At 63.6% G+C, this 55878-nt stretch carries 54 protein-coding genes and 1 tRNA gene (1 of these 55 only partly in view); 28 read left to right on the forward strand and 27 right to left on the reverse strand.

The annotated features are described in order from the left end of the window. The 4 genes from tnpB (CI41S_RS44890) to tnpC (CI41S_RS00240) all read left to right on the forward strand — a co-directional run. Nucleotides 1-151 (forward strand): IS66 family insertion sequence element accessory protein TnpB (tnpB, locus tag CI41S_RS44890; RefSeq protein WP_139856910.1); only part of this gene is annotated, 151 nt, incomplete at its 5' end. 45 nt (nt 152-196) lie between these two features. After that, complete coding sequence (gene tnpC / locus CI41S_RS00230) at nt 197-1846, forward strand: IS66 family transposase (RefSeq protein ID WP_139856913.1); 1650 nt, start codon at nt 197-199, stop codon at nt 1844-1846. 2 nt (nt 1847-1848) lie between these two features. Further along, complete coding sequence (locus CI41S_RS00235) at nt 1849-2091, forward strand: hypothetical protein (protein WP_139856915.1); 243 nt, start codon at nt 1849-1851, stop codon at nt 2089-2091. A gap of 53 nt (nt 2092-2144) precedes the next feature. After that, nucleotides 2145-3679, forward strand: a protein-coding gene (gene tnpC / locus CI41S_RS00240) for an IS66 family transposase (RefSeq protein WP_244626363.1) whose coding sequence is annotated in 2 segments (ribosomal slippage) — nt 2145-3090 and nt 3090-3679 — 1536 coding nt in all. Because the reading frame shifts where the segments join, the coding sequence is not laid out codon by codon here. A gap of 172 nt (nt 3680-3851) precedes the next feature. On the opposite strand, the gene tnpC (CI41S_RS00245) is transcribed toward tnpC (CI41S_RS00240), so the two are convergent. The 5 genes from tnpC (CI41S_RS00245) to CI41S_RS00265 all read right to left on the reverse strand — a co-directional run bounded on the left by tnpC (CI41S_RS00245) (nt 3852) and on the right by CI41S_RS00265 (nt 9565). After that, on the reverse strand, nt 3852-5441 hold the full coding sequence (tnpC, locus tag CI41S_RS00245) for an IS66 family transposase (protein WP_139856917.1): 1590 nt from the start codon (nt 5439-5441) through the stop codon (nt 3852-3854). 69 nt (nt 5442-5510) lie between these two features. Next, entirely contained in the window at nt 5511-5864 is a 354-nt protein-coding gene (gene tnpB / locus CI41S_RS00250) for an IS66 family insertion sequence element accessory protein TnpB (RefSeq protein ID WP_139856919.1), read from the reverse strand. Next, entirely contained in the window at nt 5861-6283 is a 423-nt protein-coding gene (gene tnpA / locus CI41S_RS00255; RefSeq protein ID WP_139856922.1) for an IS66-like element accessory protein TnpA, read from the reverse strand. The genes tnpB (CI41S_RS00250) and tnpA overlap by 4 nt, the downstream gene beginning before the upstream one ends. Nucleotides 6284-6846: 563 nt before the next feature. After that, a complete protein-coding gene (locus tag CI41S_RS00260; RefSeq protein ID WP_139486164.1) occupies nt 6847-7035 on the reverse strand; it encodes a hypothetical protein in 189 nt (62 codons plus the stop codon). A 67-nt stretch (nt 7036-7102) separates the two neighbouring features. Beyond that, on the reverse strand, nt 7103-9565 hold the full coding sequence (locus CI41S_RS00265; RefSeq protein WP_139856924.1) for a metallophosphoesterase family protein: 2463 nt from the start codon (nt 9563-9565) through the stop codon (nt 7103-7105). Nucleotides 9566-10558: 993 nt separating this feature from the next. On the opposite strand from CI41S_RS00265, the gene CI41S_RS00270 reads away from it, so the two are divergent. Beyond that, on the forward strand, nt 10559-10879 hold the full coding sequence (locus CI41S_RS00270) for a hypothetical protein (RefSeq protein WP_139481089.1): 321 nt from the start codon (nt 10559-10561) through the stop codon (nt 10877-10879). A gap of 101 nt (nt 10880-10980) precedes the next feature. Here CI41S_RS00270 and CI41S_RS00275 read toward each other — a convergent pair whose 3' ends face one another. The 3 genes from CI41S_RS00275 to CI41S_RS45240 all read right to left on the reverse strand — a co-directional run bounded on the left by CI41S_RS00275 (nt 10981) and on the right by CI41S_RS45240 (nt 13486). Beyond that, complete coding sequence (locus tag CI41S_RS00275; RefSeq protein ID WP_139856926.1) at nt 10981-11211, reverse strand: hypothetical protein; 231 nt, start codon at nt 11209-11211, stop codon at nt 10981-10983. An 18-nt stretch (nt 11212-11229) separates the two neighbouring features. After that, nucleotides 11230-12060 carry a hypothetical protein gene (locus CI41S_RS00280; protein WP_139856928.1) on the reverse strand — a complete coding sequence of 277 codons (831 nt, stop codon included), beginning with the start codon at nt 12058-12060 and terminating at the stop codon, nt 11230-11232. 1276 nt (nt 12061-13336) lie between these two features. Next, nucleotides 13337-13486, reverse strand: coding sequence for a helix-turn-helix domain-containing protein (locus CI41S_RS45240; RefSeq protein WP_430642048.1), 150 nt, complete (start codon nt 13484-13486; stop codon nt 13337-13339). 93 nt (nt 13487-13579) lie between these two features. Between CI41S_RS45240 and CI41S_RS00290 the strand changes: the two genes are divergently transcribed. After that, nucleotides 13580-13993 (forward strand): hypothetical protein, encoded by a 414-nt coding sequence (locus CI41S_RS00290; protein ID WP_139481091.1) that lies wholly within the window; start codon nt 13580-13582, stop codon nt 13991-13993. 134 nt (nt 13994-14127) lie between these two features. After that, nucleotides 14128-14891, forward strand: a protein-coding gene (locus CI41S_RS00295; RefSeq protein WP_139856931.1) for an IS5 family transposase whose coding sequence is annotated in 2 segments (ribosomal slippage) — nt 14128-14463 and nt 14466-14891 — 762 coding nt in all. Because the reading frame shifts where the segments join, the coding sequence is not laid out codon by codon here. Nucleotides 14892-15006: 115 nt separating this feature from the next. On the opposite strand, the gene CI41S_RS00305 is transcribed toward CI41S_RS00295, so the two are convergent. Then, nucleotides 15007-15942: a hypothetical protein gene (locus CI41S_RS00305; protein ID WP_139479617.1), complete on the reverse strand. Its 936-nt coding sequence runs from the start codon at nt 15940-15942 to the stop codon at nt 15007-15009. 580 nt (nt 15943-16522) lie between these two features. Here CI41S_RS00305 and dnaK point away from each other — a divergent pair. The 8 genes from dnaK to CI41S_RS00345 all read left to right on the forward strand — a co-directional run bounded on the left by dnaK (nt 16523) and on the right by CI41S_RS00345 (nt 23808). Next, nucleotides 16523-18424, forward strand: coding sequence for a molecular chaperone DnaK (dnaK, locus tag CI41S_RS00310; protein WP_139856933.1), 1902 nt, complete (start codon nt 16523-16525; stop codon nt 18422-18424). A gap of 150 nt (nt 18425-18574) precedes the next feature. Then, on the forward strand, nt 18575-19705 hold the full coding sequence (gene dnaJ / locus CI41S_RS00315; RefSeq protein ID WP_139479619.1) for a molecular chaperone DnaJ: 1131 nt from the start codon (nt 18575-18577) through the stop codon (nt 19703-19705). Nucleotides 19706-19800: 95 nt separating this feature from the next. Next, nucleotides 19801-20403, forward strand: a complete 603-nt coding sequence (locus CI41S_RS00320) for a class I SAM-dependent methyltransferase (RefSeq protein ID WP_139856934.1) — start codon at nt 19801-19803, stop codon at nt 20401-20403. A gap of 50 nt (nt 20404-20453) precedes the next feature. Then, nucleotides 20454-21032 (forward strand): NADPH-dependent FMN reductase, encoded by a 579-nt coding sequence (locus CI41S_RS00325; RefSeq protein ID WP_139856935.1) that lies wholly within the window; start codon nt 20454-20456, stop codon nt 21030-21032. 6 nt (nt 21033-21038) lie between these two features. Then, nucleotides 21039-21749 carry an orotidine-5'-phosphate decarboxylase gene (gene pyrF / locus CI41S_RS00330; protein ID WP_139856936.1) on the forward strand — a complete coding sequence of 237 codons (711 nt, stop codon included), beginning with the start codon at nt 21039-21041 and terminating at the stop codon, nt 21747-21749. Nucleotides 21750-21885: 136 nt separating this feature from the next. Then, on the forward strand, nt 21886-22182 hold the full coding sequence (locus CI41S_RS00335) for a DUF1330 domain-containing protein (RefSeq protein ID WP_139856937.1): 297 nt from the start codon (nt 21886-21888) through the stop codon (nt 22180-22182). A gap of 82 nt (nt 22183-22264) precedes the next feature. Next, entirely contained in the window at nt 22265-23077 is an 813-nt protein-coding gene (gene dapB / locus CI41S_RS00340; RefSeq protein WP_139856938.1) for a 4-hydroxy-tetrahydrodipicolinate reductase, read from the forward strand. A gap of 107 nt (nt 23078-23184) precedes the next feature. Then, nucleotides 23185-23808 carry a 2,3-bisphosphoglycerate-dependent phosphoglycerate mutase gene (locus tag CI41S_RS00345; protein ID WP_139479625.1) on the forward strand — a complete coding sequence of 208 codons (624 nt, stop codon included), beginning with the start codon at nt 23185-23187 and terminating at the stop codon, nt 23806-23808. 340 nt (nt 23809-24148) lie between these two features. Here the strand turns inward: CI41S_RS00345 and CI41S_RS00350 are convergent, their stop codons facing one another. Both CI41S_RS00350 and CI41S_RS00355 read right to left on the reverse strand, forming a co-directional pair. Then, nucleotides 24149-25045 (reverse strand): methylated-DNA--[protein]-cysteine S-methyltransferase, encoded by an 897-nt coding sequence (locus CI41S_RS00350; RefSeq protein ID WP_139479652.1) that lies wholly within the window; start codon nt 25043-25045, stop codon nt 24149-24151. Between the two features lie 57 nt (nt 25046-25102). Beyond that, nucleotides 25103-25642: a DUF2244 domain-containing protein gene (locus CI41S_RS00355; protein ID WP_139856939.1), complete on the reverse strand. Its 540-nt coding sequence runs from the start codon at nt 25640-25642 to the stop codon at nt 25103-25105. 22 nt (nt 25643-25664) lie between these two features. On the opposite strand from CI41S_RS00355, the gene nth reads away from it, so the two are divergent. The 3 genes from nth (at nt 25665) to CI41S_RS00370 (ending at nt 29265) form a co-directional block, all read left to right on the forward strand. Then, entirely contained in the window at nt 25665-26438 is a 774-nt protein-coding gene (gene nth, locus CI41S_RS00360; protein WP_172627866.1) for an endonuclease III, read from the forward strand. 63 nt (nt 26439-26501) lie between these two features. Beyond that, the gene (locus tag CI41S_RS00365) at nt 26502-27650 is read left to right on the forward strand and encodes an HlyD family secretion protein (protein WP_244626364.1); all 1149 of its coding nucleotides are present in this window, start codon (nt 26502-26504) and stop codon (nt 27648-27650) included. Next, nucleotides 27637-29265 (forward strand): MFS transporter, encoded by a 1629-nt coding sequence (locus tag CI41S_RS00370; protein ID WP_139856941.1) that lies wholly within the window; start codon nt 27637-27639, stop codon nt 29263-29265. Before CI41S_RS00365 ends, CI41S_RS00370 begins: the two co-directional genes overlap by 14 nt. A gap of 9 nt (nt 29266-29274) precedes the next feature. Here CI41S_RS00370 and CI41S_RS00375 read toward each other — a convergent pair whose 3' ends face one another. The 3 genes from CI41S_RS00375 to CI41S_RS00385 form a co-directional block, all read right to left on the reverse strand. Then, complete coding sequence (locus tag CI41S_RS00375; protein WP_139856942.1) at nt 29275-30027, reverse strand: sulfate transporter family protein; 753 nt, start codon at nt 30025-30027, stop codon at nt 29275-29277. 160 nt (nt 30028-30187) lie between these two features. Further along, a complete protein-coding gene (locus CI41S_RS00380; protein WP_139856943.1) occupies nt 30188-31603 on the reverse strand; it encodes an MFS transporter in 1416 nt (471 codons plus the stop codon). A gap of 146 nt (nt 31604-31749) precedes the next feature. Next, a complete protein-coding gene (locus CI41S_RS00385) occupies nt 31750-32676 on the reverse strand; it encodes a LysR family transcriptional regulator (RefSeq protein WP_139856944.1) in 927 nt (308 codons plus the stop codon). A 120-nt stretch (nt 32677-32796) separates the two neighbouring features. On the opposite strand from CI41S_RS00385, the gene CI41S_RS00390 reads away from it, so the two are divergent. Both CI41S_RS00390 and CI41S_RS00395 read left to right on the forward strand, forming a co-directional pair. Further along, nucleotides 32797-33966, forward strand: a complete 1170-nt coding sequence (locus CI41S_RS00390) for a CaiB/BaiF CoA transferase family protein (protein ID WP_139856945.1) — start codon at nt 32797-32799, stop codon at nt 33964-33966. A gap of 7 nt (nt 33967-33973) precedes the next feature. Then, nucleotides 33974-34921, forward strand: a complete 948-nt coding sequence (locus tag CI41S_RS00395) for a hydroxymethylglutaryl-CoA lyase (protein WP_139856946.1) — start codon at nt 33974-33976, stop codon at nt 34919-34921. 110 nt (nt 34922-35031) lie between these two features. On the opposite strand, the gene CI41S_RS00400 is transcribed toward CI41S_RS00395, so the two are convergent. Then, a complete protein-coding gene (locus CI41S_RS00400; RefSeq protein WP_244626365.1) occupies nt 35032-35916 on the reverse strand; it encodes a YiiX/YebB-like N1pC/P60 family cysteine hydrolase in 885 nt (294 codons plus the stop codon). Nucleotides 35917-36115: 199 nt separating this feature from the next. On the opposite strand from CI41S_RS00400, the gene CI41S_RS00405 reads away from it, so the two are divergent. Then, nucleotides 36116-37525 (forward strand): flavin monoamine oxidase family protein, encoded by a 1410-nt coding sequence (locus CI41S_RS00405; protein WP_139856948.1) that lies wholly within the window; start codon nt 36116-36118, stop codon nt 37523-37525. 213 nt (nt 37526-37738) lie between these two features. Here the strand turns inward: CI41S_RS00405 and CI41S_RS00410 are convergent, their stop codons facing one another. The 4 genes from CI41S_RS00410 to pheS all read right to left on the reverse strand — a co-directional run bounded on the left by CI41S_RS00410 (nt 37739) and on the right by pheS (nt 43337). Continuing rightward, the gene (locus tag CI41S_RS00410) at nt 37739-38683 is read right to left on the reverse strand and encodes an MBL fold metallo-hydrolase (RefSeq protein ID WP_139856949.1); all 945 of its coding nucleotides are present in this window, start codon (nt 38681-38683) and stop codon (nt 37739-37741) included. Nucleotides 38684-38721: 38 nt separating this feature from the next. Continuing rightward, nucleotides 38722-39498 carry a sulfite exporter TauE/SafE family protein gene (locus CI41S_RS00415; protein ID WP_139856950.1) on the reverse strand — a complete coding sequence of 259 codons (777 nt, stop codon included), beginning with the start codon at nt 39496-39498 and terminating at the stop codon, nt 38722-38724. Nucleotides 39499-39748: 250 nt separating this feature from the next. After that, entirely contained in the window at nt 39749-42157 is a 2409-nt protein-coding gene (gene pheT, locus CI41S_RS00420) for a phenylalanine--tRNA ligase subunit beta (protein WP_139856951.1), read from the reverse strand. Nucleotides 42158-42254: 97 nt separating this feature from the next. Next, a complete protein-coding gene (gene pheS, locus CI41S_RS00425; RefSeq protein ID WP_139856952.1) occupies nt 42255-43337 on the reverse strand; it encodes a phenylalanine--tRNA ligase subunit alpha in 1083 nt (360 codons plus the stop codon). Between the two features lie 205 nt (nt 43338-43542). Between pheS and CI41S_RS00430 the strand changes: the two genes are divergently transcribed. After that, a complete protein-coding gene (locus CI41S_RS00430) occupies nt 43543-43953 on the forward strand; it encodes a hypothetical protein (protein ID WP_139856953.1) in 411 nt (136 codons plus the stop codon). A 14-nt stretch (nt 43954-43967) separates the two neighbouring features. On the opposite strand, the gene rplT is transcribed toward CI41S_RS00430, so the two are convergent. From rplT to infC, 3 genes are all read right to left on the reverse strand, one after another. Continuing rightward, the gene (rplT, locus tag CI41S_RS00435) at nt 43968-44327 is read right to left on the reverse strand and encodes a 50S ribosomal protein L20 (RefSeq protein WP_139856954.1); all 360 of its coding nucleotides are present in this window, start codon (nt 44325-44327) and stop codon (nt 43968-43970) included. A 75-nt stretch (nt 44328-44402) separates the two neighbouring features. Beyond that, the gene (rpmI, locus tag CI41S_RS00440; protein ID WP_008539890.1) at nt 44403-44603 is read right to left on the reverse strand and encodes a 50S ribosomal protein L35; all 201 of its coding nucleotides are present in this window, start codon (nt 44601-44603) and stop codon (nt 44403-44405) included. Nucleotides 44604-44982: 379 nt separating this feature from the next. Next, the gene (gene infC / locus CI41S_RS00445; protein WP_139479437.1) at nt 44983-45522 is read right to left on the reverse strand and encodes a translation initiation factor IF-3; all 540 of its coding nucleotides are present in this window, start codon (nt 45520-45522) and stop codon (nt 44983-44985) included. A gap of 230 nt (nt 45523-45752) precedes the next feature. On the opposite strand from infC, the gene CI41S_RS00450 reads away from it, so the two are divergent. Further along, nucleotides 45753-46565, forward strand: a complete 813-nt coding sequence (locus CI41S_RS00450) for an alpha/beta hydrolase (protein WP_139856955.1) — start codon at nt 45753-45755, stop codon at nt 46563-46565. Between the two features lie 126 nt (nt 46566-46691). Beyond that, nucleotides 46692-47159 (forward strand): nuclear transport factor 2 family protein, encoded by a 468-nt coding sequence (locus CI41S_RS00455; RefSeq protein ID WP_139856956.1) that lies wholly within the window; start codon nt 46692-46694, stop codon nt 47157-47159. Nucleotides 47160-47263: 104 nt separating this feature from the next. Here CI41S_RS00455 and CI41S_RS00460 read toward each other — a convergent pair whose 3' ends face one another. From CI41S_RS00460 to CI41S_RS00470, 3 genes are read right to left on the reverse strand one after another with little or no spacing between them, the layout of a single operon-like run. Beyond that, a complete protein-coding gene (locus CI41S_RS00460; RefSeq protein WP_139856957.1) occupies nt 47264-48061 on the reverse strand; it encodes an acyl-CoA thioesterase domain-containing protein in 798 nt (265 codons plus the stop codon). A 34-nt stretch (nt 48062-48095) separates the two neighbouring features. Further along, nucleotides 48096-49283, reverse strand: coding sequence for a tRNA epoxyqueuosine(34) reductase QueG (gene queG / locus CI41S_RS00465; RefSeq protein WP_139856958.1), 1188 nt, complete (start codon nt 49281-49283; stop codon nt 48096-48098). Further along, a complete protein-coding gene (locus CI41S_RS00470; RefSeq protein WP_139856959.1) occupies nt 49232-49924 on the reverse strand; it encodes a glutathione S-transferase family protein in 693 nt (230 codons plus the stop codon). The genes queG and CI41S_RS00470 overlap by 52 nt, the downstream gene beginning before the upstream one ends. A gap of 287 nt (nt 49925-50211) precedes the next feature. Here CI41S_RS00470 and CI41S_RS00475 point away from each other — a divergent pair, with 287 nt between their 5' ends. Next, nucleotides 50212-51018 (forward strand): undecaprenyl-diphosphate phosphatase, encoded by an 807-nt coding sequence (locus CI41S_RS00475; RefSeq protein ID WP_139856960.1) that lies wholly within the window; start codon nt 50212-50214, stop codon nt 51016-51018. Nucleotides 51019-51268: 250 nt separating this feature from the next. Here the strand turns inward: CI41S_RS00475 and CI41S_RS00480 are convergent, their stop codons facing one another. Continuing rightward, nucleotides 51269-52237 carry a complex I NDUFA9 subunit family protein gene (locus CI41S_RS00480; protein WP_139856961.1) on the reverse strand — a complete coding sequence of 323 codons (969 nt, stop codon included), beginning with the start codon at nt 52235-52237 and terminating at the stop codon, nt 51269-51271. Between the two features lie 145 nt (nt 52238-52382). Here CI41S_RS00480 and CI41S_RS00485 point away from each other — a divergent pair. Both CI41S_RS00485 and CI41S_RS00490 read left to right on the forward strand, forming a co-directional pair. Then, a tRNA-Leu gene (locus tag CI41S_RS00485) sits at nt 52383-52469 on the forward strand. A 301-nt stretch (nt 52470-52770) separates the two neighbouring features. Next, on the forward strand, nt 52771-54171 hold the full coding sequence (locus CI41S_RS00490) for an FAD-dependent oxidoreductase (RefSeq protein ID WP_172627861.1): 1401 nt from the start codon (nt 52771-52773) through the stop codon (nt 54169-54171). A gap of 34 nt (nt 54172-54205) precedes the next feature. On the opposite strand, the gene CI41S_RS00495 is transcribed toward CI41S_RS00490, so the two are convergent. Beyond that, a complete protein-coding gene (locus CI41S_RS00495; protein WP_139856963.1) occupies nt 54206-55471 on the reverse strand; it encodes an MFS transporter in 1266 nt (421 codons plus the stop codon). A gap of 286 nt (nt 55472-55757) precedes the next feature. Between CI41S_RS00495 and CI41S_RS00500 the strand changes: the two genes are divergently transcribed. Continuing rightward, nucleotides 55758-55878, forward strand: partial view of a ribonuclease D gene (locus CI41S_RS00500; protein ID WP_139856964.1) — the 5' portion only. 494 nt of this gene lie beyond the right edge of the window; only the first 121 of its 615 coding nucleotides appear in the window; the start codon lies at nt 55758-55760; its stop codon lies beyond the right edge, outside the window.

Below are 55878 nucleotides of genomic sequence, written 5' to 3' on the forward strand. Positions count from 1 at the left end.
GTTTACGAAGAAACTCGAGAGAGGTCGTTTTGTCTGGCCGTCGCTGGCCGATGGCGTGGTGCCGATATCGCAGGCGCAGATGAGCTATCTGTTATCCGGCATCGACTGGCGCAATCCGCAGGAGTCCTGGCGTCCCACGAGCGTGGGTTGAGACTTTGTCATTTGAGTTTGGCAGCGAATGTGATTCCATCTGGCTATGGACTCCAGCGCCGACCTGCCGCCCGATCTTGCCGCTGCGCATGCAATGATCCTGGCCGAGCGCGCGGCCAGGCTCGCGGCGGAAACGAGGCTTGCTGAAGCGGCCAACGCCCAGGCGAGGCAATCGAGCGCCGAAGCGCTGATTGCCCATCTTAAGCTCGAGATCGAGAAGCTACGACGGACTATATATGGCACGCGCTCAGAGCGGTCGGCGCGGCTGCTCGACCAGCTGGAACTTGAGCTTGAAGAGCTCGAGGCGGGCGCTACTGAAGATGAACTGGCTGCCGAGAAGGCGGCCGGGAAGACGCAGACGGTGCGTTCGTTTGAGCGCAAGCGGCCTCTGCGCCAGCCCTTTCCCGATGACATCGAGCGAGAACGCGTGGTCCTGCCGGCCCCGACGCAATGTCCCTGCTGCGGATCGGCCCGGCTGTCGAAGCTCGGCGAAAGCGTGACCTCGACGCTGGAAGAGATCCCACGCCGGTTCAAGGTGATCGACACGGTGCGGGAGAAGTTTAGTTGCCGGGACTGCGAAGCGATCACGCAGCCGCCAGCGCCGTTCCATGCCACGCCGCGGGGCTATATCGGACCCCAGCTTCTGGCGACGATCCTGTTTGACAAATTTGGCCAGCATCAGCCGTTAAACAGACAGGTCCAGCGCTTCAAATGCGAGGGGATCGACCTATCGGTCTCGACGCTGGCGGACCAGGTGGGCGCCGGAGCCTTCGCGGTCAGGCCGATCTTTGAACTAATCGAAGCCTATGTGCTCTCCGCCAATAGGCTTCATGGCGACGACACCAAGATCCCGATCCTGGCGAAAGGGAAGACGGACACCGGCCGGATTTGGACCTATGTTCGCGACGATCGGCCATTCGGCGGGCGAGATCCACCGGCGGCGCTGTTCTACGCCTCACGTGATCGGCGCGGCGAGCATCCCGCGCGGCATCTTCAGAACTTCGCTGGGATACTGCAGGCCGATGCCTATAGCGGGTTTAACGCTCTCTTCGATCCCGGACGCAAGGCGTTGCCGGCCACGGCCGCCTTCTGCTGGGCACACGGCCGCAGAGCATTCTTCGAACTGGCCGATATCGCCCAGAACGCGCGCCGCGGACGGTCGGCGACGGCGATCTCGCCCGTTGCGCTGGAAGCGGTTCGTCGGATTGACCAGCTGTTCGAGATCGAGCGCGACATCTATGGGCTGAGCGCCGAGGAGCGGCTGCAGATCCGCCGGGAAAGAAGCGCGCCACTGCTGACCGACCTTGAGGCTTGGCTCCGGGCGGAATCTGCCCGGCTGTCGCGTTCGTCCAACGTGATCAAGCCGATCAACTATCTGCTCAACCGTTGGGAGGGCTTTGCCCGCCTTGTCCACGACGGAAGGATCTGCATGACGAACAATGCAGCAGAGCGGGCGTTGCGCGGCTTTGCCCTGGGAAGAAAGGCATGGTTGTTCGCCGGTTCTGATCGCGGCGCGGAGCGAGCTGCCGTGATGGCCACGCTTATCATGACGGCGCGTCTCAACGACATCGACCCGAAAGCCTGGCTTGCCGACGTCTTCGCGCGCATCGCCGATATGCCGCAGAACCGCCTGCACGAGTTGTTGCCCTGGAACTGGACGCCTCCTGCGCTGACACCCTCCACTCAGGCCGCGTAGCCATGCACGTCAACAAGGTTTATGCCGTCTTCACCATCAGTCGCGTCGCCAAGGACCTTGGAGAAGACGAGGACTGGCTCTCGGACGTGGCCAACGGAATGGACACAGAGGATGGCGTCATCTGGGTTTACGGCATAGGTGACGACCAGGTCATGGCGTTCACCGACTTCGGCATCGAGAACCTGACCGAGCTCATCAGGATGCACAGGGAAGACCCGGAACTCCTCAACCGCTTGAACCGGTGAGCCCCTGTTCGCGGCCTAGCTCGGATGGATACGACCTTGCCGCTGCGCACGCAATGATCCTTGCGCAGCGCGAACAACTGGCGCTGGCGAAGAGCGAAGTGACCGTCGGTCGACTGGAAATCGAGCGGCTGAAGCTGATGCTGGCCAAGGCACGGCGTGAACAGTTCGGGCAATCCTCCGAACGCGGCAAGCTGCTGGTCGAACAGCTCGAGCTTGCCATCGAGGATCTCGAAGAGACGCAGGCCGAACAGGAAACCAAGGCCGAACTCGCCGCGCCAGGGGCCGCCAAGGAGAAGCGCGCGCAAAATCCACGGCCGCCGCGACGTCCGTTGCCGGACAATCTGCCGGTCGAGCGCGTCGTCGAACCCGCGCCTTGCGCATGTGGTAAGTGCGGCAGCGAGCGGCTGCATAAGCTCGGCGAGGTGGTCTCGAAGACCCTGGAATGCGAGCCGCGGCGCTGGAAGATTATCGAGCATGTCCGCGAAAAGTTCTCCTGCCGAGATTGCGAGGCGATCACAGAGGCGCCGGCACCCTCCCATCCGATCCCGCGAGGCTTTGCCGGGCCGAACCTGCTGGCGATGGTGCTGGTCAACAAGTTCCTGCTGCATCAGCCGTTGAACCGGCAGAGCAAGACCTATGCCCGCGAGGGGATCGAGATCGACGTCTCGACCTTGGCGGATCGGATTGGCGCCTGCGTGGTAGCACTCGCTCCCATTATTGAGGCCATCCGGATCCACGTCATGAGCGCGGAACGCATCCACGCCGACGATACGACGGTGCCGGTGCTGGCCAAGCTTAAGACGGTTACCGGCCGGATCTGGACTTATGTTCGCGATGACCGGCCGTTTGGCGGCACGGATCCGCCGGCGGCCCTGTTCTACTACTCACGCAACCGGGCTGGAGAACATCCGCAAAGCCATCTTGCCGGCTATGTGGGCCTCATGCAGGCCGATGCCTTCGATGGATATAACCAGCTCTACAAGGCCCAAAGGAAGCCGGTCCGATCCTGGAAGCGGCGTGTTGGAGCCACGGCCGCAGAAAGTTCTTCGACCTGGCGAAGTCTGGAGAGGCGCCGATTGCCAGCGAGGCCGTGCGACGCATCGATACCTTGTTCGAGATCGAGCGCACCATCAACGGCAAAACGCCGGAACAGCGGCTTGCGACACGTCGTGATCAGTCGAGGCCGATCGTCGCCGATCCCGAAATCTGGATGCGCCAGCAGCGAACCTTGCTCTCATCAGGCAACGATACTGCGAAGGCGATCAACTACCTGCTCAACCGCTGGGCGGCGTTCACCCGCTTCCTGGACGATGGCCGCATCTGCCTCTCTAACAACGCTGCCGAACGAGCGCTACGCGGTGTGGCTGTCGGAAGACGAAATTGGACCTTCGCCGGTTCAGATGCTGGTGGCAATCGTGCCGCCGCTGTCTATACCCTGATCGAAACCTGCAAGATGAACGACGTTGATCCGCAAGCCTGGCTCGCTGACGTGCTGGCCAGGCTTCCTGATCACCCCGTCAACAAAGTCGCCGACCTGCTCCCGTGGAATTGGAAGGCGACCCAACAGTCCAAAGCGGCTGCTGCCTGAACGCCGCGGCAGACCGGCGCGACTGCCCGGGGTGCTGGCCGGATGCGTACATCGGAGTTGCGGCGGCCGCCGCTACATCGGTCTGGCTTGCGACGGCGGCCAGATTAGCGTCCGACGACCACTCAACATACCGGACGACCGCAAAGACAAGCGTAAGCGCTCAGCCGGGGCCCTATTGAGGCTGACTTGACGGCTTGCGGAAGCGCCACGGCATGAGGTCGCCGATTCTGCTATGGGGATGGCCGTCGATGATCGCCTCGAGTGTTTCGGCGACGTAGGCAACCGGGTTGACGTCGTTGAGCTTGCAGGTGGCGACGATCGACGCGAGTAAGGCCCAGTTTTCTGCCCCGATTTCATGACCGGCGAAGAGAGCGTTTTTCCTGGTCAAGCAGACTGGCCGGATGGCGTTCTCGACCGGGTTGGTGTCGAGCTCGAGACGCCCGTCTTCGAGGAAGCGGGTCAGCCCCTGCCAATGATTGAGCGCATAGCGGATGTCCTCGGCGAGCGTCGAACCGCTGGAGATCATCGACAGCTGTTTCTCGAACCACGACCTTAGCGCGGCTACCATGGGCAGCGAGTGCGTCTTGCGCGCGGCCAACCGCATGTCCGGCGATGAGCCGCGCACCATGGCTTCGATGGCGTAAAGCTGTGCGATGTGCCGAACGGCGGCCTCGGCGATCGGCGACTTGCTGTTGCGCAGCAATTTGACGAAGCGCCGGCGCAAATGGCTCCAGCAATGCACGAGCGTCCATGGCCCTTGTGGTCGAGCAACTTCGGTCAGCCGGTCATACCCGTCATAGGCGTCGCATTGCAGGTAGCGTCCGCCAAAACCATCGAGGAACTGCTCAGCGAAGGCGCCGCTGCGACCGGGGGCATATCGGAACAGCACGACCGGCGGACTTGGACCGCTGTGGCCGCGGTCGTCTGAGGCGATCGCCCAGAAGTAGCCTTTCTTCGTTTGGCCGCGCCCCGGATCGAGTACCGGCGCCTTGGTTTCATCCATGAACAGCCGATCCGCCATGGCCAGGTGGTGGCGCATGTGGTCCGCGATGGGCTGAAGATGGAAGCAGGCGCGGCCAGACCAGTTGCCCAGTGTCGCCCGATCAAGCCGGGTCCCCTGGCGCGCATAGATCTCGGCCTGACGGTAAAATGGCGTATGGTCGCCAAACTTGGAGACGATCACGTGCGCGATGGCCGCTTCGGTCGGCAGCCCGCCGGGCACGACGTGCTCCGGTGCGTGCGCCTGCACGACGGGACCCGAGCAGCGGCGACAGATGTATTTCGGGCGGCGTGTGACCAGCACACGCCATTGCGCTGGGATCACGTCGAGGCGCTGGCTGACGTCCTCGCCGATCTTCGTCATGGCGCCGCAACCGCACGGGCAGAGCGTGCTCGCAGGCTCGATAATCCGTTCCACCCGCGGCAAATGGGCAGGCAAGCAGCCGCGATTGCGATGAGAACCATGATCTGGCGCGTTCCGTGATCGACCCTGGATCACCGCCTCGGCTCTCTCCTGCGCGGCATCCAGGATGCCTTGCGCGATCTCCACGTCTTCGAGCGGTAAATGATACTGATCTGGTCGCAGCTTCTCGGATTTCGCGCCGAACCTGTCGCGTCGCAATTCGCCGAGAATGATCTCCAGCCGGCGCCGGGCTTCTTCCGACGCCGCCAGTGCCCCCTGATGCTCGCTCAAGGCCGCCTGCGTCTGCGCCAAAAGCGCCTTAAGGCGTTCGTTTTCGTCGCGCAGCGCCGCGATGCTCATGCGCTATTTCGAGCACATCGCCGCCGCTCGTGCCACGTTCAAAATAGCTGCCGAGTCATTCTGCCGCAGTTATCCCGCCGCTTGCGGGCGCCGTGCTTCCTCCGGGCGGACCAATCTCCAATCCAGCCCCTCGAACAAGGCCGCGAACATCGCCGGCGACATCCGCATCACGCCGTTCGCGATCGTTGGCCAAACAAACTTGCAACCTTCGAGGCGCTTGTGCACCAACACCAGGCCCGTTCGATCCCAGACCAAAATCTTGATCCGATCCGCTCGTTTCGAGCGGAACACGAAGGCTGCTCCGCTGAACGGGTCGAGATGAAGCATCTCCTGCACCTTCGCCGCAAGCCCGTCGTGGCCACAGCGGAAGTCGATCGGCCGCGTGGCCACGTAAATCTTCAGATCAGCACCGGCCGCGATCATCGTGACGCTCGCACCGCACGGATCACCCGGGATAGCTGCTCGGCATCAATGGCCGTATCCGTCCGCAGCACGACATCACCGATCGCAATCTCAGGCTTGATCGCCGGAGCCTGATGCTCCTCCAACCCACCTTCCACGACCAGCGGCGCGAATGTCGGCGGGGATGCCTCGCACGGCGGCAACATACCTCGTTGTCGAAGCCGCCGTCGCCAATCGTAGACCTGCCAGCGCGTCGCTCCGTGCTTGCGCGCCACCTCGGATACCTGGGCGCCGGGTAACAGACTCTCGGCGGCGATCCGAGCTCTCTCAGCTTCCGACCGCACACGACGTCCTGACGGCCCTTCAAGGATCTCCAGCCGGCTCACCGACCCCGCCGATGAGCCGCCCAAATGGACGTCCTTTTTGCTGTCCAATCCCATCCCAAACCTCCGTACAAGCCGGAGGCTTCTTCGCATAGCTACCCAGATCCCGAAGCAAGGGTTCCGGCTAAGCGCTTACGGTGAGGCCGGTCGCGTACTGCTTTTTCCTGGGTATTTTGAAGCCGAGATCGCTCCGCCCCAACTCTCGGCAGGCCTCTAGCGGGCACATAGGGGCTGCAGGCCTCGCTGCGGTTTGTGGCAGATTACGGCCAGACGTTCACGCTCGCCGACCGTTCTGGCACCCCGAAAGGTCAACTGAGGGTGCAATTCAGCTATTTGTCAGACTCGCATTTGAGCGACGAGTTGCGAGCAGAGGCCGATACGCTGGGCAATTGGCCGAAAAGCGTGGCGTAGCTAGAGAGAGAGTTGCCGCCGCGACGCAACCCAACATTGTTTCCTTTCCAAATGATGAAGTTTTGACGCTTTCGGGTGTGACATCGCCGCCGCGGAGCCGGTGGCCAACTACCAAGCTAAGGCCCCTCGCTCCGCGCGAGCCCTCAGCTGAAAACGACAGCGACGTGGTCTTCGGCTCACCATTCAGACGCTGCGGTAAAAGCCCCAGACTATTTTCCCTGGGAAGAATCGCTTTTATTGACCGCGCTGGTCTGCTCGACGTAACCGCGAAAGATGTCGATCGCCTCACTGCTAACGTTGCTACGCTCAAGCTGAGCGCGGGTTAAGGTTTGAACCGCATCTGCCGGACTCGTTGGCTCGATTGCAAACCCGCCATGGCCGAGATCAACCACCTTCATAGGCAAGAGCCTCCTCTCAGAACGGAATCGAACATAGGACCGGGACGGAGCAACGGCAACCTGCAACTCACGGTAAATCAGGCTGCCCTAGCGCGGTTATCATTTTATGAACATGTGATTGGGCCAATCCCCGCAAAATCTTGAGCTTTTCTTCATCCTGCGGCGTCAAGCTCCGGTTGAGCAACGTCGAAATTTTGGATGCAGGGGACGACGAGCCGAATGAGATGACCCCGATAGCTCCCGAAGGCGATGGCTGGCGGTCGTCTTGCACTCCATGATGGTAAATTGGTACCGCCAAAATGGTGCGGAGCTCGACCGGCAAGGTCGGATCGGGTATGGGCTTAATGAAGATTGCCTCGTTGTCCTGTTCGGCCCAAGGCACGATGCTTCGGCGTTGAAATGCCGCGCCTGCTATCCCGTCGCCCAGGGGCACTTGAAATTTTCGCCAATCGTCATGGAGTGGATGGGAGCTGCGCCGGGCCACCGGCCGCAGTACGACTAAACGCGAGTCGTAGACGAACAATTCGACCGTTCTATATTCCCCGGTTCCAAGCCAGCCGAGCCGCTTCTCAAACTCGTCGGCCAGCAAACCAAATACGCGCTGGGCCTCATTGTCTGCGTCGGTCGCAACTTCTCGGTCTACCATATTTAGGAGAAGCTCCCGCCACTGCAAAGTCTCGCCGGGGATCGGCTGGTCAGGGGGAAGACCCGGCGTCTGCCAGCGTAACCGGTATCGGTAGCCCACAACGGGCCGGTGAATGACGAGGTGCCACATTTTGTCAGCGGGATCATAGTAAGGCGAGCGCCCCTCGCCGTCCTCCATTTCGGTATCGATGTCGAAAACTGGGTTGTCGGGAAGTTCGGCATCACCCCATTCGTTAATCTTGAAATTTGGGAAGCCGCTCAGGCGATCGCAGCGCAAATAGGGCCGCACTTCCGAGAGGCTGGCTGGCAAGCTAAGTTTAAAGTGCAACTCGTTGACAGGATGACTGACGAAACATCCAACACCTTCCTGGTCCCAATCTCCGCGCCGCTGCACACCTCCCCGTTCCTCGGCACGGGCTCGCTCGTCGGCTTCCCAGCTGGTCATGACGATGGAGTTCGAACTTGTATGGCTGACCGTATAGTTTGCCCCTCGGTCACTCTCCAGCTTTGCCGGGAGAATCACCATCCGTCGGCGGCCCGAACCGCCGGGCTCCACCGGATCTATTGAATAGCCTGCGGCGCGCGAAGCTGCGTCCAGTTGCAGACCACGCGCCAGCTGCCCAAAAGCAGGTATGCGGATGGAATGGGGACGTTTCCGGTACTCACCATTTTGACGGAGCGCTCGTAGTCCGACCGTGTGGTGATGGAGGGTGAAATCGCCAAGCTCGCTAATCTCAAAATGATAGATCCGTTCATGGCAATAGATCGGATATCGCTGGCAGGCTCGCATGAATGCACGCCGCTTAGTGCTGTCGAGACCCTCAGTATATGCCTTTACAGCCTCTCCCTTGCGTCCACCCCGGTTGGGCGCGCTGCCGGCCCCATAGTACAAGGCCTCAACGACGATCCGGCCGTTATCCTGGATCGTAATAAGGTTGAAGCTATTTCCGGTCGGGTTGTTCGGCGTCAGCAGCGCAGCGCTACCCGCGGCTGCAATCGCGATTGGATAACCTTCTGGCGAGTCGGGCAAGAGGTCGATCCGGGCGAACTGCGCACGGTGTTTGTGGCCGTGCAGGACGAGATCGAATTGATGCTTGGCAAGCAGGCCGAGAACGTCACCCGCATTGTGCAACACCATAAACGGCTCAGCACCGATGATACCTCCTGCCGTGTATGCGATCGGCAGGACGTGGTGATGGATGACTGCAATACGGGCGAAATGTGCGAGGCTGTCCGCTTCGAGCCTCGCGTTAAGCGACGTCAACTCGGCATCAAGAGCAACCAAGTGATCCCGGCTGACGGACCCTGTCGCGATCCGAATTGGCTGATCGGCGGCATTCGAATCGATCAGAGCCAAGAGCACGCCGGCTTTGTTCGGCTCGCGCAGCATCGAGGCGTAAGCTCCGTCCGGAGCTGGAGGCGGTGCTAGTGGCGACGGATTAGCATGAGGGCCAAGTCCGAGGAGGACCGAGATCCGATCCTTGATGACTTGCCACCGTCCGCCCTGGCGTGTGAATCCGACGTTCTGGGCAGCAGTCCCGGCGGCGGCCTGGCCTCCCCCAATGGCACCTACAGGTAATTCAACCCCGCCGAACGTCTCATAGTACCAGCCCGACCGGGTCCCCTCCAAGTCTACCCCAGAAAAGAAAACGTCGTGATTACCGGGAACGACATAGAGCTCCGCCTTCGCCCGAGCTGCGAGGTCCTCAAGCTCTTTCTTCGCTGCTAACAGGTGATCCCTTCTCGGATCGTCGACCAAATCGCCAGACACGATGATGAGGTCGGGGTCAAACGATTCGACTGCCTTCTCCACCGCTCGCCACGTCGCCAAATCGAACGCTCCGCCGTAGTGAAGGTCGGACAGATGGGCAATTCGCGTTGGCATGGTGAGCCTTATAGGGCTAGGTTTTGAAAAAAGGTTGCCGGCAAGAACCTATTCGAAATCAGAAATTGATCGTTGATAGTCGCTCTCCGCGAAACATCTTACGCGCGGCGCTACCACAACCTCAAGCCGTATTTTGATCGGACACTAAGCTCACAAGGTTCGCGGGCCACAAGGCCGGCCCAGAGCAAAGCCACCGGGATTGCAAACGAAAGGCGACGATCACCAGCGCTGCGCCGAGTGTTCGACTGCTCCGAATTTCGGGAGGCTGGACGGACACCGTGACTTTGAGATTGTCGACGCTTCCGTATGGCACTACCATACTCTTCGCGCGCGAGAAGCATTTCATCCCCCCTCCAGGCTCTTCCAAACACGAACCGACATGGAGGGACGCTTGGCCGCCCTAGCAGGTTGTGATGGAAATACAGCATACTCAATCGAGCGGGGGCTCTGGATATGCGTCGAGGTGGGATTGCGTGCGTGCTGCTGCTTCCAACCGTGGGAGCGCGAGTGGGGGCTGACGCTGCCGGTCTGTGCCATGGGAACAGGTGCGAAATGGCCTCCGGTGGCGGCTTCTTCGTTCCCGCTGGCTGGCGCAACCCGAAAAGATTCGGCAGCTTTAGCGAGAATAATCCGCTCGCTGATTCGGCGCACGTCGCGGGTTCACATTCTCACATTAGTTTGACAAGTTTTTCCACCTAAGGCGCGCGCCTCCTGGATCACGTCATTATCGAGTAAAAGGCTGCCCTCGTGGGCTGGCATGAACTTGGTCGGGGCGTCTCGGAAGCGGACACTCTCGCGCTCTGAGCTACGTCAGCGACGGGTCAAAAGTTGACGCTGTCCGACCTAGAGACGGCGGTCTCCAGTCGCTCGATACGCAGACATATCGCTTAGCGTCTCCAGTCCCTTTGTCGCGATCGCGCTCAGGCGCACCAGCGGGATGCGCCTCGCGCCTTATGGCAGCAAAGAACCACCCAAGCTGGATGCTCGCCCAGTGTGAAGCCCATTGTGACGGCTTATCGCTGGCCTCGTCGCATCACGAACCTGGCAAGCACGGCGACCACGACGACGACTGTGGCGAATGTCCGTGCCGTCGTCTACGGGATTTGGAAAAGCCTGACCGCGATTGCAGCCGCGACGATGATGGTGAAGATCCCGACTTCTCCCAGCGATTGGGTACGAACAAACATTTGGGATGACGCAGGCCGCGCAGAGGATATGACAAAGCGGCTGTTCAACGTGGAGTCGGCACCGCGTGAACTAAATGTGGTCGACTGCCTGTCACAGAAGCTGACGTGGGGCACAAAAGTGCGATAAGCGCTAAGTCGCGTTCTTGGCGGGCCCGATGCAATAGGGCCGCCGTCATTATGGCGCGCTTCGCGGATGCAAGCGACCGCAGCGCCCGTACGCTGGCAGATCTAGCCGTCGTCCCAGCTTCCACCCTTGGGGACGATTTTCCATACGTCCTTTCCGTCTATCACTCGGCGGAGTATGTCGTGAACGCCATCGCTAGCCGGGAATCTGTCTTCCCCGGTCTTGGCCGCCTTCTTGAAAGACACTGGAGTAATTTCGGCATCCGGCGCCTCATTGCTTGCAGGAACTACTACTGCCTTCTTGGCTTTCTTCGCTTTTTTTGCTTTTTTTGCCATTGGCGTTGCCCTCCTTTACTAGCGTCCGGCAGACGGCCTGATGCTGTTTGCAACTGATAGTCCAATGTCCCCTGACGCCTGCGCGTTCGACGCCTGTCCAGTGAGGCCAGTTGTGTTGCCCGGCCCCATTGTAATTTGCAGGTCGTGCGTCCGATCCCTCAATGCAGATGCAAGCGTAGTGCCGGCGGGGTTCACTGATACCCGAGTAAATGTCCACGCTGGCGTTACGTTTCCAGAATTGGCAATCTCGAAGCTAACTTCGTAATAGAGCACGTTCGTGGCGAGAGCACCGCCCGGATTTGTTGGCAGTTGAATTTCATGCGTGCCGACAGGTAGCATCACATTGAAAAGGTAGTCGCGAAATTTTAGGTTTTTCTGAATTAGCGGTGACGACACAGGCCCTGGCGGTTGAATACCTGTCTCACATCGATAGTGCTTGAGATCCTTGATAAGATAATAGAAGTAAATTTTGTCGGTCCTTATCGCGTCAGCGCTAGCCGACAGTCCGCCACTCAGGGAAAACAAAGCCGTAGCCGGCGATGGAGGAGACCAGACCACCGCCGGACCCAACGAACCCTTTTCTTCTGTCTTCAAAGATAAAGTTAGTTGCATCCCCCATGTTTCAAGGGCGTTAGTCATTGGACGCATCGACGGGTAATGTTTTGCTTGCTCATATAGATCAGATATTGCATTCCCAACTTCGCAGTGAATGCTCTTAATTACCGTGGCCACCAACAGCTGCTGGTCGGTCGTGGTGCCCGGAAAATCTTGCGTGTCGGGAACGTACGTTCCGCATCCTGATAAAAACAGTACACCAATGCAGGCAGCGCTTCGCTGCATCGCGGACATGACACGCCCCTCGCTGAAAAGACTATCAATGAATGTTTTTTGCTAAATGACCCCGCGCCTAATGACAGCGTAACAACTACTGGTTTGCAATACCTAAAATTGTGCAGCTACGAAAGATCGCCTCGGATGTTGCCGAGACGCAACTATACAACGGCCGGCTCAACCTGGCCGATCTGCCGGACTGGGATTGGTACGACGTCTCGGCACACCTTAAATGCACTGCTTGTGGAAAGGTCGGCTGGGTCGACACCCGGCTCGACTGGGGCCAGGTCATTAATTTGGCCAAGGGCGTCAGTTGACGGGCGGCGGCCCTCGATGCTTTCGCGTGGACGGGTGTTTGCACCGTAGAACCCCGGACTGAGCTCGAGCTTGGGCTGCGCTACAGTTAAGCATGTTCCTTGAGGGATAGCCGAGGCAATCCTAAAAGTGTCTCCCGCAGCGATTAACAATCAAATCTTGTCGGGAGCCGTGCAAGGGACAACTATTGTAGGTCAGCGTTTGGAGGTGAAGGACACGCGACTTCGAGCAAAGCCAGGATCCGATGTTGCTGCGGTTTCAGCGGTGGGCACTTGGCTGCCGGACAATGCAGCGGGTACTACAACTCTTCAGATTGATAGACAAGTTGCTGAGGACTTGATTGACCAGCTACAAGCATTTCTGGAAGCTGTTCAGAGTCTTTCGCGTCCATCTTAAATTTCGCATCACGTATCACTTCACTGACGCGGCGACTATTTTCCGACCGATCGCGACCCGCGCATCTTCAATCGAAGACTACCCGATGGCCCGCACTTCATTGCTTCCAGGCCGCCGCGCTCTTTCGCCTCCCACGCACGTTTCATCGCGCCACGGCGCTCAGCGGCGCCATCGGCCGAGCTTTGGGTTAGGCCTGAATTTTTGATCTTTCCGACCGCGGCGCCACCGGGAAGGTTGTTCGGATCAGCGAGGTTTCCAGTGTTGCGCGCCTTCCTCCAGTTCTCGCTCCCGTGCACCAATACCTCGGGTGCTTTGCCGAAGAGATCCGCGCGTCCTTGAGGCTCGCCGCCGCCCCCCCCCTTGTCGGCAAACGCGCGCCGCCCTGTCTTGAATGCAGTATCTGCCGTCACGTCGGTAAACAGCCCTCGCTGCGCTTGAGAGCGGCCTGCCGATATGAAGGTGTGAGCTCACGTTGGACATACCAGCGCTGCGATGCACGCGGCAAATTATCTCCCCCTCCTACCCGTTTCGAAGAATTCGCGCATTGCCACCCCGAGCGCTTTCGAAAGGTGCCATACCGTCACTACCGTTGGATTTCGATCCCCTTTTCGAGCCCACTGAAATAGGCCCTATCGACACCCATTCTCTCTGCCAGTTTGGCCTGCGAGATGCCCGAGGCTAGCCTAAGCCTCCGAACGTTCTCACCCAACATGCGCCGCACGTCTTCTGACATGCGGATACTGCGCCATATTGTTGTACTTTATTGCGACGTACTATAATGCAACGAGCGCGACACGGGATCGCCTATCATTGAGATGATCAGCCAATGTCCCATCTTGAACCCTTCGCCGAGAAGCTTTACGCCGCCGATAATGCTATCTCTCCCGTCAATTATCGGGTCGGCTATCGCCTTTCGGCTACTCAGGCCGTTCTAGCGCAAATCGAAATTCCGGCCCCCATAGTCGAGCACGCGGTACTGGGCAAATTATTAGTCGTACCGAGAATTACCCCCGATGGAACGGTCACCGCCGACATATCAATGCAGAATGATCTAACGATGGATCCACAGATGAAGGTGGCCATGATGCCGATTGATCAATTGGTGCTCAGAGGGACTGAGTCAGAGAGCCTTCGCCTCGAAGAGGCCCGGGCTTCTGAACTGCAAGAGCTCCTCGGCCTCCTCGAACGGTCAGTATCGGCGGTACGGACAGCCATGGCCACACTTGCTGGAAAGCCCTAAATTGCAAGCGGGATTCTCGTGGCGAATTGCCTGACCGCGCCAAATTGTCTGTGAGATTGGGCTAGGTGGTGTGGACTCTAGGGATTCCCTTTTAGGGGCAAATCAGATTCAAGATTGCTTTTGGGGAGGCAGTCTTGGGTGTGATGGATCGGCTGGTGTTGAGCGACGCGGCGTGGGAGCGGATGGCGCCGCTGATCATAGGCCGGCCTGACCAGAAGGGCTCGACCGGCCGCGACAATCGGATGTTCGTGGAGGGTGTGCTTTGGATCGTGCGTACGGGCGCTCCCTGGCGTGATCTTCCGGAGACGTTCGGAGACTGGAACAGCGTGTTCCGGCGCTTCAGTCGATGGAGCGCCAAAGGCGTCTGGTGCCGCATCTTCGAGGCGATGTCCGATGACCCCGACTTCGAATATTTGATCGTCGATTCCACCATCGTCCGAGCCCATCAGCATGCTGCCGGGGCCAAAAAAGGGGGTCTGAAGATCAGGCAATTGGCCGTTCGCGCGGCGGCCTGAGCACCAAGATACATATGGCCGTTCGCGGCTTGGGATGTCCCGTACGGTTCACGATCACCGCGGGTCAGAAGGGCGATGCACCGCAAGCTGCCGAATTGATCGAGGGGTTGCCTGCCGAGGTGGTCATGGGCGACACGGCCTATGACGCCGATCACTTGCGCCAAGCCATCGCAGCCAAAGGGGCGCTCGCCGTCATCCCCAACAACCCGTCACGAGCGCTCAAGCATCCGCTCGACAAGTATCTCTATGCCCAGCGCCACCTCGTCGAATGCTGCTTCTCAAAGCTCAAGCAATTCCGCCGCGTCGCAACCCGCTTCGAAAAGACCGCTCGAAATTATCGGGCGGTCGTCACCCTCGCAGCCATCATTCTCTGGCTGCGGTAAGTGTCCACACCACCTAGAGCTCCGTTCCGACGGAATCGGAACGGAGCTCTAGATTCTTGTTTTGACGCGTTTTCTTCACGCGAACCGGCATCCACTTCGCTAGAAAGCGCTCTCGTCAGCCGCGCGGCTGAATACCGTCGCGCACGGCGCGGAAGCGCGGGAATGCCTTTTCCCAATCGGTGCGCGGCGAGCTGCCAATGATGCGCATCGACGTCTGCCCGCCGAACCGCAGCCACTGCACAATGGTCACCGGCGTGTTGTCCTTGCCGCTGGTGGCGTCGATCCGCGTCTCGTAACCGGGCAAGCCGTCGATCCGGATCGGCTCGGACATCGTGATACGTCCGTCGCGCACGCCGGGGATCGTGGTGGCGATTTGCTGGGCGAAGCGGCCGCGGTCGTCGGGCGTGGCCGGGGCCGAGCCGACGAGGCCGAGCAGCATGAACGGCTTGCCCTCGAGGCTCTTCTCGTCGCCGTCGGCCAGCAGCAGCGCCGCGCCCGGCGCCAGCATGCGGACCGTCTTGAAGTCGCTGAGCTGCGTGACCTTGAACGGCATCATGCCGAGCTGCTCGTCGACCGGCACCTCGGTGCGGATCGCCGCGGTGGCGAACATCTGCCGCACCGCCTCGTCGGTGTAGATCTTGCCTGCGTTCTCCGGCACCTGCATCGCGACATAGCCGGAGAAGGTCGGGCCCGGCAGGATCATGGAATAGCGCCGCACATTGGTGGCGCCGTCGCGCGCGCTCTCCACGGTGTAATAGGCGAGGCCGGCGGGGGTCTCGAGGCTCTCCGGCTTGATGTTGCCGGTGCCGCCGGGATTGGCCTTGAAGGCGCCGACCACCTCGGCATAGGCGTCGGCTGGCAGATCGGCGATCAGGACCTTGACGCCCTGATCCTCGGTCTCGAAGCCGATGAACGATTTCGCACGGACCAGGCCGACCAGCGGCTTCATCCCGACATGCGCGCCCGGCGGAAACACCACGTCCGCCGCGAACGCAGCGCAGGTGGCGGCAATCAGAAAGGCAACCGCAGCGAGAACTCGAAATGGCGTCATGGGAGGGATCTACCGGGTTTGCTTGAGGCCGCTCGACGGCCCGATGCAGGGCTGGTGGGCCTCATTCAGTCGGCCCGCTTTTAGCGGTTTTGATGGCCCTGCAACAGGGTTGGACCGAGCTTCGTTCCTGCCGTACCAGGCGGATTCATCGGGTTTTCCCCCGGATAGGCCGCCGTTTCCAGTGTTTCCAGCCATTTCCGGGAAAGCGGATCACACGCCCGCCGCGCGCGCCAGCGGCCAAATATCGCGCCCGAATGCGGTGTTCGGCCGGCGAGCGCAGGCTCGTTTGTGAGCGTTCACTCAACAGCGGGGACGCCTCGCGGTGGTCGATCACACCCGCAGCATTGCCGATTTATTAACATGTTGGGAGCTTGAACCGGCGCCGCGCCCGGGCTGACACAATCTTTCAAACGTCAGTCTTTTCAGGCCTCAACGTTGCGTCCAGTCCTTGCGGGCGGGACCCTCTCTCCTATATCAGGCACACCGTCGCAATATCGCGAGTATGTGAACGTCTGGGGGTTCGGTACGGAGCGCCGTCAGGGCCCAACCAACCTGCCGTAGCAAAGAGGATATGAAAACCATGGGTAAGGTCATTGGGATCGACCTCGGCACCACGAATTCGTGCGTCGCCGTAATGGATGGCAAAAATGCCAAGGTGATCGAGAATGCCGAGGGCATGCGGACGACGCCGTCGATCGTTGCCTTCACAGACGATGGCGAGCGCCTCGTCGGCCAGCCGGCCAAGCGCCAGGCGGTGACCAATCCCGAGCGAACGTTCTTTGCGGTGAAGCGCCTGATCGGCCGCCGCTACGACGACCCGATGGTCGAGAAGGACAAGAAGCTCGTTCCCTACAAGATCGTCAAGGCATCGAACGGCGACGCCTGGGTCGAAGCCGACGGCAAGACCTATTCGCCCTCGCAGGTCTCGGCCTTCATCCTGCAGAAGATGAAGGAGACCGCTGAGGCGCATCTCGGCCAGAAGGTCGATCAGGCCGTCATCACGGTTCCCGCCTATTTCAACGACGCTCAGCGTCAGGCCACCAAGGACGCCGGCAAGATCGCCGGCCTCGAAGTGCTGCGCATCATCAACGAGCCGACCGCGGCCGCGCTCGCCTATGGTCTCGACAAGACCAAGTCCGGCACGATTGCGGTGTACGACCTCGGCGGCGGCACCTTCGATATCTCGATCCTGGAGATCGGCGATGGCGTGTTCGAGGTGAAGTCGACCAACGGCGACACCTTCCTCGGCGGTGAAGACTTCGATATGCGCCTCGTTGGTTATCTGGCCGACGAGTTCCAGAAGGAGCAGGGCATCAACCTGCGCAACGACAAGCTCGCACTGCAGCGCCTGAAGGAAGCTGCGGAGAAGGCCAAGATCGAGCTGTCGTCGACCACGCAGACCGAGATCAACCTGCCGTTCATCACGGCCGACCAGACCGGTCCGAAGCATCTGACGATGAAGCTGACCCGCGCCAAGTTCGAGGCGCTGGTGGCCGACCTCGTCGAGAAGACCATCGAGCCGTGCCGCAAGGCGCTGAAGGATGCCGGCCTCACCGCCGGCGAGATCGGCGAAGTGGTGCTGGTCGGCGGCATGACCCGCATGCCGAAGATCCAGGAAGTGGTGAAGCAGTTCTTCGGCAAGGAGCCGCATAAGGGCGTCAACCCGGACGAGGTCGTCGCGATTGGTGCTGCGATCCAGGCCGGCGTGCTGCAGGGCGACGTCAAGGACGTGCTGCTGCTCGACGTGACCCCGCTGTCGCTGGGCATCGAGACGCTGGGCGGCGTGTTCACCCGCATCATCGACCGCAACACCACGATCCCGACCAAGAAGAGCCAGGTGTTCTCGACAGCCGAGGACAACCAGAATGCGGTCACCATCCGCGTCTTCCAGGGCGAGCGTGAAATGGCGGCCGACAACAAGATGCTGGGCCAGTTCGACCTGATGGGCATTCCGCCGGCTCCGCGCGGCATGCCGCAGATCGAGGTGACCTTCGACATCGACGCCAACGGCATCGTCAACGTCTCGGCCAAGGACAAGGCGACCGGCAAGGAACAGCAGATCCGGATCCAGGCATCCGGCGGTCTGTCCGAGGCCGACATCGAGAAGATGGTCAAGGACGCCGAGGCCAATGCGGCCGAGGACAAGAAGCGCCGCGAGGCGGTGGACGCCAAGAACCATGCCGACGGCCTGGTCCATTCGACCGAGAAGGCCCTGGCCGAGCACGGTTCGAAGATCGCCGACACCGAGCGCCGCGCGATCGAAGACGCCGTCAGCGACCTCAAGGAAGCGCTGAAGGGTGACGACGCCGAGACGATCAAGGCCAAGACCAACACCTTGGCGCAGGCTTCGATGAAGCTCGGCGAGGCCATGTACAAGCAGCAGGCCGAGGCCGACGCGGCCAAGGACGCTGCCAAGGATGACGTCGTCGACGCGGAGTTCACCGAGGTCGACGACGACAAGAACAACAAGAAGTCTGCTTAACAGGCGGGCTGAGATGATGACCCTCACGCCAAAGAGCACGCCAGGCGTCTCGGAGGAGTGGGGGTCATTTTTCGTTAAGGCGATCGCTGCATTTTCCTGATTGGCGCGATCCCTATCGCAATGGCGACGAACTTCGGACGGAATTGAGGGATGTCCACCAAGCGCTGCTATTACGAGACCCTCGAGGTCGATCGAAATGCGGACGAGACCAAGCTGAAAGCGGCTTTCCGCAAGCTCGCCATGAAGTGGCACCCGGACAAGAATCCGGGCGATGCCTCGAGCGAAGTCCGGTTCAAGGAAATCAACGAGGCCTATGAGGTCCTGAAGGACGGCGACAAGCGCGCCGCCTATGACCGCTTCGGCCATGCAGCGTTCGAGCAGGGCATGGGCGGTGGCGGCCCCGGCTTCGGCGCCGGCTTTGCCTCCTCCTTCTCCGATATTTTCGAAGACCTGTTCGGCATGGCCGGGCAGCGCCGCGGCGGCGGCCGCGAGCGCGGCGCCGATCTGCGCTACAACATGGAGATCACGCTCGAGGAAGCCTTCCAGGGCAAGACCGCGCAGATCGAGATCCCGGTCTCGGTCACCTGCGAATCCTGTTCGGGCACCGGCGCCAAGGCCGGCACCAAGCCGAAGACCTGCTCGCATTGCGGCGGCGCCGGGCGGATCCGGCAGGCCCAGGGCTTCTTCACGCTGGAGCGCACCTGCCACGGCTGCCAGGGCCGCGGCCAGATGATCGAGGACGCCTGCACCTCCTGCGCCGGTTCCGGCCGCGTGACGCGCGACCGTACGCTGTCGGTCAATATTCCGCCGGGTGTCGAGGACGGCACCCGCATTCGTCTTGCCGGTGAAGGCGAGGCCGGCGTCCGCGGCGGACCGCCGGGCGACCTCTACATCTTCCTGTCGCTGACCACGCACCAGTTCTTCCAGCGCGACGGCGCCGACCTGCACTGCCGCGTGCCGATCTCGATGGTATCAGCCGCGCTCGGCGGCGAGTTCGAGGTGCCGACCATCGACAAGGGCAAGACCAAGGTGAAGGTGCCGTCCGGCACCCAATCCGGCCGGCGATTCCGCATCGCATCAAAGGGCATGCCGGTGCTGCGCTCGCGCCAGACCGGCGACATGTACGTCCAGGTCGTGGTCGAAACGCCGCAGAATCTGACCAAGAAGCAGCAAGAATTGCTGATGGAGTTCGAAAAGCTGTCGTCCGGCGCAACCCAGCCGGAGGCCGCGGGTTTCTTCTCTAAGGTCAAGGACTTCTTCGGTAACCGCACCGCCCAGTAGTTGCCGGCATACTTGACCGTGGCGGTTTCGGCCTATACGTCTTTATGACCGTTTTCTGACAACCGCTCGATTGTGCGGTCCCGCCTGGTAGCGACATGCCCTTGCAATCGTCCGTGCGTGCGTCGAAGAAGCCCCTCCGTCTCGACGATGAGGTTCGCTTTCTCCGTTCTTGGATGGAGAAGCCGCTGCACATGGGCGCGGTGATGCCGTCGGGGCGGCTGCTCGCTCGCACCATGGCGCAGTATGTCGACGCTGAAGCGGAAGGGCCGGTCATCGAACTTGGGCCGGGGACCGGGGCGATCACCAACGCCCTGATCGAGCACGGAGTCGATCAGAAGCGGCTCGTCCTGGTCGAATACAATCCCGGCTTCTGCGCGCTGCTGCGCGAGCGCTATCCGCAGGCCAAGGTGGTGCAGGGCGACGCCTATCGGCTGCGCGACACGCTGTGGGAGGTCCTGAAGTCTCCCGCCTCTGCCGTGGTCTCCGGCCTGCCGCTGGTCACCAAGCCGATGCTGACGCGCTTAAAGCTGGTCCGCGATGCCTTCCTGGCGCTCGCGCCCGGCGCACCGTTCGTGCAGTTCACCTATTCGGTGGTGCCGCCGATCCCGAAGTCGCTGCCGGGGGTGTCCACAGAAGCCTCCGAGCGGATCTGGATGAACCTTCCGCCGGCCCGGGTCTGGGTGTATCGCAAGGGCTGAAACGCGCCTTGCGTCATCGCGCTGGGCGGGTCCCAACCGCGATGTCCTGAATGTCCGCGCTGAAAATCCTTGTCATCCCCGGATCGCTCCGAACCGGCTCGTTCAATGCGAAGCTGGCGGCCGTGCTGGCCGAGGCGCTGGCGCAGCGTGGCGCCGACGTCACCCGCATCTCGCTCGCCGATTTTCCGCTGCCGATCTACGACGGCGACCTGCAGGTCAAATCCGGCGTGCCGCAGCATGCCGTCAACCTGAAGCGGATGATCGGGGCCCATCACGGCGTGCTGATCGTGACGCCGGAATACAATTCCTCGGTCCCGGCGCTGGTGAAGAACACCGTCGACTGGGTGAGCCGGGTGCAGGACCCGCACGAGAGCCGCGGCCAGGTGTTCCATGATCGCGTGTTTGCGATCGCGGCGGCATCCGGCAACCGGCTCGGCGGAACGCGCGCGCTGGCGGCGCTGCGCTTGATCCTGACCGCGTGCCACGCGACCGTGATCCCGAACCAGCTCGCACTGTCATTCGCCGATCAGGCCTATGACGATATGGATCGACTGAAACATCAGGCCGACATCGATGCGATGCAGGCGCTGGTGCGGCAGCTGATCGACCATTCCGAACGCATGATGTGAGGTGACATGCAGCCTGCCCAGATCGCTCCGAGAGACCGGTTGATTGTGGCGCTCGATCTGCCTTCCGTGGCAGCGGCCGAAGCGATGATCGATCGGCTCGGCGACAGCGTCAGCTTCTACAAGATCGGCTATCAGCTCGGCTATGCCGGCGGCCTGCCGCTGGCCAGAGAGCTGGCAGGCCGCGGCAAGAAGGTCTTCCTCGATCTCAAGCTGCATGACATCGGCAATACCGTCGCGCGCGGCGTCGAAAGCGTTGCTGCGCTCGGCGCCACCTTCCTCACCGTGCACGCCTATCCGCAGACCATGAAAGCCGCGGTCGAGGCGCGCGCAGGCGCTTCGCTGAAGATCCTCGCAGTTACCGTGCTGACCTCCTACGACGACAACGACCTCCAGGCAGCGGGCTATGGCCTCAAGGTCTCCGATCTGGTCGAAGCCCGCGCCAGGCAGGCGCAGGCGATCGGCGTCGACGGCATCGTCAGCTCGCCCGAGGAGGCCGCCGCAATCCGCAAGATCGTCGGCCACGAGATGAACCTGGTGACGCCGGGCATCCGCCCGGCGGGATCCGCCACGGGCGACCAGAAGCGCATCATGACACCGGCCCGTGCAATCGCTGCCGGCGCCGACTATCTGGTGGTCGGGCGTCCTGTGGTCGAAGCTGATGATCCGAAGGCCGCCGCCGAGGCCATTCACGCCGAGGTCGCGCAAGCGCTCGGATAGAGCATGATCCGGAAAAGTGTGAAGCGGTTTTCCGAAAAGATCATGCTCAAACAAAAGAGTCTGATTTTGACGCGTTTTCTTCGCGCGAACCGGTATCCACTTCGGTTGAAAACGCTTTGAACAAGGGAGAACAGAGATGGCGAAGGGCTACTGGATCGGACGCGTCGACGTGCACAACGAGGAAGGCTACAAGCCGTACATGGCGGCTAACCCGGCCATCTTCCAGAAATTCGGCGGCAAGTTTGTCGTGCGCGGCGGCAAGTTCACCGCGGTCGAGGGCCAGAGCCGTTCGCGCAATGTCGTGATCGAATTCCCCGACTACGAGACCGCGCTGGCCTGCTACAACTCGCCGGAATACCAGGCCAACATCAAGGTGCGGCAGCCGCATTCGATCGCCGACCTGATCATTATTGAAGGTTTCGCCGGCGCTTAGGCCCTCCGATCGGGCGCGCCTTGGTTGCCGGAACAGGCTTCGCCCGCTATAGGGCGGGGAGAGGTGAGCCGAGAGATGAGCCATGGCTGACATGCGTCTGATTGTTGCGGGAGCCGGCGGCCGGATGGGCCGCACGCTGACGCGGGTAATCTCGGAAACTCCGGGGGCGGAGCTGGTCGGCGCGCTGGAAGCGCCGGGCTCCGATCTGCTCGGCAAGGACGCCGGCGTGCTCGCCGGCCTGCCGGCCAACGGCGTCGCGCTGTCGGCCGATCTGTGGTCGATGTCGGCCAATGCCGACGGCATCCTGGATTTCACCGTGCCGGCCGCCAGCATCGCCAATGTCGCGATCGCGGCCCAGCGCGGCCTCGTTCATGTCATCGGCACCACCGGCATGTCGCCGTCGGACGACGCGGTGATCCGGAGCGTCACCGATCGCGCCATCGTGGTGAAGTCGGGCAATATGAGCCTCGGCGTCAATCTGCTCGCCGCGCTGGTCAAGCGCGTCGCGCAGTCGCTCGACCAGAGTTTTGACATCGAGATTCTCGAGATGCATCACAAGTCCAAGATCGACGCGCCGTCGGGCACCGCACTGATGCTGGGTGAAGCCGCTGCGGCGGGGCGCAATATCTCCCTGTCGCAACATTCGGCGCGCGGCCGCGACGGTCTGACCGGCGCTCGCCGGCCCGGCGACATCGGCTTTGCCTCGCTGCGCGGCGGCACTGCGGCGGGCGATCACAGCGTGATCTTCGCCGGCCCCTACGAGCGTCTGACACTGTCGCATCACGCCGAGGACCGCACTCTGTTCGCGCAGGGCGCGCTCAAGGCGGCGCTGTGGGCGCACGGCAAGAAGCCCGGCATGTACTCGATGGCCGACGTGCTCGGGCTGAGCGACTGAGCATGATCCGGAAAAGTGCGAAGCGGTTTTCCGAACAGATCATGCTCAAGCAAAGAGCTAAGCGCTCAAGCGAAATCAAATCCAGCTAAGCGAAACGGAATCCTGAAATGAGTGATCGTCTTCTTGTGCTCGTTCGTCACGGTCAGAGCGATTGGAATCTGAAGAACCTATTCACCGGGTGGAAAGACCCGGATCTGACCGAGCAGGGCATCGCCGAGGCGAAAGACGCCGGGCGCAAGCTGAAGGCGCAGGGCCTGACGTTCGACGTCGCCTTCACCTCCGTCCTCACGCGTGCCCAGCATACGCTGAAGCTGATGCTCGCCGAGATCGGCCAGACCGGATTGCCGACCACGAACAATCTCGCGCTCAACGAACGCGATTACGGCGACCTCTCCGGCCTCAACAAGGACGACGCTCGCAAGAAATGGGGCGAGGACCAGGTGCTGATCTGGCGCCGTTCCTATGACGTGCCGCCGCCCGGCGGCGAAAGCCTGAAGGACACGCTGGCGCGCACGCTGCCCTATTACGTGCAGGAAATCCTGCCCGGCGTGCTGCGCGGGCAGCGCACGCTGATCTCCGCCCACGGCAATTCGCTGCGCGCGCTGATCATGGTGCTGGAAAAGCTTTCGCCGGAGCAGATCCTCAAGCGCGAGCTCGCCACCGGCGCGCCGGTGATCTACCGCCTCAACGCCGATTCCACCGTGGCGTCGAAGGTGGATTTGGCTGCGTAAGCGCAAGCGACTCGGACTATTGACCCGTCATCCTGAGGTGCTCGCCGCTTTGGCGAGCCTCGAAGGATGAATCGGCCACCAACGGGGCCGTCGACCCTTCGAGGGCCGCTGAAGAAGCGGCCGCCTCAGGGTGACGGGATTGGTTTACCCAACTTGCTCAGTGTCATCACCCGCGCATGCGGGTGATCCAGTATTCCAGAGACGGTAGTGCTTGAGTCGATAGGCCGCGGCGTACTGGGTCGCCCGGTCGAGCCGGCCGACGACACCTGTGGATGAGAACAAAGCCTCATATCCCCTCAGGGTGACGGGGAGAGGCTTGAGCACGTCGCTCGAGTTATCTTCAATGAAACCCCACCTGGCCGGCTTCCCAGCCGAGCATGGCCTGCTTGCGGGTGACGCCCCAGTGGTAGCCGGTCAGCGCGCCGCTCTTGCCGAGCGCGCGATGGCAGGGCACCACGAACGACACCGGGTTGCGGCCGACCGCGGCGCCGACCGCGCGCGAGGCCTTCGGGTTGTCGATCTTGCAGGCGATGTCGGAATAGCTGACCGCGCGGCCCATCGGGATCTTCAGCAGCGTCTCCCACACCCGCACCTCGAAGTCGGTGCCGATCAGCACCACGCGCAGCGGCTGGTCGGCGCGCCACAGCCGGGTGTCGAAGATGCGCTGCGCCAGCCCCGCCGTACCATCGGTGTCCTCGACATAGGTTGCGTTGGGCCAGCGCCGCTTCATGTCGGCAAACGCGGTCTGCTCGTCGCCATGATCGGCGAAGGCAAGTCCCGCCAGCCCGCGGCCGCTCGCGATCACGATCGCGGTGCCGAATGGCGAGGGGTGGAAGCCGTAGCGCAGCACCATGCCGGCGCCGCCGTTCTTCCATTCGCCCGGCGACATCGCCTCGTGGGTGACGAACAGATCGTGCAGCCGTCCCGGGCCTGACAGGCCGGAGTCCAGCGCTGCATCGAGCACGCTGGCGGAGTCGCGCAGCAGGCCCTTGGCGTGATCCAGGGTCAGCGCCTGCATGAAGGCCTTTGGCGTCAGCCCGGCCCAGCGGCGGAACAGATGGTGGAGTTCATCCGGCGTGACGGCGGCGGCATCGGCCATCGCCTCGATGGTCGGCTGCGTGCGCCAATGCTCCGAGATGAACGCGATCGCGCGCCGCACCGAGTCGTAGTCGCGCAACGCGGCGTTCTGGGGGCCCGGCTTGGCCAGGCGCTGGTCGTGTATGGCGAGTGTCATCATGGTGTCTGATTTAGGAGCCATGGCGCGTCCGAACCACCCGATTTCCGACAAGCTCGCTCAAGCGACGGGATTGTAGGTCGGGCCCCGCCTGGCGGCGTTCAAGGCTGCCGTCAGGGCCTTGGAAAAGCTGGCTTTTTCGTCCGGACCCAGGAAGCTGCCGATGCTCACCCGGCGGCCCCTCGAGACCAGATAAAGCCGCTCGATGCCGAACTCCTCGTCGGCGATCTGCTCGAACCGCACCCAGAGCGGATTGAGCACCCATTCCGCCACATGGCCGCGGTGACTGATGCGGCGCACCCGTAGCTCCGACGGCGTCACGGTGATCTCCTCGCTGGCCCTGGCGGTACGGAAATTCACCTTGAACGCCCAATAGATCACCAGCGCGTCGAGACCGAAGAAGCCGAAGATCGGCCAGGCTCCCAGCCACCAGAACACCGCGCCGGCGATGAAGCTGACGACGGTGACGAACGACATCAGCACGATAAAGCCGGTGCGGTTGAGCGAGCGGTGCGGTGTCAGTAATGCCGAGAAAAGTTTTGGCTCCTCGGGGGCGCTCGCCTCAAGGTCTTGCCCGGGAAAGTCGTTGCCTGCGGTCATGACGTATCAGTATATCCCGTTCATGGCCAAAATCATCCGCTCTCAACGCGCCAGAACATCAAGCGTTCGGTCTGCGTCCAAGAAGAAACCGGCAAAAGCGGCAAGGCCGCTGCCCAAACCTGCGGCAAAGAAGGCGGTCAAGAAAGCAGTCAAGCCGAGGCCGTGGACCGCGGAGGAGATCTATGAGGTCTTCAGCCGGTTCCGCAAAGCCAATCCCGAGCCCAAGGGCGAGCTCGAGCATCTCAACCCCTACACGCTGCTGGTCGCGGTGGTGCTGTCGGCACAGGCGACCGATGCCGGCGTCAACAAGGCGACGCGCGCGCTGTTCGCGGTTGCCGATACGCCGGAGAAGATGATCGCGCTCGGCGAAGACAGCGTGCGCGAATACATCAAGACCATTGGCCTCTATCGCAACAAGGCCAAGAACGTCATCGCGCTCTCCGAGAAGCTGATCGCCGAATTCGGCGGTGAGGTGCCGCGCACCCGCGCTGAGATCGAGTCATTGCCCGGTGCCGGGCGCAAGACCGCGAATGTCGTGCTCAACATGGCGTTCGGCGAGCACACGATGGCGGTCGACACCCATGTGTTTCGCGTCGGCAACCGCACCGGACTAGCACCCGGCAAGACGCCGCTCGAGGTCGAGCTCGGACTGGAGAAGGTGATCCCCACGGAGTTCATGCTGCACGCGCATCATTGGCTGATCCTGCATGGCCGCTATACGTGCCTCGCGCGCGGTCCGCGTTGCGAGGTATGCCTGATCAATGATCTATGCCGGTGGCCGGAGAAGACGGCCTAAGGCATGATCGTCATCATATGCCAGTATGCCTCGCCGGGCGGTTCGTAGCGTGAGGAAAGATTTGTGACAGAGCAGGTTCAAAACAGTCCGCCACCAGCTGGCGCAGCGGCATCTGCTCCGTCGGCGCCGGCCGCGCCGCAAGCCGCGCCAAGCAGCATTTTTGGCCGCGTCGCCGTTCCGCTGTTTGCCGTGATCGTTGCGCTCGGCTTCGTTGCGGTGGCGACCACGCGTTGGGATGCCTGGGTCGGCAGCGCCGCCATCCAGACCACCAACGACGCCTATGTGCGGGCCGAACTGACGCAGCTCGCGAGCCGCGTGTCCGGCGAAGTGCTCAACGTCGCCGTCAGCGATTTCCAGCGCGTCAAGGCCGGCGATCTCCTGGTGCAGATCGATCCTGCCGACTATCAGGCGCAGGTCGCGCAGGCCGAGGCCGGCGTCGTCGGCGCACAGGCCGTGCTCGACAACCTCAACAACCAGGTCGAGCTGCAATATGCGACGATCGCGCAGGCTGAAGCCTCGCGGTTATCAGCCGAGGCGCAAGAGACCCTTGCGCGCCAGGAGGACGAGCGTCAGCAATCGCTGTCGCAAACCGATGCGGGCACGCGGCAGCGGCTCGAGCAGGCGACTGCGGCCTACGCCAAAGCGCAGGCCGACGTGCGCGCGAGCCGCGCGGTGGTCGCCGCACAACGCCACCAGCTCGAGGTTTTGCAGGGCACCAAGAAGCAGCGCGCGGCCGATCTCGACGGCGCCAAGGCGCAGCTCGCGCAGGCCAAGCTCAAGCTTGGATATACCAGGATCGTTGCGCCGTTCGACGGCGTCACCGGCGAGCGGCAGGTGCAGCCGGGCGACTACGTCAACATCGGCACCAATCTGGTCAATGTCGTGCCGCTGCCGAACGTCTATGTGATCGCCAACTACAAGGAAACCCAGCTGACCAATGTCAGGCCGGGCCAGCCGGTGGAGGTGACCGTGGATACATTCTCCGGCCAGAAGCTGCGCGGCACCGTCGAGCGCATCGCGCCGGCCAGCGGCTCGCAATTCGCGCTGCTGCCGCCTGACAACGCCACCGGCAATTTCACCAAGGTGGTGCAGCGCATCCCGGTGCGCATCCAGTTCGACAAGGGCCAGCCGTTGCTCGAACGCCTGCTGCCGGGGATGTCCGTCGTCACCCGGATCAACACCGGCGAGGCGGTCGCCAATGGCGGAAAGTGACGACCGCAACAGCGGGCCGGTCTCGCAGGGCGGCGTCGCACGCTATCCGCTGTTCGCGGTCGGCGCCGTGCTGCTCGGCGCCTTCCTGGCGAATTTCGACAGCCGCCTGACCACGGTCGGCCTGCCCGACCTGCGCGGCGCGTTCTCGCTCGGCTTCGACGAGGGCGCCTGGCTCTCGACCGCCGCCATCGGCTCGCAGATCTTCGTCGCACCCGCGGTGGCCTGGCTTGCCACCGTGTTCGGACTGTGTCGCGTGCTCGGGATCCCGAGCCTGGTCTACGCCGTGGTATCGTTCGTGATCCCGTTCGTGCACGACTACACCACGCTGATCGCGCTCAGCATCGCCCACGGCATGCTGCTCGGCACCTTCGTGCCGGCGACGCTGATGATCATCCTGCGCAATCTGCCGATTCGCTGGTGGCTGCCGGCGATCTCGATCTATTCGATCCGGGTCGGCTTCGCGCTGGACTCGTCGAGCTCGCTGGTCGGCCTCTATGTCGAGCATCTCGGCTGGCCCTGGCTGTACTGGCAGGGCGCGCTGATCGCGCCGCTGATGGGCCTGATGGTCTATCTCGGCACGCCGAACGAGCCCGTGAACCGCGACCTGCTGCGCCACGCCGATTGGGGCGGCATGCTGCTGCTCGGCGCCGGCGTCTCGATGGTCTATGCCGGTCTCGACCAGGGCAATCGGTTGGACTGGCTGGCCTCGGGCACGGTGATGGCGCTGTTGATCGGCGGCGGGTTGTTGATCGCCGCCTTCATGATCAACGAGACCCTGGTGCGGCAGCCTTGGGCGCACTTCAACGTGCTGTTCTCGCGCAATATCGGGCTCTCGCTGATCGTCATCCTGCTGTACACGCTGACCAGCCTGTCGAACTCGTCGCTGGTGCCGAATTTCCTCGGCACCATCGCCGCGCTGCGGCCGGAACAATCCGGCGTGCTGCTGCTGACCTATGGCGCGCTGCCGATGTTCGCGCTGGTGCCGATCTCGATCTTTCTGCTTCGCCACCTCGATCCGCGCATCGTCGTCGTGCTCGGCTTCTCAGCTTTCGCGGCCGCCAACCTCTGGGGCACGCTGCTCACCCATGTCTGGGCGCGGGAGGACTTTGTCGGCATCGTGCTGCTGATGTCGGTCGGGCAGGCGTTCACGCTGCTGCCGATCATCATCATGGCGCTGTCCAACTCAGACCCGTCGCGCGCAACCGCGTTCGCGGCCTATATCCAGATCAGCCGGCTTGGCGGCGCCGAGATCGGCATCGCGTTGATGGGAACCTGGCTGCGGGTCCGCGAGCAGATCCATTCCAACTATCTCGGCCAGTATGTCCAGCATGGCGATTCCGACGTTCTGCGCCTGCTGCAGCGGATGGCGGAAGACTTTTCCGCGAACGGCGCCGGAGCGGCGATGGGGCGAGCGATGGGAATGCTGGCCGCGCGGGTGCAGCGCGAGGCGAACACGCTGGCCTACATCGACGGCTTCTGGCTGTGCTTCTGGTTCGCGATGCTGGCGCTTTGCCTGGTGGCGCTGATCACGCGCGCGCCGCAAGGTCCGCTGACGCCGGTGCCGCTCAACTTCGTGAAAAATCTGTTCCGGAAGCGCGGCGCGGCCGCGACCTGACGGCGCGAGCTATCGCATCGAGATTTCCTGACGCCGCGCAGGTTCCAGCAGCTCCGGCCGCGGGCCCGAGAGCCGCTTGTGCATGTGGACCATGAAGGCCATGGCGAACACCGGCGTCGCCAGATTGACGATCGGTATCGAGACGAACGCCGCGATGAACAGGCCGGCGGTGAACACCGTCGCCGCGTTGTCCTTTCGCATCGCCTTGGCGTCCGCCGGCGAGCGGAACCGCATCGCTGCCAGCTCGAAATATTCCCGGCCGAGCAGCCAGGCGGTGGCGAGGAAGAAGATGATGAAGCCGGCGCCGGCGAACAGCACGAAGGGCAGGGCGACCAGGTAGACCAGCAGCGTCAGCAGCGCTGTCTTGACGCCCTCGATCGTCGCCACCGTGACCGGCAGCGCGACGCCGGGCCGCTCGGCCGGATAGTGCTCGCGCTCGACATGGTCGGCGACGTCGTCGACGAACAGGCTCGCGATCAGCGAGGTGATCGCGGGCATCAGAAAGATGCCGCCGAGCACGACGCCGAGGCCGGCCGCGATCGAGATGATCCAGGACAGCACGTGCAGCGTGGAATGGAAGTTGGGGCCGAGCATGCCTTCGGCCCAGACTTCGCCGTAGTCGGCAAACCAGCTCAGCAGCCGCTGCAAGCCGATCGCCAGCACGGTGATCAGCACCAGCGCGAGCCCGATCGAGCGCCACAGGATCGAGCGCAGCGGCGGCGACAGGATTTGCGTCAACGCCTTGACGGCGGCGTCCAACATGATCGGGTTACCTCTGCAAAAAGTTCTCGCGAGAGGTAGACACCCAATATGGCTTCGGCAAGGGCCGCTTTCGTCGCGGCCAATCAGAGCCGAAGCGCTAGATTCTTACTTTGACGCGTTTTCTTCACGCGAACCGGCGTCCACTTCGCTCGAAAACGCTTTAGGCGTCGAGCGGTTTGCCGCGGACTGCGGGTCCCCAGATGCCGATCGCGACGATCACGATGACCATTGCCGCGGTGATCAGGCCGAACACGCCGCCGACGCCGGCTTCCTTCAGCATGAAGGCGACGATGAAGCCGGAGAAGGTCGCGCTGAGCCGGCTCATCGAATAGACGAGGCCCGCCGCGCGGGCGCGGATCGCGGTCGGGAACACCTCGGTCTGGTAGGCGTGATAGGCGTAGGACAGCGTCATGTTGGCGCCGGTCACCAGCACGCCGCTTGCGATCAGCAGCGCCGGCGCGGTGAACTGGGAGAACGCCATGCCGAACACCGCGATCGCCGCGGCCGCGCCGCAGATGATCCATTTGCGCTCGAAGCGGTCGGCGAAGGTCGAGGCCAGCAGCGGCGCGAGCGGATAGGCGAAGGCGATGATGAAGGAGTATTGCAGGCTCTTGGTGACGTTGATGCCCTTCTCGACCAAGAGCGCCGGAACCCAGTTGGCGAAGCCGTAGACGCCGAACGCCTGGCAGAGATTGAAGATCATGAACAGCACGACCAGCGAGGCATAAGGCGGCCGGAACAGCTCGGCATAGCCGGGCGATCTGGTCGCCGCCCGCGCCGGCGCTGTCGTGACTGCTGCGGCCGGTGGCGCCGCAGCCACGCCCGCCGCGTCCTCGAGCGTCCGTATGATCCGGTCGGCCTCGCGAGCGCGGCCCTGGCGGGCCAGCCAGAGCGGGCTTTCCGGCACGTAGAGCCGCAGCACCCAGATCACCATGCTGGCGGCGGCGCCGATCAGCACCACCCAGCGCCAGCCGTCGACGCCGTACGGCGACAGCGGCACCAGCCACCACGACAAGGCCGCGACGATCGGCACCGCCGACAGCATCACCGCCTGGTTGATCGCAAACGCCCGGCCGCGGATCCGGCTCGGCACCAGCTCGGTGATGTAGGTGTCGATGGTGACGACCTCGATGCCGATGCCGATCCCGGCGATGAAGCGCCACAGCAGCAGGCCTTCAGGCGTGGTCTGGCACGCCATAACCACCGATGCCGCGCTGTAGAACAGCAGCGAGTACGTGAAGATCGCCTTGCGCCCGAAACGGTCGGCGAGGAAGCCGAGGCAGAAGGTGCCGATGAACAGGCCGGCAAAGGTCGCGGCGACGAAGGCACCGATGCCGGAGAAGCCGAAGAAGGCCTGCGTCGTCGTGGTCATCAGCCCGCTGCGGGCGAGGCCCGGGGCGATGTAGCCGGTGAAGAACAGGTCGTAGATCTCGAAGCAGCCGCCGAGCGAGAGCAGGATGACGAGCCGCCAGACATAGGTTGAGGCCGGCAGCGCCTCGAGCCGCCGCGAGACCTCGTCGGGGCCGCTGGCGGTGCTGGCATGGTCGATCACTGAGCCGGCGTCGACGGCGCTCATGCTGGTCCTCCCGGAATGTTCCGCTGGCCGCCTTTCTTGTGAAGGCATGCCGTTCGCCCATGTTTGGGTGGCGGGGAGCCAGAAATCCAGACGAACATATCGAAGGAATCGTTCGAGATTTTCGATATCGGTAGTCCCAACGCAGGTCAGATCAGCAGCGTCGCCTGCCAGAAGCCGCGGCCGACCTGTTCGGCGACCAGCGAGCGGATCAGGCGGCACATCTCCTCCATCACGTAGGTCATCGGGCGGTTGCGCAGGCGGCAGAGATAGAGCGTGCGGGCCAGCGTCGGTTCGATCACCTCACGCGCCACCAAGGTCTTCGCCTTCAACTGTTCCTTCACGAACAGGTCGGTCGCGATGGTGCAGCCGAGGCCGTCGGTCAACGCGCCGATCATGCCGGTGATCGAGTTGAGGCGCATGATCGCGTTGGCCTCCAGCCGCTTCAGCAGCACCGGATCGTCCAGCAGCGCCCGCGACGACAAGCCGTAGAGCAACAGAATCAGCGGCAGCCGCGTCACCTCCTCGAAGCTGATCGGCTCCTTGCTCTTGCCGATCAGCTTCTCGGTGCCGACGCAGAACATCTGCTCTTCCAGAACGGGTTCTGCGACCAGGTCCTTTTCCGCCGGCGGATTGTAGACCAGCGCAAGATCGATCTCGGAGCGCATCAGATGCAGCAGCGTCGCGCCGGAGAGGCTTTCGGTCAGCGACAGCTTTACGTTCGGATATTTCGTCAGCACGGTGCGCATCAACGGCACGCCGATCGCCTTCATCCCGGAATTGGCCATGCCGATCGAGATGTCGCCGGCAATGACGCTGCCGCCTTCCTTGATCTCGCGCTCGGCCGCTGCCATCGCGCGCAAGATGATGCGGGCGTGCTCGTAGAGCCGCTCGCCGGCCGCGGTCGGTTCCATGCCGCGCGGCTTGCGCTCGAACAGCGGCGTTGCAAATTCGGCCTCGAGATTCGCGATATGATGGCTGAGCGCGGATTGCGCGACATTGGCCTGGTCGGCCGCCCGCGACAGGTTGCGCTGCTCGTAAACCGCGATGAAATAGCGAAGCTGGCGCGAATCCATGAAAATCCAGCGTTCTAGAACCACGAATACACTATTCGACAGATTATATTTTTCAGATAGCGTGCGGAAGCCTAGCTTCAGCCGATACCGAACAAGCGCGCAATGAGCACGGAGCAACCGATGACGGGCAGCGGACTGCCGCTGGAAGGCGTAAGGGTCATCGAGATGACCCACATGGTGATGGGGCCGACCTGCGGCATGATCCTGGCGCAACTCGGCGCCGAGGTGATCAAGGTCGAGCCGCCCGCCGGCGACAAGACCCGCTCACTCGGCGGCATGGGCGTCTCGTTCTTCCCGCTGTTCAACCGCGGCAAGCGCAGCGTCGTGCTCGACTTCGCCAAGCCTGAAGACCGCGAAACCATGCATCGGCTGCTCGCCAGCGCCGACGTTTTCCTGGAAAACTTTCGTGATGGCCAGCTCGACAAGCAAGGTCTCGGGCCCGAGGAGCTGCGCAAGAAATACCCGCAGCTGATCGTGGCAGGCCACAAGGGATTTCTGTCCGGCCCCTACGAGCATCGCCCGGCGCTGGACGAGGTCGTGCAGATGATGTCGGGACTCGCCGCGATGACGGGCACCCGCGACAAGCCGCAGCGCGTCGGCTCCTCCGCCAACGACATCATGGGCGGCATGTTCGGCGTGATCGCAATCCTCGCCGCGCTCTATCAGAAGCGTGGCGGCAACAAGAACGGCGCCGACATCCGCATCGGCCTGTTCGAGAACTGCCTGTTCCTGGTCGCCCAGCACATGGTCGAGTACGAGATGACCGGCCGCAAGCCGCGCTCGATGCCGGAGCGCGAGCACGCCTGGCCGATCTACGACATCTTCGATGCCGCCGGCGGCGATCGCATCTTCATCGGCGTCGTCACCGAGGGCCATTGGCAGAGCTTTTGCCGCGAGTTCGGCATGCATGAATTTGCCGATGATCCGGCGCTGCGCACCACCACGGATCGCATCATGGCGCGCGATCGGATCATTCCGCGCGTCGCCGAGGTGATCAAGGGCTGGAAGGTGGCGGACCTTTCGGCGAAGCTCGACGCGCTCAACATCTGCTTCTCGCCGATCAACCGTCCGGAGGATTTGCTGCACGACCCGCATGTGCTGCGCCCCGGCGGCCTCGTCAACAATGTGAACGCCGACGGCAAGCCGTTCCGCGTTCCGGCGCTGCCGCTCGAATGGAACGGCAGCCATATCGGCGAAGGCCTGAAGGTCGCGGCGCTCGGCGCGGATACCGACGACGTTCGTGCCGAGCTCGCACAACAAAAGATTTCATCAACCGGAAACGCTGCGTGAGGCCAACATGACCCGCGTCCACGATATCTATCCCAACGACAAGGTGACCCTGCGCGAAGTCGGCCTGCGCGACGGCCTGCAGCTGGTGAAGACCTTTCCCTCGACATCCGCCAAGCAGCGCTGGGTGCGCGATGAATACGCCGCCGGCGTCAGGCACTTTGAGGTCGGCTCGTTCCTGCCGGCAAAAACCTTTCCGCAATTCGTCGATGTGCGCGACGTCGTCGCGACGGTTGCGTCGCTGCCCGGCGCGCACGGTATTGCGCTGGCGCTGAACGAGCGCGGCGTCAACGAGGCGCTGGCCTCCGGCGTCGGCGAAGTTGCCACCGTGGTGTCGGCGACCGAGGAGCACAGCCAGGCCAATGCCAACCGCTCGCGCGACTCCGCGATCGAGAACGTCAGGCGGCTCTGCGAACTGCGCGACGCCAGCGCGCACAAGCCGGTCGTCAATGCGGCGATCTCGATGGCGCTGGGCTGCTCGATCGTCGGCGCGGTCGATCCGGCCGAGGTGCTGCGCCTGACCGAAAAGCTCTACGAGGCCGGCGTCGACATGGTCGCGATCGCCGACACCGTCGGCTATGCCGGGCCGAAGCAGGTCGGCGAGTTGACGCGCGGCGCGGTCAGGATCGCCGGATCGAAGCCGGTCTGCGTCCACCTGCACGACACCCGCGGCATGGGCATCGCCAATGCATCCGCTGCGCTCGACGAGGGTGCCCGCGTGCTCGACGGCTCGCTCGGCGGCCTCGGCGGCTGCCCGTTCGCGCCCGGCGCGACCGGCAATGTCGTGTTCGAGGACCTCGTGTTCCTCTGCGAGAGCAAGGGATTTCCGACCGGTATCGATCTCGACCGTCTGATCGCGGTGCGCGAGATCCTCAAATCCGAGATGCCGAATGAGGCGCTCTATGGCGGCCTCGCCCGCGCCGGCCTGCCGCGCGGCGCCAACGCGAAGGCGGCGTAGCGCGCTCGTAGCCCGGATGGAGCGAAGCGTAATCCGGGGAAGTCCCGCCGCGGATGGTCTGTCCCGGATTGCGCTTCGCTGCATCCGGGCTACGCGGCTACGGCACGCAACTACGCCTGCGTCGGATCCGCGGCCGTCATTTCCGTAGCAGCCGGAAGCGCCGTCGCTTCGTCAACCGCTTCAGGAACAAGCGGCGGCGACTTGCGCTCTGGAAACACACTGAATTCGCCCGCCACCTCCTGGAGCGGCTTTTGCTTGTCGGCCCAGTGCAGGGCCGTGTAGTCGAATCCGTGCACGATGGTGGGTTTGACGATTTCGAAATAGGGCGAGATGTCGAAGTCGCGCGGCATGTAGAGCGAGGAATCGCGGATATGCAGGATCTCGCGGCGCGCCTTGCGGCTGGCGGCGCGGGTGATCTTGGGCAGGATCGGGTAGCGCACGGCATCGAACGCCTGCGCGATCAGCGCCGAGCAGATGATCTTGGTTGGATCGCCGGAGCCGAATGCGATCATGCGGCGGCGAAAGCGCTGCGGGATCGGCAGCGGAAACAGATAGCGCGCCAGATCGACGATGTTCTTGGTGTCGTAGCCGAAGCCGATGCGGTTGATGGCGTAGCGGCACACCGTGGTGCGGTCCTCGAACGACAATCCGACCGGACGGCAGAGCCTTGTGTGGTAGGCGAAATATTTCGACAGCGGCGCCGAGGTGACGCCCTCGCCGATATTGGCCTCGATCAGCATATGCTGCTCGCCGTCGGGCTCGAACGCACCGTCGATCGGACCGACAAACAGCGCGGCATGCGACCAGGTCGATTGCGTCAGATACTTGATGATGCCGGAGATGCGGTTGTTGCCCTCGACCAGCAGCACGTCGCCCGGCTGGATGATGCCGCGCAGATGGTCCGGATCGCTCGGTGTGAACGGTTCGTAGCCGGGCACCTCCTTCTGCAGGTACCCAGCGATCCATTGGCCGACAGTGTCGAGCATTACGCCCATTAATTCCCCCCGAGCGGTTCTACGACCGCTTGTCTTCACGTAATAGTCGCCGCAAGCCGTTGCAATTTAGTTCATGCATGGTGCCGATCAATCATGATTGATTTACCCTGATGGTTGCTGCGGTCGGTGAGATGCGGCACAGTTCGCGAAGCGTTCTCATTCGCTGGAAGTCCCCGGAAACCATGCCAGAAAAAACACCATGCACATGACCCGCCGCGATTTCCTGTCGGCATCCGCAGGGCTCGCGCTGGTACCTGCGCTGGGCGGCCGGGTCGTTGCTGCGCCAGTGCCGCGCGAGGCCGACATCGTCGTGATCGGCGCCGGTGCCGCCGGCGTTGCCGCGGCGCGGCGGATCGCTGCGGCCAATCGCAAGGTGATCGTGGTGGAGGCATCCGGGCAGATCGGCGGACGCTGCCAGACCGATGCGTCGAGCTTCGGCGTGCCGTTCGATCGCGGCGCGCGCTGGATGCACAATCCCGAGACCAATCCGATGATCCGCCTCGCCCGCGCGGCCGGCCTTGAGATCGTTACCGCGCCGGCGGGCCAGAAGATCCGCATCGGCCGGCGCTACGCCCGTCCGGGCGAGACCGAGGAGTTTCTGGCGGCGCTGGTGCGCACCAACCGCGCCATCGACGACGCTTCGCGCAAGGCCGATATCGCTTGCGCCGCGGCGCTGCCGAAGGACCTCGGCGACTGGACCGGCACCGCGGAATTCCTGCTCGGCGCCGGCTTCAGCGGCAAGGATCTGAAAGATGTCTCCGCCGTCGACAAGGTGCGCGCGCAGGATCGCAACACGGCGATCGGGTGCCGCCAGGGGCTCGGCGCGCTGGTCGCAAAGCTCGGCGAGCAGCTGCCGGTTTCGCTGTCGACGGCGGCGCAGCGCATTTCGTGGAGCAACCGCGACGTGATGGTCGAGACGCCCTCGGGCAAGATCACCGCGCGCGCCGCCATCATCACCGTATCGAGCAACGTGCTCGCCAGCGGCAACATCAAGTTCGCGCCCGAGCTGCCGAAGCGTGCGCTCGATGCCGCCGCCAAGCTGAGCCTCGGCAGCTATGACCGCATCGCGCTGCAACTCCCCGGCAACCCACTCGGCCTGTCGCGCGACGACGTCATCGTGGAGCAGAGCAATTCGACGAAGACGGCGCTGCTCTACGGCAATATCGGCGGCACCTCGCTGTGCACGATCGATATCGGCGGCTCGTTCGGGCGCGATCTCTCCGCGCAGGGCGAGAAGGCGATGACGGCGTTTGCGGTGGAATGGCTGACCAAGCTCTACGGCAGCGAGGCCGGCGCGGCGGTGAAGAAGACCAGCGTCACGCGCTGGAACGCTTCGCCCTTCATCCTCGGCGCGATGTCGGCCGCCGTCCCCGGGGCGCAACAATCGCGCAAGATCCTGAGCGAGCCGATCGGCTGCGTCTATCTCGCGGGCGAGGCCACGCATGAGACACTGTGGGGCACCGTCGACGGCGCCTGGGAAAGCGGCGAACGCGCCGCCGACGCTGCGCTGCGCCGGATTGGTGCGATCAGGGACACGACCCCGGAGCCCGCGCCGGCTGCGAAGCCGCGCCGGCGCACGCCGCGCCACCCTGCCGGGCCGATGAACTGAGGTCGTGGTCGGGTGCGCCTGTCGCGCGCATGCAGGGACGACGGTGAGTTAGGTTTCGCATCGCTCGCCAAATAACCGGTGTCATCACCCGCGCATGCGGGTGATCCAGTATTCCAGAGGCAGTCATTGTTAGGCCGATAGGCCGCGGCGTACTGGATCGCCCGGTCGAGCCGGGCGATGACAGTTGTGGATGGGATACAGCCGGCCGCCGCCTCACACCGGCAGCCTGAGCTCCATCAGATCCTTTGCCACGACGATCCGGCCGGTGAAATTCTTCTTCACGTCCCGCGTCCAGTCGTCGTCGGTGACCTGCGGATCGTCGCCGGGCACGAAATGGCTCATCACCAGCATCTTGACGTTGGCGGCGGCGGCGATGCGGCCGACGTCTTCGGTCGAGGTGTGGCTATCGAGCAGATGCTTCTTCAGCGTCGCGCCGTTCTTGGTGGTCGCCACCAGGCGATCGACCGCGGGGACGTAGAGGCATTCGTGCACCAGCACGTCGGCGCCTTTTGCAAACTCGGCGAGCTTCGGGTTGTAGGCAGTGTCGCTGGAGAACACGATGACGCCGTCGGGCGTCTCGAACTTGTAGGCGAAGTTGTCGACGATCGGCGGATGCGGCGTGCGGAAGGCGGTGACGGTGACATCGGATGTCTTCAGCACCACGCCGTCATCGGCGATGTCCTTCGCGATCAAGAGCGTGCGCGGGTCGGGGCGGCCCTCGTCCTCGATCCGGGTCTCGACGTCGACCTTGTTGAGCTCCCAATACGCCCTGGTCATCGCCTCGATGCCCTTGGGGCCGAACGAATGGATCGGCGTTTTCAGGCCGGCGGCCCAGGCGTTGTAGAACAGATTGCCGTATTCGAGGTTGTGATCGGAATGGTGATGGCCGATGAAGATGTATTTCACCGACGGGATCGGCACGCCGGCGCGCACCAGCTGACGGCTGACGCCCATGCCACAGTCGATCACGAATGGGGTATCGCCAACGACGACGAGATTGGCCGGATTGGAGGCGCCGGTGCCGACCCGCGGCCCGCCCTTGGTGCCGAGAAACACGATGCGCGTGCGCGGCTTGGCGTCTTGCGCGCGCACCGCCGGCGCCGCGAGCATGGCGGCGCTGCCGAGCGCCAGTTTCAATGCGTTGCGGCGATCGATCATCGGTGGCTCCCTGGGCTTGTTCTCGGTTGAGAGCGACCCTAACCGCCGCGCAGGATGCCATCAAGCGCCGGCAATCCGACGATGACGGCAGCGGCGATCAGCGCATAGCAGATCGCGCGAAACACCCTTTCGCTCGCTTTGCCGAACAGCGCGGCGCCGAACCAGACCCCGATGCCGTAGACCGGACCAACGATCAGTGAGAATTTCACCGACTCGAGCGTGATCAGTCCGGTGAACCAGTAGCTGATCAGCGAGAAGAAGTCCGAGGCGCCGAAGAACAGCACGATATTGGCGCGCGAGACCACGGAGGAGATCGGGCGGCCGAGCCAGTAAGCGACGATCGGCGGGCCGCCGGTTTGCGCCAGGCCGCTGCAGAAGCCGGACAAGCCGCCGACGCCGACCGAGAGCGCCGGGTGCTCCTTGCCGTGATAGCGCCACCCCGACAGCAGCAGCACCAGCAGCGCCGCGACGAAGGCGGAGATGATCCAGCGCGTGGTGACGGGCTCGAGCACGGTGAGGAAATAGGTCCCGATGGGAACGCCGACCAGCGCACCGGCCACCATGACCGCGGTCGCCTTGCGGTCGGCATGCTTCCACGCATTCGGCAGCAGCGGCGTTGCCGCGACGAAGTCGATGAGGAGCAGCAGTGCCGCCACCAGCCGCGGCCCTGCGACGCTGCTCGCCAGCGGCATGAAGATCAGCGCCGAGCCGAAGCCGGAAAAGCCGCGCGCGGTGCCGGAGACAAAGGCGATGGTGCAGATCGCAAGCGCGATCTGGGTCGAGAGGTCGGAGGGGATGAGGTTGAGGGAGGTCATGCGGAGTGAAAACGTGAGGCTCGGTCTGCGGACTACGCGCTCGTACGCGCTTCAAATACGACCGCAACCTTATCAGACCCGTCATCCTGAGGCGCGCGCCCGGCGGCGCTGTTGCGCCGCTGGGCGAGCCTCGAAGGATGAATCGGCCCCAGCCGGGCCGTCGACCCTTCGAGGGCCGCTGAAGAAGCGGCCACCTCAGGGTGACGGTGATAGATTAGGTGATAGGTGTCGTCGCCCTGCCGTAGCCCCATCACCCCCGCAGCGTGCCGCCGGTCTTCTTCGTCACTTCGGCGACGATCCTAGCCGCGACGGCGTCGATTTCCTGGTCGGTCATGGTCTTGTCGCGCGGCTGCATCGTCACCGCGATCGCGATCGACTTCTTGTCGGGATCGATGCCCTTGCCTTCGTAGACGTCGAACACGGTCACGCCCGTGATCAGCTTCTTGTCGAGGTTCTGCACGGTGCGGACGATGTCGCCGGCCTTGACGGTGCGGTCGACGATGAAGGCGAAGTCGCGCGACACGGGCTGGAACGTCGAGAGGTCGATCAGCGGTTTTGCGCGGGTCGCCCTCTGCTTGGCCTCCGGAATCCGCTCCAGGATCACCTCGAACACGATCATCGGGCCGTCGACGCCGAGCGCCTCGGCGGCGCGTGGATGCAGCTCGCCGAAATAGCCGAGCACGTTCTGCGGACCGATCTGGATGGTGCCGGAGCGGCCCGGGTGCAGCCAGGCCGGCCCGCCCGGCACGATCTGCAACGCCTGCATCGGCGCGCCGGCGGCCGCCAGCACGGCGAAGGCGTCGGCCTTGGCGTCCATCGCATCCGCGGCCGCAGAGCCGGTCCAGTGCCGTCCAAGTCCCTTCGACGAGGCATCGCCGTGGCGCACGCCGGAGGCGGCCACGAGCTGGTCCTCCGGCCGGTCACCGCGGAACACCTGACCGACCTCGAATAGCGCGAGGTCAGGATAGCCGCGGTTGACGTTGGCTTGCGCCGCCGCGACGAGGCCGGGCACCAGGCTCGGGCGCATGTCGGACAGGTCGGCCGCGATCGGGTTCGCCAGCACCAGCTCCGCCTGGCCGCCGCCGAACAGTTTTGCCGCGTCATTGGTGATGAACGACCAGGTCACCGCCTCGACCAGGCCGCGCGCACCGAGCGCGCGCTTGGCGCGGCGGGTGCGCTGCTGGATCGGCGTCAGCACTGGCTTGCGCGGCTCCTCGCCGCGATCGAACGGCGTCATCGGCACCTTGTCGACGCCGACAATGCGCACGATCTCCTCGACGATGTCGGCCTTGCCCTGCACGTCGGTGCGCCAGGACGGGATCGCGATCTTCACCACCGGGCCGGCGCCCGCCAGCATGAAGCCGAGCCGGGTCAGGATCAGCTTGACCTCGACCAGCGGCACCTCGATGCCGGCGAGCCGCTTCACCTCGCTGAGCGGGAAGTCGATCACGCGGTCCTCGCCGAACTGTTTTCCCACCACGACGTTCTCGGACGGCGTGCCGCCGCACAGATCGAGCACCATCCTGGTGGCGAGCTCGAGCCCGGGCACCATGAAGGCGGGATCGACGCCGCGCTCGAAGCGGTAGCGGGCATCGGAGTTGATGCCGAGCTTGCGGCCGGTCTGGGCGATATTGATCTCGTTCCACAGCGCCGATTCGATCAGCACATCGGTGGTGTTCTCGTCGCAGCCCGAGGCCTCGCCGCCCATAATGCCGGCGAGCGATTCGACGCCGTGCTCGTCGGCGATGACGCAGATGTTGCTGTCGAGCGTGTAGGTGCGGCCGTCGAGCGCGAGCAGCGTCTCGCCATCCCTGGCGCGGCGGACCGTGAGGTTGCCCTGCACCTTCTTGGCGTCGAACACGTGCAATGGGCGGGCGCGGTCGTAGGTCATGAAGTTGGTGATGTCGACCAGCGCGTTGATCGGCCGCAACCCGATCGCGGTCAACCGCTGCTGCAGCCATTCCGGCGACGGGCCGTTCTTCACCCCGCGCACCAGGCGCAGCGCGAAGCCGGGGCAGAGCGTCGGGTCTTCCACCGTCACCTGCACCGGGCAGGGAAATTCGCCCTTGATCGGCCTGATTCCGGGATCCTTGAACTTGCCCATGTCGGCGGCGGAGAGATCGCGCGCGATGCCGTGCACGCCGGTGCAGTCCTGCCGGTTCGGCGTCAGATTGATCTCGATGACGGGGTCGCCGAGCCTCGCCCATTCGACAAAGCCCCTGCCGACCGGCGCATCCGCCGGCAGCTCCATGATGCCGTCGTGATCTTCCGAGAGCTGCAGCTCGGCCGCCGAGCACAGCATGCCGCGGCTCTCGACGCCTCTGATAGTGCCAACGCCGAGCGTGATGTTCTTGCCCGGGATGTAGGTGCCGGGCGGCGAGAACACGCTGATCAGCCCGGCGCGCGCATTCGGCGCACCGCACACCACCTGCACCGGCGCCCCGCCGTCGCCGGTGTCGACCATGCAGACGCGCAGCCGATCGGCATTCGGATGCTGCTCGGCCGAAATCACCCGCGCAATGGTGAACGGCGCCAGCGCCTTCGCCTTGTCCTCGATGTTCTCGACCTCGAGCCCGATCATGGTGAGCTTCTCGGCGAGCTTGTCGAGCGGCTCATCGGTCTCGAGATGTTCCTTCAGCCAGGAGAGGGTGAACTTCACGGCCGCATGCCTCGGTTCTTGTTGGTGGTGACTAGATGACTTGCGCCGACGGAGGGGACGGAGAGAGTCTTCGCAATGTCGCGTCCACGCGCCGGCATCACGTGCTCAATCCCCCGGCGATCGTCGGGATCTCCAGCGGCTTGAAGCCGTAGTGGTTGAGCCAGCGGACGTCGTTTTCGAACATCTGCCTGAGATCGGCGATGCCGTATTTCAGCATCGCGATGCGGTCGATGCCCATGCCCCAGGCAAAGCCCTGGTAGACGTCGGGATCGAGGTTGCAGGCGCGCAGCACGTTCGGGTGCACCATGCCGCAGCCGAGGATCTCCATCCAGTCCTCGCCCTCGCCGAAGCGGATCTCGCCCTTGTCGCGGCGGCACTGGATGTCGACCTCGAGCGACGGCTCGGTGAACGGGAAGAACGACGGCCGGAACCGCATGTTGATGTGGTCGACCTCGAAGAACGCCTTGCAGAACTCGTGCAGGATCCATTTGAGGTGGCCGAGATGCGAGCCCTTGTCGATCACGAGACCCTCGACCTGATGGAATTGCGGCGTGTGGGTCGCGTCCGAATCGATGCGGTAGGTGCGGCCCGGGCAGATTACGCGGATCGGCGGCTTCTGCGTGAGCATGGTGCGCACCTGCACCGGCGAGGTGTGGGTGCGCAACAGCATGCGCGAGCCGTCCTCCTTCGGATTGAAGAAAAAGGTGTCGTGCATCTCGCGCGCGGGATGGCCGATCGGGAAGTTCAGTTTTGTGAAGTTGTAGTCGTCGGTCTCGATGTCCGGACCCTCGGCGACCGCAAAGCCCATGTCGGCGAAGATGGTGGTGAGCTCGTCCCAGACCTGGCTCAGCGGATGGATGCGGCCGGCATCCGCCGGCGTGTCGCGCAGCGGCAGCGTAACGTCGATGGTCTCGGCGGCGAGGCGGGCATCCAGCGCGGCTGCTTTGAGCACGTCGCGCCGCGTCGCGAGCGCCTGCGTCACCGCATCCTTGGCGAGGTTGATCTTGGCGCCTTCGGTCTTGCGCTCGTCCGGCGACATTTTGCCCAGCGTCGCAAGGAGCGCGGAGATCGAGCCCTTCTTGCCGAGGGAGGCGACGCGCACCGCCTCGAGGGCGGCCTCGTCGGAGGCGGCGGCGATCTGGTCGAGGATGGATTTTTCGAGCGTTGCGAGGTCCGACACGGGTCAATTCCTGCTTTGAGCGGCGCACGATCCGATCGGAAAACCGGGAGCCATTTGTCCGGATCGTGCTGCCAAATTCGGGCTGGGTTGTCGCCGCCCGAAGGCGGTAACGTCAAGCAAAAAGCCGGTCATTTCGGGCCGGCGAGCGGGCCGGTTGAACCCCCTCGCGGCGCGATGGGACCAAAGGGGGAAGAGGAGATTTGCGATGCACTTGCGGTCCTGGCTGGCTGGCCTTGCCGTCGTCCTGTCGCTCGCCGCGTCTCCGGCACATGCGGCGGTCTGCATGAACACGTCGATGACGCTGGATGCCATCGTCGAGGCCATCAACGCCACCAAGGGATGCGCGGCGGCGCTGAAACTATTCACGGACTGCGCATTCGGCGCGAGCGGCGACGTCCAGCTCGGCGAGGCCGTCGAGAAGAAGTGCGAGGCGGACTTCCTGTCCGGCCTGAAGGGCGCGCAGAAGAAGACCTATGCGGGCGAACTCGGCCGCTGTGATCGCAAATACCGCAACGAGAGCGGCACCATGTACCGCTCGTTCACGGCATTCTGCCGGGCCGAGGTGTCACAGCGCTATTCGCAGAAGGCGCTGAAAGCGGGCCTAAAGGCCCGCTAAAGGGGCGCGAGAGATCAGGCAGCCAGCGCGGCCTTGGCCTTCTCGGCGATCGCCTGGAACGCAGCCGGCTCGGCGATGGCGAGATCCGACAGCACCTTGCGGTCGACGACGATGCCCGACTTGGACAGGCCGTTGATAAACACGCTGTAGGTCATGCCGAACGGACGGACGGCGGCGTTGATGCGCTGGATCCAGAGCGCGCGGAAGGTGCGCTTCTTGCGCTTGCGGTCGCGGAAGGCGTACTGGCCGGCCTTTTCGACCGCCTGCTTGGCGACGCGGATCGTGTTCTTGCGGCGGCCGTAATAGCCCTTGGCGGCCTTGTAGACTTTCTTGTGCTTGGCGTGAGCGGTCACACCGCGTTTGACGCGAGACATGACGGAAATCCTTGAGATCTATGAAGTGATGACGGGGGCCTCGCGCGGACGCGGGCCGGTTTCAAGCAGCTGCGATCAGGCGTTCGGCAAGAAGTACTTCTTGACGTTGTCGCCGTCGGTCTTGAACAGCACGCGGGTGCCGCGGAGCTGACGGATCTGCTTCTTGGTCCGCTTGATCATGCCGTGGCGCTTGCCGCGCTGGGCGTGCATGACTTTGCCGGTGGCCGTCACCTTGAAGCGCTTTTTAGCGCCCGATTTGGTCTTCAACTTGGGCATTTGGCTCTCCTGTCGCACAGCACGAAAATCGCCCCAAGAGGCGTTCGGCCGGCTAAAATGCTCGTTAGAGCGTTGATAGTGCTAAAGTTTTTCCCGAATTGGAAGTACCTGCACTGAACGTCGCCACGGCAGCCCTTGATCAGCCGGGCGGCGAAGGCCCGGCTTATGACAGAGGATCGGCAGTTTGGCAACGTTTGCGTAGTTGATCTACGGAACCGTAGCCCGGATGGAGCGAAAGCGTAATCCGGGGCAGTCCATCCGCGGGGGCACCGTCCCGGATTGCGCTGCGCTTCATCCGGGCTACTGCTCCCGTCTCAGAAACGAAACAGCCCGCCGATTGGCGGGCCGCTCCATTCTCGGCAATCCGACTAACGCGAACCTAGCGCGGCGCCAGCACCATCACGACCTGGCGGCCTTCGAACCTTGCGTCCTGCTCGACCTTGGCGAACTCGGCGACATCGGCCTTCACCTTGTCGAGAAGCTTGGTGCCGATCTCCTGGTGCGCCATCTCACGACCGCGGTAGCGCAAGGTGATCTTGACCTTGTCGCCTTCCTCGAAGAAGCGCTGCATAGCGCGCATCTTCACGTCATAGTCGTGATCGTCGATCATCGGGCGGAGCTTGATCTCCTTGATCTCGACGACCTTCTGCTTCTTGCGGGCTTCGGCGGCCTTCTTCTGCGCGGAATATTTGTACTTGCCGTAGTCCATGATCTTGCAGACCGGCGGACTGGTGTTCGGCGAAATCTCGACGAGATCCATGCCAGCTTCCATGGCCATCTTGATGGCCACCATTGTCTCGACGGTGCCTTTGTTGACACCATCCTGATCGATCAGCTGGATCTGCGCGTTGCGGATGTCATCATTGGTGCGCGGCCCATCTTTGGCGACTGCGGGCGGGGCTCTATTGGGACGGCGAATGGGTAACTCTCCAAAGTTGTGAAAGGGAAGGCGGATATTTTGTAGCAAGACGTTGCAACGGGCAAGCGAACTCGCTGATTACGCGGCAAAACCGTCAAATGCGAGGCATTTTGGCCACGCACGGCACATATAGCGGGTGCGCGCACTCCGCAAGGCGTCGGACGCAGCCGTTGACCGGTGCCAGCGGACGATTGAAAACCAAATCCCTGACACCCGAGTGACCGACCCAAATGACTGAGCCGACAACCCAAACTGCCGCAGCCAACCAGGAACCCGCTTTCATTGAGGTCGGCGAGGGCGATCACAAGCGGCGGATCGCGGTGCGCGCCCGCGCCGCCCGCGGCCCGGGGAGCCCCGGGCTGGTCTGGCTCGGCGGGTTCAAGTCCGACATGCAGGGCACCAAGGCGCTCGCGCTCGATGCCTGGGCCGCCGAGCACGGCCGCAGCTCGGTCCGGTTCGACTATTCCGGCCATGGCGAATCCTCCGGGGATTTTGCCGACGGCACGATCGGCCGCTGGCTCGAGGAGAGTGTCGCGGTGTTTACGCAATTCTGCCGCGGGCCGCAGGTGCTGATCGGTTCCTCGATGGGCGGCTGGATGGCGCTGCTCTTGGCACGCGAGATCGCGCGGCGCGGAGAGGGGCAGGCCTCGCTCGCCGGCCTGGTGCTGATCGCGCCGGCACCTGATTTCACCGAGGAACTGATGTGGAAGGGCTTTTCGCCCGAGATCCGCGCCGAGATCGAGACCAAGGGCCTCTGGCTGCGGCCGTCGGACTACGGCGACGGCTCGCCCTACCCGATCACCCGCGCCTTGATCGAGGAAGGCCGCAATCATCTGCTGCTCGGCAGCAAGATCGATGTCGGCTGCCCGGTGCGCATCCTGCAGGGCGCGCAGGATCCGGACGTGCCGTGGAAGCACGCGTTCGCGCTGGTGCACCGGCTGCCGGCCGAGGACGTGGTGCTGACCATGATCCAGGACGGCGACCACCGCCTGTCGCGCCCGCAGGACATCGCGCGGATCATCGCCGCGGTGGCGGAGATCTAGCCACGCCGGGCCCTTCGAGACGGCCGCTTCGCGGCCTCCTCAGGGTGACGGCTACGGATAAAGACGTCATCCTGAGGAGCGCGTAGCGCGTCTCGAAGGATGGCCGCAAGCGAGGGAGAAGCGTCAATGGAAACCACCAAGATGCTGCGCGCGTTCTGCGACGCGGTCGAGCAGCGCGACGGCAAGGCGTTTGCAAAACTGTTCAGCGAGGACGGCGTCTATCACGACGTGTTTTACGGCGCGTTCAAGGGCCACGAACGAATCGCCGAGATGATCGACGACTGGTTCTACCGGACCGCGACCGATTTCCGCTGGGACATGCACGATCCCGTCACCGACGGCACGACGCTCTACGCTCGCTACACCTTCAGCTATCGCTCGACCCTGCCGGAGGCGAAGGGCGCCCGTGCGATGTTCGAGGGCGTCGCGATCCTGCGGCTGCGGGACGGCAGGATCGCGGAATATCATGAGGTCGCCAACACCGCGCCGGCGTTCGTCGACCTGAATTTTGCGCCGGAGCGGATTGCCAAGATCGTCGGCAAGCAGGGCGCCGAGCTGCGGGCGCGGCCGGAGATGAAGCGGCATCTGGCCTAGTAATTCACCGTCATTGCGAGGAGCCGAGCGACGAAGCAATCCATCGGTCCGCATACGCGGAAGCATGGATTGCTTCGCTTCGCTCGCAATGACGGCGGGAGAACTTACGGCGGCGGCGGATTGGTCATCGGCCGGCGCTGCGCCAGCGCGGCGACCGTCGAGGTGCCGATCCGGCCCTGCTCGTCGTAGAGCCAGCACTCGCCGATCGCGACGCCATCGCTCGCGTGGTGGTTCACCACCTCGAAGCCGATCCACCGCGTCACCGGCAGGCGGTGCAGATAGATCGTGACGTCGCTGTTGATGTAGCCGAGCCCCTGGTCGCCGGCATTTGCAAACGGGCTGGCGAAATCCGCACCCGTCGCGACATGGACGAACGGCGTCATCGGAACGCCCTCGACCAACTCGCGCACCTCGCTCATCCAGAGCCGGCGCGCGCCGAGCGAGCCCATGTGGCCGATGATCGGCCGCGTCTCCCATTTGCCGTTCATGCCGAGCCGGGGATCGGCCGGCTTCGGAATGTCCGATGGTGGCGGTACCTTCCAGTTGGGCGGCGACCAGACATTGCCCGGTGCATTTTTCGTCCGGCGCAACAACTGGCAGGAGGCGCGCGCCATGCTGGTGCCGCCGGAAAAGAATTCGGCCTCGATCAGCTTGATGCGCATGCCGTCGCGCACCAGCTTCGTCGTCACCTCGATCGGCGTCGTGATGTTGGGCAGCCGGAACATGTCGACCGTCAGCCGCGCGGGCACGAAATCGTCGGAGCCGTGGCGCTCCTCGATGACGAAGGCGAGCAGGCCGATCACGACGCGGCCGTGCAGGGATTCCGGACTCCACGGTCCGTTGGCAACCGGTGTCGGCATGAAGCCATTGCCGTGCCTTAAGAAGAAGGGCTGGTTTTTCATGGTCGGTGACCATGAGGGGAACGGCGCGCTGAAATCAAGAGGCGGCCGCGCGCCACTCCTGCTGCACCGTCACGTCGGGCTCGCCGCCGGCCCGCGCCGCCAGCGCGGCAAACTCGTCGCGCGGCATCAGTTGCGACAATGCCCACACCGCGGCGCCGCGCACCAACGGACTTGCGTCATCGAGCAATCGCCGCGCTTCACCGGCGAGATCGGCATCGCCGGAGTTGCCGATCGCGATCAGCACGTTGCGGATGAAGCGGTCGCGGCCGATGCGCTTGACCGGGGACTTCGTGAACAGCGCGCGGAAGGCGGCATCATCGAGCCGCGCGAGATCGGCCAGCGCGGGCGCACGCAACGCCTCGCGCGCCGCGAGCTTCTGCTCGCGTCCCTCTTGCGCGAACTTGTTCCACGGGCAGACGGCGAGGCAATCGTCGCAGCCATAGATGCGGTTGCCGATGCTTTTACGGAATTCGTGCGGGATCGGGCCCTTGTTCTCGATCGTCAGATATGAGATGCAGCGCCGCGCATCGAGCCGGTAGGGGGCGGGAAACGCCGCGGTCGGGCAGATGTCCTGGCAGGCGCGGCAGCTGCCGCAATAGTCGGCCTCGCCTTCATCGCGCGGCAGTTCGGTCGCGGAATAGATCGCGCCGAGAAACAGCCACGAGCCGAATTCGCGCGAGACAAGGTTCGTGTGCTTGCCCTGCCAGCCGACGCCCGCGCTCTGCGCCAGCGGCTTCTCCATCACGGCGGCGGTGTCGACGAACACCTTGACGTCGTCGCCGCTGATGGCGGCGAGCCAGCGCGCCAGAATCTTCAGCCGCTTCTTGATGACGTCGTGATAGTCATCGCCCTGCGCATAGACCGAGATCGCTCCGCGGTCGCGGTGCGCGAGAATATTCAGCGGATCATCATCAGGTCCGTAATTGACGCCGAGCATGACGATCGAGCGCACGCCGCCCCACAGTGCGCGCGGATCGGTGCGGCGCTCGGGGCTGTTCGCGAGCCAGTCCATGTCGCCATGACCGCCGCTGCCGAGGAATTCGAGAAAATGCTTGCCGGCCTCTGCGATCGCATCCGGATCGGTGACGCCGATCGCATCGAAGCCGAGGGCGCGCGCCTCGCGGACCAGCGCGGCCTTGAGATCTGAGGGAGAGAGCCTGACCGCCTGGTTCAGAAGTCGAGGTCCACATAGGTGCGCGACGCCGGCACCCCCGCCAGCCATTCGCTGAGCAGCGGGCGGAACGACGGGCGGGATTTCACCCGCGCGTACCACGACTTTGCCGCGTCGTCCTCGCTCCATGGCACGTCGCCCAAATAGTCGATCGCCGAAAGATGCGCTGCGGCGGCGAGATCCGCGTAGGTCAGGCGGTCGCCGGCCAGATAGTTCCGCGTCTTCGCCAGCCAGCCGATATAGGTCAGATGATAGCGCACATTGACCTTGGCCGCGCGCATGACGTCGGGCGCCGGCGGCCCGCCGCCATTGTCCTCGCTCATGAAGCGCTTGTAGATTCGCTCGGTCACCAGCGGGTTGGAGGCTTCCTCGAAGAACTTTTCGTTGAACCAGGCCATCAGCCGGCGCACTTCGACGCGCTCGGCCATCGAGGTCGGCAGCAGCCGACGTTCGCCGGCATCGAGCCCGTGCGCCTCGTCAACATATTCCGCGATGATCGCGGCCTGCGGAATCGGCGGAAAGCCCTCCGCGATCAGCACCGGCGTGGTGGCCGCCGGATTGAGCGCCAAAAACGCCTCGCGCCGCTCCCAGACCCGCTCCTCCACAAGGCGAAGATCGAGGCCGTACTCGCCGAGCACGAGGCGGATGAATCGCGAATGCGGACAGAACGGATGGTGATACAGCGTATACATGAAGCCCTTGGTAGTTTCGCGCGCTTAAGAAACCATCAACCTGTGTGCAGCTTGAACCTGTGACTCGGCCAGTGAACTAACTTGTCACTTGGCCGGCGTGCCCGATCATCTCTATGTCGCGTCATCGCGCGAACCGGTAGCCTCCCGCATGCAGGATGCGGGTCACAAAAACGCTATAGCCCAGCAAATCGATCAGGCAACCACTTGTTTGCCGTTTTTTTGCGATTGCAGCAAATGGCTGGATAGTCCAGAACGACCGCGGTTTTCCACAAGGGGCAGGCCAGATCATGATGACGGATATGCTGCGAGCGGTGATCCTCGGCATTGTCGAGGGCGTCACCGAGTTCCTGCCGGTTTCTTCGACGGGCCACCTGCTGCTTGCGGAACGCTTCTTCAATCTCGGCGAAGGCGATTTCTGGAAAAGCTTTGCGATCCTGATTCAGCTCGGCGCGATCCTCGCGATCCTTGCGCTCTATTTCGTCAAATTGTGGCGCGTGGCGCTCGGCATGTTCACCAACCCGGACGACCGCCGCTTCGTGATCGGCGTGCTGGTGGCGTTCCTGCCGGCGGTCGTGATCGGCCTGATCGCCGGCAAATACATCAAGGAATTCTTGTTCAATCCGTGGGTGGTGTGCTTCACGCTGATCGTCGGCGGCGCCATCCTGCTGTGGGTCGATCAGCTCGACCTGAAGGTCTATGAGGACGACGCGACGCGGTTTCCGCTCTTGATGTATTTCTGGATCGGCGTCGCGCAGTGTCTGGCGATGATCCCCGGCGTGTCGCGCTCCGGCGCCAGCATCGTGGCGGCGATGCTGCTCGGCGCCGACAAGCGCTCGGCGGCGGAGTTCTCGTTCTTCCTCGCGATCCCGACCATGGTCGGCGCGTTCGCCTATGATTTCTACAAGAACCGCGGCGACTTCACGACCGACAATCTCAGCGTCATCGCGGTCGGATTCGTGGTTTCGTTCATCACCGCGATGATCGTGGTGCGGGCATTCCTCAACTTCGTCACCCGCCGCGGCTTTACGTTCTTCGCCTGGTGGCGCGTGATCGTCGGCACGCTCGGCCTGATCGCGCTGGCGATGGGACGGTAAGCGCCACGGACGCCGCTTCACCTCGCCCCGCCTGCGGGGAGAGGTCGAAACTCAAGCGCGGCTTGAGTTTCGGGTGAGGGGGACTCACCGCGAACTCTCGTGCATCCAATCTGCGGAGTCGGCCCCCCACCCATAGCCGATGCTTCGCATCGGCGTTCTTATGAAGAAGGGAGGACGGCGGCCGTAGGCCGCCTACGCCTCTCCCCGCAAGGGCGGGGCGAGGGAGCAGAGTCCCGTTGTGGCGAGCACGCTACGCGCTCTTCTTCTGGAACTGGCCCGAGGCGCGGTAGCGCCAGAGATATTGCGGGGCCACGGCTTCCATCGAATCGGGCGTGATGCCGAGCCCGGCATAGGTGAGGCCGGCCGCGGTCGCGGCCTCCGACACCACATTGTCGGCGCGCAGCATCTCGACCTGGTCCGGAGTCAGCTTGAACGCGCCGGGCGCGAATTGCAGGAAGTACGACTGGAACTTGGCGAGGCCGAACGGCAGCGGCACCAGCATGCGGTCGCGCTGGGTGATCTGCTGGATGATCTCCATCACCTCGCGCATGGTCAGCACTTCCGGTCCGCCGAGTTCATAGGTGGCGCCCGCCTTGGTCTTGCCGTCCACGGCATCGGCCACCACCCGCGCGACGTCGGCGACATAGGTGGGCTGCAGCCTGTTGACCCCGCCGCCGACCAGCGGCAGCACCGGCGAGAATCGCGCCAGCGCCGCAAAGCGGTTGGTGAACTGGTCCTCGGGCCCGAACAGCAGCGACGGCCGGATGATGGTGGCCGAGGGCAGGGCCGCATGCACGGCCGCCTCGCCGCCGGCCTTGGCGCGGTAGTAGCCGGAGGTCGAATCCTTGTCGGCGCCGATCGCCGAAACATGCACCATTTGGGCGCCCGCGGCCGCCGCCGCCTTGGCGACCGCCTCGGCGCCCTTCACCTGCACCGCCTCAAAAGTCTGCCCGCGGCCTTCGGCCAGAATGCCCACCAGATTGATGGCGACCTGCGAATCACGCATCGCCGCCTCGACCGAGGCCGGGTAGCGTACATTGGCCTGGACGGCATGGATCTGCCCGACCCGGCCGAGCGGCTGCAGATGGCCGGCCAGTTCCGGCCGCCGCACCGCGACGCGGATGCGGTAATCCCGCTTGCACAGCGCCCGGACCACATTCCGCCCCAGAAAACCCGATCCGCCGAAGACCGTGACTGTGGTGTCCAGGTTCGATGCCATAGGGTAATTCCTGCCGGATTCGAGAGTTATTAACGGGAGTTAGGCACCTGCCGATACGCCATCGGCTTTATCCTGTACAGGGTATTTGATTTTCCAATCGCGAATTTGACAAGCGCGTCACCGATCCTTACAGAGCGCCCCACGTGCCCAGGTGGCGGAATTGGTAGACGCGCTGGCTTCAGGTGCCAGTGGCTTCACGGCCGTGAAGGTTCGAGTCCTTTCCTGGGCACCACTCCTTATTTCAAGCGATTGAAATCGCTGACCATCCGTAGGGCGGGTGAGGCGAAGCCGTAACCCGCCGCGGGTTGGGCGAGCCACCGAGCTTGGCAGGGACGCGGCACGCTTCGGCCGATCACCACCTGCCGTCACCAGTGACGCCTGTGAGCTGTGAACCTCCGGTTCCCCGCACCGACCTATGTCTTGAGCCATTCCGGTCCGCCCAGAGGGTAATGCGCAGCCGGAACGAAGGCGGAGCCAGCCACGACGATTTCACCCTTCCGCGTTCGCCAAGCTTGAACAACCAGGAGGAAGCGATGAGCAGGGTCCTGATTTGCGGTGGCGGCGTGATCGGGTTGTGTGCGGCGGCCATGCTTGGTCGCGACGGCCACGACGTCACGGTCCTGGAGGCCGACCACGCAGATCGACCTGCCGCCTCGGTCGAGGGATGGGACTCTTGGGAGCGCCCAGGAGTTGCCCAATTCAGGCAACCCCACAATCTCAGTTCGCGATTCCGGATGATCAGCGATCAGGAGCTGCCGGGATTGACCGATGTCCTGCTCGGGGCCGGCTGTGTCTGGGTAAACTTTCTCGACAGCCTGCCTCCCACCATCACAGACCGGGCACCACGCCCGACCGACGAGGCGATACGTTTCGTCACCGGTCGCAGGCCGATCATTGAATGGGCCGTCGCGACGATGGCGCAAGCCGCGCCCAATGTGACCATCCGTCGGGGGACCAAGGTTCGTGAATTGATCACGGGCGCGTCGGCCGTCTCCGGGGTGCCGCACGTTTCAGGCGTACGCACGACGTCCGGCGAGGAGATTCGTGGCGATCTGGTCATCGACGCTATGGGGCGGCGAAGCCAGGCCTGCGAATGGATCGTCAATGCGGGAGGCCGCGGCCCGATCGAGGAGGCGGAGGACAGCAACTTCGTCTACTTCACGCGCTATTTTTCGGGGCGGCAGCGGCCCCGCAGGATAGGACGCGCGCTCACGCCGATGGGCCTGTTCTCGATCCTGACGCTGGATGGGGACAACGACACATGGTCGGTCACGCTGTACACCTCGTCGAAAAACAAGGCGATGCGGGCCTTGCGCGATCCGGCCACATTCCATCGCGTCGTCTCGGCATGCTCACGCCAGGCCCACTGGCTCGATGGAGAGCCGATCACGCCCGTCCTCCTGCTGGCGGGCGTTCTCGACCGTTATCGGCGGCTCATGGTCGACGGCCAGCCTGTCATCACGGGTTTTGCTGTGGTGGGTGATGCGTGGGCATGCACCAATCCGTCCGCGGGACGCGGCTTGAGCGTCGGCCTGCTGCACGCCCAGGTGCTCCGTGACGTTGCGCGCCGGCACATCAACGATCCGCTCGCCTTCGCGCAGGAATACGATGCGGAAACCGAACGCCAGGTTGCTCCATTCTATCGAAACCAGATCGCCGCCGACCGCGCGCGGGTGGCCGAGATGAACGCTCTGGAGCAGGGGCTGCCGATGCCGGCACCGAATCCGGTGATGGCCAGGTTTTTCGCGGCTGCTGCGCAAGACGCTGACGTGCTGCGTGGCGCGATCGAGATCGCAATGTGCCTTGCACTTCCACAGGAGGTCCTTGCCAGGCCGCGCGTCGCCGCAAGGCTGGCCGAACTCGACGGCCAGAGATTGCCGCCGGACCCCAACATCATCGGTCGGGATCGGATGGCCGCGCTGCTGAACGGTTGACCGATCCGAACGCTTCCGATGGCATTTTCCGCCCTCACACCATCCGCCGACCACTCCGCTTCGCCACCTGCTTCTGCACAAAGTACATCGCGGTCATCGAGATGATCGACGTCGTCACGACGACGTAGCCGATGCGGTCGAAATGCACGAGCGAGCCGTCGGCGGCTTCGGCGACGAGCGCGGCGGCGACCACCGAGCCGAGGCCGCCGGAGAGCTGCTGCACCGAGGCGGAGACCGCGTTGAACGCGCCGCGCTGGCTGGCGTCGGGGATCGCGGTCATCAGCGCCTGCGACGGGATCATGCGCGAGAAGATGCCGACGAACATCAGCACATTGACCACGATCGCGGTCAGCAGCGAGACGTGGCCGAGATTGGTGTAGATCAGCACCATGATGATCGACACCACGCTGCCGAACACGAAGGTCGGATATTTGCCGAAGGCGTCGCTGGCTCGCCCGACCAGCGGCCCGATCACGATGCTGAACAGGCCGGAGACCAGATAGATCGTCGGCAGATGCACGATGTCGATGCCGAGATTGTGCACGGTGAAGGCGCTGCCGAACGGCATCAGCATGAAGCCGCCGGTGGCGAGCAGCGTCGTCACCATGAAGGCCAGCGTGTAGCGCGGCTCGCCGACGGTCGCGATCAGGTGGCGGAACGGATTGCTGTCGTGCTGCAGCTTGAGATGCGCGTCGACCGGCTGCATCACCAGCGCGATTGCGGCGATCACGGCGAGCGAGAGCGCGACGATGGCGACGAAGCAGATGTGCCAGTTCCAGTGGTTGGCCAGAAACAGCCCGGCCGGAACGCCGAGCACCTGGCTCGCGGCGAACGCGGTCTGCACAAAGCCCATCACGCGGCCGCGCAGATGCAGCGGGAACAGGTCGGCGACGATGGCGAGCACCACCGAGCCGATTACGCCGGCGAACAGTCCGGTGACGATCCGCCCCGCCAGCAGCACATGGAAATCCTGCGCCAGCGCGCACAGCGCGGTGCCGAAGGTGAAGCCGACATAGAAAAACAGCAGCAGCCGCTTGCGGTCGAAGCGATCGGCAAAGCCGGCGGCAAGGATGCCCGAGATGCCGGCGGCGAAGGCGTAGGCGGACACCGCGACGCCGAACTGCCCGGCCGTGATGTTGAGCGCCGGCATCAGGATGGCGCCGAGCGGCGACATGATGATGAAGTCGAGGATCAGCGTGAACTGCGTCAGTGCCAGCAGCGCAATGAGGAATGATTGATAGCGCGAGAAGCCGCGTTCCTGCGGCTCCTCGATCGGCGCGGCGATGGTCTGGTCCGTCATGCGACTCATTTCGTGGTATGCGGGGTGCCGGGCTCAGATAGGGTGGACGGGAGGCGATTGCACCGCTGTCGGGGCGCAAAAATACGGGCTGTGGCCGATCGGCACCGGGTTGTGCTGATGTTCCTGCTCGCCCTGGACCGCCGTTTCGGGATATGAGCAAAACCGCGGCGAAAGCCGCGGTTCAGGCGCCCGAAGGCTGCCTATCCGCTCGCTTCCCTGACATTTGGGGGCTAGTGTCCCCCTCGAATCGACCCAACAATCGACCAAGACCCGAGGCACCTGTTACATGACTATCCGCTTGCACCATGGCGATCTGCCCGATCTGTCCCGCTATACCGAATCGGTCGCGATCGACACCGAGACCATGGGGCTCAATCCGCATCGCGACCGGCTCTGTGTGGTGCAGA

Origin of the sequence: Bradyrhizobium ivorense (assembly GCF_900696085.1) — a bacterium.
GTDB lineage: Bacteria > Pseudomonadota > Alphaproteobacteria > Rhizobiales > Xanthobacteraceae > Bradyrhizobium > Bradyrhizobium ivorense.

What these genes read in the sequence shown, in the direction of transcription:
- tnpC (WP_139856913.1), top strand. Translation starts at nt 197, where the DNA reads ATGGACTCCAGCGCCGACCTGCCGCCCGATCTTGCCGCTGCGCATGCA.
- CI41S_RS00235 (WP_139856915.1), top strand. Translation starts at nt 1,849, where the DNA reads ATGCACGTCAACAAGGTTTATGCCGTCTTCACCATCAGTCGCGTCGCC.
- tnpC (WP_139856917.1), bottom strand. Translation starts at nt 5,441, where the DNA reads ATGAGCATCGCGGCGCTGCGCGACGAAAACGAACGCCTTAAGGCGCTT.
- tnpB (WP_139856919.1), bottom strand. Translation starts at nt 5,864, where the DNA reads ATGATCGCGGCCGGTGCTGATCTGAAGATTTACGTGGCCACGCGGCCG.
- tnpA (WP_139856922.1), bottom strand. Translation starts at nt 6,283, where the DNA reads ATGGGATTGGACAGCAAAAAGGACGTCCATTTGGGCGGCTCATCGGCG.
- CI41S_RS00260 (WP_139486164.1), bottom strand. Translation starts at nt 7,035, where the DNA reads ATGAAGGTGGTTGATCTCGGCCATGGCGGGTTTGCAATCGAGCCAACG.
- CI41S_RS00265 (WP_139856924.1), bottom strand. Translation starts at nt 9,565, where the DNA reads ATGCCAACGCGAATTGCCCATCTGTCCGACCTTCACTACGGCGGAGCG.
- CI41S_RS00275 (WP_139856926.1), bottom strand. Translation starts at nt 11,211, where the DNA reads ATGGCAAAAAAAGCAAAAAAAGCGAAGAAAGCCAAGAAGGCAGTAGTA.
- CI41S_RS00280 (WP_139856928.1), bottom strand. Translation starts at nt 12,060, where the DNA reads ATGTCCGCGATGCAGCGAAGCGCTGCCTGCATTGGTGTACTGTTTTTA.
- CI41S_RS45240 (WP_430642048.1), bottom strand. Translation starts at nt 13,486, where the DNA reads ATGTCAGAAGACGTGCGGCGCATGTTGGGTGAGAACGTTCGGAGGCTT.
- CI41S_RS00290 (WP_139481091.1), top strand. Translation starts at nt 13,580, where the DNA reads ATGTCCCATCTTGAACCCTTCGCCGAGAAGCTTTACGCCGCCGATAAT.
- CI41S_RS00305 (WP_139479617.1), bottom strand. Translation starts at nt 15,942, where the DNA reads ATGACGCCATTTCGAGTTCTCGCTGCGGTTGCCTTTCTGATTGCCGCC.
- dnaK (WP_139856933.1), top strand. Translation starts at nt 16,523, where the DNA reads ATGGGTAAGGTCATTGGGATCGACCTCGGCACCACGAATTCGTGCGTC.
- dnaJ (WP_139479619.1), top strand. Translation starts at nt 18,575, where the DNA reads ATGTCCACCAAGCGCTGCTATTACGAGACCCTCGAGGTCGATCGAAAT.
- CI41S_RS00320 (WP_139856934.1), top strand. Translation starts at nt 19,801, where the DNA reads ATGCCCTTGCAATCGTCCGTGCGTGCGTCGAAGAAGCCCCTCCGTCTC.
- CI41S_RS00325 (WP_139856935.1), top strand. Translation starts at nt 20,454, where the DNA reads ATGTCCGCGCTGAAAATCCTTGTCATCCCCGGATCGCTCCGAACCGGC.
- pyrF (WP_139856936.1), top strand. Translation starts at nt 21,039, where the DNA reads ATGCAGCCTGCCCAGATCGCTCCGAGAGACCGGTTGATTGTGGCGCTC.
- CI41S_RS00335 (WP_139856937.1), top strand. Translation starts at nt 21,886, where the DNA reads ATGGCGAAGGGCTACTGGATCGGACGCGTCGACGTGCACAACGAGGAA.
- dapB (WP_139856938.1), top strand. Translation starts at nt 22,265, where the DNA reads ATGGCTGACATGCGTCTGATTGTTGCGGGAGCCGGCGGCCGGATGGGC.
- CI41S_RS00345 (WP_139479625.1), top strand. Translation starts at nt 23,185, where the DNA reads ATGAGTGATCGTCTTCTTGTGCTCGTTCGTCACGGTCAGAGCGATTGG.
- CI41S_RS00350 (WP_139479652.1), bottom strand. Translation starts at nt 25,045, where the DNA reads ATGATGACACTCGCCATACACGACCAGCGCCTGGCCAAGCCGGGCCCC.
- CI41S_RS00355 (WP_139856939.1), bottom strand. Translation starts at nt 25,642, where the DNA reads ATGACCGCAGGCAACGACTTTCCCGGGCAAGACCTTGAGGCGAGCGCC.
- nth (WP_172627866.1), top strand. Translation starts at nt 25,665, where the DNA reads ATGGCCAAAATCATCCGCTCTCAACGCGCCAGAACATCAAGCGTTCGG.
- CI41S_RS00370 (WP_139856941.1), top strand. Translation starts at nt 27,637, where the DNA reads ATGGCGGAAAGTGACGACCGCAACAGCGGGCCGGTCTCGCAGGGCGGC.
- CI41S_RS00375 (WP_139856942.1), bottom strand. Translation starts at nt 30,027, where the DNA reads ATGTTGGACGCCGCCGTCAAGGCGTTGACGCAAATCCTGTCGCCGCCG.
- CI41S_RS00380 (WP_139856943.1), bottom strand. Translation starts at nt 31,603, where the DNA reads ATGAGCGCCGTCGACGCCGGCTCAGTGATCGACCATGCCAGCACCGCC.
- CI41S_RS00385 (WP_139856944.1), bottom strand. Translation starts at nt 32,676, where the DNA reads ATGGATTCGCGCCAGCTTCGCTATTTCATCGCGGTTTACGAGCAGCGC.
- CI41S_RS00390 (WP_139856945.1), top strand. Translation starts at nt 32,797, where the DNA reads ATGACGGGCAGCGGACTGCCGCTGGAAGGCGTAAGGGTCATCGAGATG.
- CI41S_RS00395 (WP_139856946.1), top strand. Translation starts at nt 33,974, where the DNA reads ATGACCCGCGTCCACGATATCTATCCCAACGACAAGGTGACCCTGCGC.
- CI41S_RS00400 (WP_244626365.1), bottom strand. Translation starts at nt 35,916, where the DNA reads ATGGGCGTAATGCTCGACACTGTCGGCCAATGGATCGCTGGGTACCTG.
- CI41S_RS00405 (WP_139856948.1), top strand. Translation starts at nt 36,116, where the DNA reads ATGCACATGACCCGCCGCGATTTCCTGTCGGCATCCGCAGGGCTCGCG.
- CI41S_RS00410 (WP_139856949.1), bottom strand. Translation starts at nt 38,683, where the DNA reads ATGATCGATCGCCGCAACGCATTGAAACTGGCGCTCGGCAGCGCCGCC.
- CI41S_RS00415 (WP_139856950.1), bottom strand. Translation starts at nt 39,498, where the DNA reads ATGACCTCCCTCAACCTCATCCCCTCCGACCTCTCGACCCAGATCGCG.
- CI41S_RS00430 (WP_139856953.1), top strand. Translation starts at nt 43,543, where the DNA reads ATGCACTTGCGGTCCTGGCTGGCTGGCCTTGCCGTCGTCCTGTCGCTC.
- rplT (WP_139856954.1), bottom strand. Translation starts at nt 44,327, where the DNA reads ATGTCTCGCGTCAAACGCGGTGTGACCGCTCACGCCAAGCACAAGAAA.
- rpmI (WP_008539890.1), bottom strand. Translation starts at nt 44,603, where the DNA reads ATGCCCAAGTTGAAGACCAAATCGGGCGCTAAAAAGCGCTTCAAGGTG.
- CI41S_RS00450 (WP_139856955.1), top strand. Translation starts at nt 45,753, where the DNA reads ATGACTGAGCCGACAACCCAAACTGCCGCAGCCAACCAGGAACCCGCT.
- CI41S_RS00455 (WP_139856956.1), top strand. Translation starts at nt 46,692, where the DNA reads ATGGAAACCACCAAGATGCTGCGCGCGTTCTGCGACGCGGTCGAGCAG.
- CI41S_RS00460 (WP_139856957.1), bottom strand. Translation starts at nt 48,061, where the DNA reads ATGAAAAACCAGCCCTTCTTCTTAAGGCACGGCAATGGCTTCATGCCG.
- queG (WP_139856958.1), bottom strand. Translation starts at nt 49,283, where the DNA reads ATGGCTGGCGGGGGTGCCGGCGTCGCGCACCTATGTGGACCTCGACTT.
- CI41S_RS00470 (WP_139856959.1), bottom strand. Translation starts at nt 49,924, where the DNA reads ATGTATACGCTGTATCACCATCCGTTCTGTCCGCATTCGCGATTCATC.
- CI41S_RS00475 (WP_139856960.1), top strand. Translation starts at nt 50,212, where the DNA reads ATGATGACGGATATGCTGCGAGCGGTGATCCTCGGCATTGTCGAGGGC.
- CI41S_RS00480 (WP_139856961.1), bottom strand. Translation starts at nt 52,237, where the DNA reads ATGGCATCGAACCTGGACACCACAGTCACGGTCTTCGGCGGATCGGGT.
- CI41S_RS00490 (WP_172627861.1), top strand. Translation starts at nt 52,771, where the DNA reads ATGAGCAGGGTCCTGATTTGCGGTGGCGGCGTGATCGGGTTGTGTGCG.
- CI41S_RS00495 (WP_139856963.1), bottom strand. Translation starts at nt 55,471, where the DNA reads ATGACGGACCAGACCATCGCCGCGCCGATCGAGGAGCCGCAGGAACGC.